This window comes from Bdellovibrionota bacterium, from assembly GCA_040386775.1.
Lineage (GTDB): Bacteria > Bdellovibrionota > Bdellovibrionia > Bdellovibrionales > JAEYZS01 > JAEYZS01.
This window is the reverse complement of record JAZKEU010000010.1, coordinates 1-50596: the sequence shown is the minus strand read 5'-3', so window position 1 is coordinate 50596 and position 50596 is coordinate 1. Positions and strand designations below refer to the sequence as shown.

General features: G+C 38.9%; 50 protein-coding genes. 14 read left to right on the top strand and 36 right to left on the bottom strand.

Annotation, left to right across the window (positions count from 1 at the left end):
- Positions 1–107: 107 nt before the first annotated feature.
- From V4596_05600 to dacB, 8 genes are all read right to left on the bottom strand, one after another.
- Positions 108–1244, bottom strand: coding sequence for a hypothetical protein (locus V4596_05600; protein ID MES2768605.1), 1137 nt, complete (start codon positions 1242–1244; stop codon positions 108–110).
- On the bottom strand, positions 1241–1714 hold the full coding sequence (locus tag V4596_05595; GenBank protein MES2768604.1) for a hypothetical protein: 474 nt from the start codon (positions 1712–1714) through the stop codon (positions 1241–1243). Before V4596_05595 ends, V4596_05600 begins: the two co-directional genes overlap by 4 nt.
- A gap of 49 nt (positions 1715–1763) precedes the next feature.
- A complete protein-coding gene (locus tag V4596_05590) occupies positions 1764–2045 on the bottom strand; it encodes a hypothetical protein (GenBank protein MES2768603.1) in 282 nt (93 codons plus the stop codon).
- Between the two features lie 7 nt (positions 2046–2052).
- On the bottom strand, positions 2053–5859 hold the full coding sequence (locus tag V4596_05585; protein MES2768602.1) for a tetratricopeptide repeat protein: 3807 nt from the start codon (positions 5857–5859) through the stop codon (positions 2053–2055).
- A 33-nt stretch (positions 5860–5892) separates the two neighbouring features.
- Positions 5893–7236, bottom strand: coding sequence for a hypothetical protein (locus tag V4596_05580; protein ID MES2768601.1), 1344 nt, complete (start codon positions 7234–7236; stop codon positions 5893–5895).
- A 27-nt stretch (positions 7237–7263) separates the two neighbouring features.
- The gene (locus V4596_05575; protein ID MES2768600.1) at positions 7264–7860 is read right to left on the bottom strand and encodes a hypothetical protein; all 597 of its coding nucleotides are present in this window, start codon (positions 7858–7860) and stop codon (positions 7264–7266) included.
- Positions 7861–7934: 74 nt separating this feature from the next.
- Positions 7935–9449 (bottom strand): transglycosylase SLT domain-containing protein, encoded by a 1515-nt coding sequence (locus V4596_05570; protein ID MES2768599.1) that lies wholly within the window; start codon positions 9447–9449, stop codon positions 7935–7937.
- A gap of 1 nt (position 9450) precedes the next feature.
- Positions 9451–10890, bottom strand: a complete 1440-nt coding sequence (gene dacB, locus V4596_05565) for a D-alanyl-D-alanine carboxypeptidase/D-alanyl-D-alanine-endopeptidase (GenBank protein ID MES2768598.1) — start codon at positions 10888–10890, stop codon at positions 9451–9453.
- Between the two features lie 35 nt (positions 10891–10925).
- Between dacB and V4596_05560 the strand changes: the two genes are divergently transcribed.
- Positions 10926–12482 (top strand): ABC transporter substrate-binding protein, encoded by a 1557-nt coding sequence (locus V4596_05560; protein ID MES2768597.1) that lies wholly within the window; start codon positions 10926–10928, stop codon positions 12480–12482.
- Entirely contained in the window at positions 12479–13387 is a 909-nt protein-coding gene (locus tag V4596_05555) for a signal peptidase II (GenBank protein MES2768596.1), read from the top strand. The genes V4596_05560 and V4596_05555 overlap by 4 nt, the downstream gene beginning before the upstream one ends.
- 18 nt (positions 13388–13405) lie before the next feature.
- Here the strand turns inward: V4596_05555 and V4596_05550 are convergent, their stop codons facing one another.
- The 5 genes from V4596_05550 to motA form a co-directional block, all read right to left on the bottom strand.
- Positions 13406–14230 carry a 3'-5' exonuclease gene (locus V4596_05550; protein MES2768595.1) on the bottom strand — a complete coding sequence of 275 codons (825 nt, stop codon included), beginning with the start codon at positions 14228–14230 and terminating at the stop codon, positions 13406–13408.
- 1 nt (position 14231) lies between these two features.
- Positions 14232–14864 (bottom strand): S26 family signal peptidase, encoded by a 633-nt coding sequence (locus V4596_05545; protein MES2768594.1) that lies wholly within the window; start codon positions 14862–14864, stop codon positions 14232–14234.
- Positions 14865–14994: 130 nt separating this feature from the next.
- Positions 14995–15540: a hypothetical protein gene (locus V4596_05540; protein ID MES2768593.1), complete on the bottom strand. Its 546-nt coding sequence runs from the start codon at positions 15538–15540 to the stop codon at positions 14995–14997.
- Positions 15541–15697: 157 nt separating this feature from the next.
- Positions 15698–16582, bottom strand: coding sequence for a flagellar motor protein MotB (locus V4596_05535; protein MES2768592.1), 885 nt, complete (start codon positions 16580–16582; stop codon positions 15698–15700).
- A 6-nt stretch (positions 16583–16588) separates the two neighbouring features.
- Entirely contained in the window at positions 16589–17449 is an 861-nt protein-coding gene (gene motA / locus V4596_05530; protein MES2768591.1) for a flagellar motor stator protein MotA, read from the bottom strand.
- Between the two features lie 179 nt (positions 17450–17628).
- Between motA and V4596_05525 the strand changes: the two genes are divergently transcribed.
- A complete protein-coding gene (locus tag V4596_05525) occupies positions 17629–19221 on the top strand; it encodes a cytochrome c biogenesis protein CcdA (protein ID MES2768590.1) in 1593 nt (530 codons plus the stop codon).
- Between the two features lie 24 nt (positions 19222–19245).
- Here the strand turns inward: V4596_05525 and V4596_05520 are convergent, their stop codons facing one another.
- The 7 genes from V4596_05520 to V4596_05490 form a co-directional block, all read right to left on the bottom strand.
- A complete protein-coding gene (locus V4596_05520) occupies positions 19246–21450 on the bottom strand; it encodes a hypothetical protein (GenBank protein ID MES2768589.1) in 2205 nt (734 codons plus the stop codon).
- Positions 21450–21956 (bottom strand): hypothetical protein, encoded by a 507-nt coding sequence (locus V4596_05515; GenBank protein MES2768588.1) that lies wholly within the window; start codon positions 21954–21956, stop codon positions 21450–21452. The genes V4596_05520 and V4596_05515 overlap by 1 nt, the downstream gene beginning before the upstream one ends.
- Before the next feature lie 261 nt (positions 21957–22217).
- A complete protein-coding gene (locus V4596_05510; GenBank protein ID MES2768587.1) occupies positions 22218–22430 on the bottom strand; it encodes a hypothetical protein in 213 nt (70 codons plus the stop codon).
- 361 nt (positions 22431–22791) lie between these two features.
- A complete protein-coding gene (locus V4596_05505) occupies positions 22792–23748 on the bottom strand; it encodes a hypothetical protein (GenBank protein ID MES2768586.1) in 957 nt (318 codons plus the stop codon).
- A gap of 5 nt (positions 23749–23753) precedes the next feature.
- Complete coding sequence (locus V4596_05500) at positions 23754–24389, bottom strand: hypothetical protein (GenBank protein ID MES2768585.1); 636 nt, start codon at positions 24387–24389, stop codon at positions 23754–23756.
- Positions 24390–24403: 14 nt separating this feature from the next.
- Positions 24404–25210 carry a TIGR02147 family protein gene (locus V4596_05495; protein MES2768584.1) on the bottom strand — a complete coding sequence of 269 codons (807 nt, stop codon included), beginning with the start codon at positions 25208–25210 and terminating at the stop codon, positions 24404–24406.
- A 123-nt stretch (positions 25211–25333) separates the two neighbouring features.
- Positions 25334–25798, bottom strand: a complete 465-nt coding sequence (locus tag V4596_05490; GenBank protein ID MES2768583.1) for a hypothetical protein — start codon at positions 25796–25798, stop codon at positions 25334–25336.
- Positions 25799–25897: 99 nt separating this feature from the next.
- Here V4596_05490 and V4596_05485 point away from each other — a divergent pair, with 99 nt between their 5' ends.
- Entirely contained in the window at positions 25898–26935 is a 1038-nt protein-coding gene (locus V4596_05485) for a hypothetical protein (protein MES2768582.1), read from the top strand.
- Positions 26857–27648 carry a pseudouridine synthase gene (locus tag V4596_05480; protein ID MES2768581.1) on the top strand — a complete coding sequence of 264 codons (792 nt, stop codon included), beginning with the start codon at positions 26857–26859 and terminating at the stop codon, positions 27646–27648. The genes V4596_05485 and V4596_05480 overlap by 79 nt, the downstream gene beginning before the upstream one ends.
- 2 nt (positions 27649–27650) lie before the next feature.
- Here the strand turns inward: V4596_05480 and V4596_05475 are convergent, their stop codons facing one another.
- Positions 27651–28421, bottom strand: coding sequence for a hypothetical protein (locus V4596_05475; protein ID MES2768580.1), 771 nt, complete (start codon positions 28419–28421; stop codon positions 27651–27653).
- A gap of 84 nt (positions 28422–28505) precedes the next feature.
- Here V4596_05475 and V4596_05470 point away from each other — a divergent pair, with 84 nt between their 5' ends.
- Positions 28506–29120 (top strand): hypothetical protein, encoded by a 615-nt coding sequence (locus tag V4596_05470; protein ID MES2768579.1) that lies wholly within the window; start codon positions 28506–28508, stop codon positions 29118–29120.
- Positions 29121–29139: 19 nt separating this feature from the next.
- On the opposite strand, the gene V4596_05465 is transcribed toward V4596_05470, so the two are convergent.
- On the bottom strand, positions 29140–30009 hold the full coding sequence (locus tag V4596_05465; GenBank protein MES2768578.1) for a lipid kinase: 870 nt from the start codon (positions 30007–30009) through the stop codon (positions 29140–29142).
- 2 nt (positions 30010–30011) lie between these two features.
- On the opposite strand from V4596_05465, the gene V4596_05460 reads away from it, so the two are divergent.
- Positions 30012–30782, top strand: coding sequence for a metallophosphoesterase (locus tag V4596_05460; GenBank protein ID MES2768577.1), 771 nt, complete (start codon positions 30012–30014; stop codon positions 30780–30782).
- Between the two features lie 43 nt (positions 30783–30825).
- On the opposite strand, the gene V4596_05455 is transcribed toward V4596_05460, so the two are convergent.
- The 5 genes from V4596_05455 to V4596_05435 form a co-directional block, all read right to left on the bottom strand.
- Positions 30826–33135, bottom strand: a complete 2310-nt coding sequence (locus V4596_05455) for a hypothetical protein (GenBank protein ID MES2768576.1) — start codon at positions 33133–33135, stop codon at positions 30826–30828.
- A 186-nt stretch (positions 33136–33321) separates the two neighbouring features.
- Positions 33322–34047: a coenzyme F420-0:L-glutamate ligase gene (locus V4596_05450; GenBank protein MES2768575.1), complete on the bottom strand. Its 726-nt coding sequence runs from the start codon at positions 34045–34047 to the stop codon at positions 33322–33324.
- A complete protein-coding gene (gene folP, locus V4596_05445) occupies positions 34044–35318 on the bottom strand; it encodes a dihydropteroate synthase (GenBank protein ID MES2768574.1) in 1275 nt (424 codons plus the stop codon). Before folP ends, V4596_05450 begins: the two co-directional genes overlap by 4 nt.
- Positions 35315–35713 carry a dihydroneopterin aldolase gene (locus V4596_05440; GenBank protein ID MES2768573.1) on the bottom strand — a complete coding sequence of 133 codons (399 nt, stop codon included), beginning with the start codon at positions 35711–35713 and terminating at the stop codon, positions 35315–35317. Before V4596_05440 ends, folP begins: the two co-directional genes overlap by 4 nt.
- Complete coding sequence (locus V4596_05435; GenBank protein ID MES2768572.1) at positions 35697–36362, bottom strand: CADD family putative folate metabolism protein; 666 nt, start codon at positions 36360–36362, stop codon at positions 35697–35699. The genes V4596_05440 and V4596_05435 overlap by 17 nt, the downstream gene beginning before the upstream one ends.
- Positions 36363–36457: 95 nt before the next feature.
- Here V4596_05435 and V4596_05430 point away from each other — a divergent pair, with 95 nt between their 5' ends.
- On the top strand, positions 36458–37366 hold the full coding sequence (locus V4596_05430) for a LysR family transcriptional regulator (protein MES2768571.1): 909 nt from the start codon (positions 36458–36460) through the stop codon (positions 37364–37366).
- Between the two features lie 9 nt (positions 37367–37375).
- Here V4596_05430 and V4596_05425 read toward each other — a convergent pair whose 3' ends face one another.
- Positions 37376–37567 carry a hypothetical protein gene (locus tag V4596_05425; protein ID MES2768570.1) on the bottom strand — a complete coding sequence of 64 codons (192 nt, stop codon included), beginning with the start codon at positions 37565–37567 and terminating at the stop codon, positions 37376–37378.
- 264 nt (positions 37568–37831) lie between these two features.
- Here V4596_05425 and V4596_05420 point away from each other — a divergent pair, with 264 nt between their 5' ends.
- Positions 37832–38434, top strand: coding sequence for a hypothetical protein (locus V4596_05420; protein ID MES2768569.1), 603 nt, complete (start codon positions 37832–37834; stop codon positions 38432–38434).
- Between the two features lie 14 nt (positions 38435–38448).
- On the opposite strand, the gene smpB is transcribed toward V4596_05420, so the two are convergent.
- Genes smpB through V4596_05390 form a run of 6 tightly spaced genes read right to left on the bottom strand, consistent with a single transcriptional unit; the run spans position 38449 to position 42401 of the window.
- Positions 38449–38922 carry an SsrA-binding protein SmpB gene (gene smpB, locus V4596_05415; GenBank protein ID MES2768568.1) on the bottom strand — a complete coding sequence of 158 codons (474 nt, stop codon included), beginning with the start codon at positions 38920–38922 and terminating at the stop codon, positions 38449–38451.
- Between the two features lie 12 nt (positions 38923–38934).
- Positions 38935–39777, bottom strand: coding sequence for a 16S rRNA (adenine(1518)-N(6)/adenine(1519)-N(6))-dimethyltransferase RsmA (gene rsmA / locus V4596_05410; GenBank protein MES2768567.1), 843 nt, complete (start codon positions 39775–39777; stop codon positions 38935–38937).
- Between the two features lie 4 nt (positions 39778–39781).
- On the bottom strand, positions 39782–40825 hold the full coding sequence (gene tsaD / locus V4596_05405; GenBank protein MES2768566.1) for a tRNA (adenosine(37)-N6)-threonylcarbamoyltransferase complex transferase subunit TsaD: 1044 nt from the start codon (positions 40823–40825) through the stop codon (positions 39782–39784).
- A 39-nt stretch (positions 40826–40864) separates the two neighbouring features.
- Positions 40865–41548, bottom strand: a complete 684-nt coding sequence (locus V4596_05400; GenBank protein MES2768565.1) for a tetratricopeptide repeat protein — start codon at positions 41546–41548, stop codon at positions 40865–40867.
- Positions 41545–41856 carry a DUF4398 domain-containing protein gene (locus V4596_05395; protein MES2768564.1) on the bottom strand — a complete coding sequence of 104 codons (312 nt, stop codon included), beginning with the start codon at positions 41854–41856 and terminating at the stop codon, positions 41545–41547. The genes V4596_05400 and V4596_05395 overlap by 4 nt, the downstream gene beginning before the upstream one ends.
- A 14-nt stretch (positions 41857–41870) precedes the next feature.
- Complete coding sequence (locus V4596_05390) at positions 41871–42401, bottom strand: OmpA family protein (GenBank protein MES2768563.1); 531 nt, start codon at positions 42399–42401, stop codon at positions 41871–41873.
- Positions 42402–42463: 62 nt separating this feature from the next.
- Here V4596_05390 and V4596_05385 point away from each other — a divergent pair, with 62 nt between their 5' ends.
- Complete coding sequence (locus V4596_05385) at positions 42464–45355, top strand: LpqB family beta-propeller domain-containing protein (GenBank protein ID MES2768562.1); 2892 nt, start codon at positions 42464–42466, stop codon at positions 45353–45355.
- A 106-nt stretch (positions 45356–45461) separates the two neighbouring features.
- On the top strand, positions 45462–45950 hold the full coding sequence (locus tag V4596_05380) for a hypothetical protein (GenBank protein MES2768561.1): 489 nt from the start codon (positions 45462–45464) through the stop codon (positions 45948–45950).
- 72 nt (positions 45951–46022) lie between these two features.
- Here the strand turns inward: V4596_05380 and V4596_05375 are convergent, their stop codons facing one another.
- Together V4596_05375 and V4596_05370 are read right to left on the bottom strand one after the other, a co-directional pair.
- Positions 46023–46436 carry a hypothetical protein gene (locus V4596_05375; protein MES2768560.1) on the bottom strand — a complete coding sequence of 138 codons (414 nt, stop codon included), beginning with the start codon at positions 46434–46436 and terminating at the stop codon, positions 46023–46025.
- Positions 46437–46577: 141 nt separating this feature from the next.
- A complete protein-coding gene (locus V4596_05370; GenBank protein ID MES2768559.1) occupies positions 46578–47411 on the bottom strand; it encodes a hypothetical protein in 834 nt (277 codons plus the stop codon).
- 117 nt (positions 47412–47528) lie between these two features.
- Between V4596_05370 and V4596_05365 the strand changes: the two genes are divergently transcribed.
- The 3 genes from V4596_05365 to V4596_05355 all read left to right on the top strand — a co-directional run.
- Positions 47529–48248, top strand: a complete 720-nt coding sequence (locus V4596_05365) for a hypothetical protein (protein ID MES2768558.1) — start codon at positions 47529–47531, stop codon at positions 48246–48248.
- Positions 48249–48254: 6 nt separating this feature from the next.
- On the top strand, positions 48255–49061 hold the full coding sequence (gene pssA / locus V4596_05360; GenBank protein ID MES2768557.1) for a CDP-diacylglycerol--serine O-phosphatidyltransferase: 807 nt from the start codon (positions 48255–48257) through the stop codon (positions 49059–49061).
- Positions 49062–49117: 56 nt separating this feature from the next.
- A partial coding sequence (locus V4596_05355) for a CFI-box-CTERM domain-containing protein (protein MES2768556.1) occupies positions 49118–50596 on the top strand: 1479 nt, incomplete at its 3' end.

The following is a 50596-nucleotide window of genomic DNA, read 5'->3' as shown; positions in this document are numbered from 1 at the left end:
CCCATGGACCTAAAAACGATAGCATGATTGAAATAATATGATAGTTTTTTATACACAATTTCTGCCATGCATTGTTTAAACGGGGTTCTAGATCATAGGCACAGAATTTAGAAAAGATATTTTCCGTAGAAGCCTGCGCGGATATTTTGATAACTGGAGGATGGATCTATGGGTGTAGTGTCTGGATCCACGGCATCTGAGGAAAGAACATCTAGCATGACAGATGCTTCTAATTTTAATTTTTCACTGTAGGAATATTCTAAGCGAGAATCTGCAACAAATCTTTGATCGTCTCTGCGCTGAGGTTTTGAAAAAGTACGGTAAACATATTCTACTTTTGAAACCCAAAGGATTTGGTCACCAATAAATCTTCCGTATCCTACGTAAACTTTTTGGTTGAGTTGGAAATTTGTAAAGTAAGAATCTTCCGCCGTGTTCTCTAAACCCAATAACAAGAAATCTTTCGGAGATAATTCTTCTTCAAGTTCCAGGATGTAAACTGGGTCTTGGTAATTCCCTTTTGCTTTATATTGAATGAGTGAATAACCAAAATAAGATCTAATTTTGAAATATCTAGTGAGACGCCCTTCGAGACCAAATCCCGGCTCAATTCTTTGATTATCATACTTTACTCTAAAATCTGGCGCTGTGAGCCCGTCAGGATATTGCCTTGTACCACCGCTCACTCCGAAATAAACAAAGGTCTCCGGTAAAAAATATTTTTTATAATACAACTTTGCAGTGATGGCCTGGTTGTTGAGGTGATCGTACTCTGCTTGACTTAAACTTTCTTGCTCGTACTGAGTTTCAAAAATATATTGTCTTCTGGAGTCTTTGGCAAAAATCATACCGAGGTTTGCCCCGATGAATTGGCGCTCCAATCGATCTTGCGTTTTATCTAATGCTGGTTCACTGATTAATTTTACTTTGGGAGTAACATAAACCTGAAAAGCATTACCAACTTTTAGATTGTTTTTTAGATTCAGATCATAAGTAAAATTATCTTGATTGGTGTTAGATAGATATTTTGTATAAGAAACTGTAGAGTCGGTACTAATGCTGTATTGACCACCGGAACTATAGGCAAGGTGAGGTTCCATTAAAAACCCAATGTCATCTTTTTTCTTGTCACTGGCGTAATAAGTATTCGTCTCATAGAAAGATCCAAACTTAACATCAGCATTAAAATTTTTCCCAAAAGCAGCTGTTGAGAATAAAAATAATGCTACAGTTACACACCTCATCTGTAGTTCACCGAATTTTCTCTAAAGGGTAGTTGAATATTGGTTTCTCTAATTTTTCTGGAAAGGGTTCTCGCATTCTTTTCAAAATCTGTAAAAGCAATGATATCTTTTGGTGCTGCACCCTTGCGGACCAAGCACTCGTTCAATTTTTCGTGGTAAGCCCTGATACCAGAATGATATTTTCTAATGTTCACGAAAATCCGTGCAAGATCCTTATCTTTGCCGTAATTTTCCTTAGGCGTAACTTCGTCACAAGTTTGTTGATAAATATTATGCGTTCCAACCAATTGACTTAAAAATTCGCCGTAACAATTCTTGATGTCTTCACTCATTGACTCTCTATTGGTCTGATAAAAATTTTGAATTTCTCTCAATTTCCCATCATCAAGAACTGCGATATGGCCGCATTCTTTTTTAAATTGATCTATAACTGAGTTGATAATTATTTTTTCGTTTGCAGAAAAGCGCATGCTTTGCGCGAAAACAACTGACGAAAAAAACATAACAAAAAGAAATGCCCTAGCGCGTATTGCCCCAGTCGTCTTTCTGTCCGTCCAAAATTTGAAGTCTATACTTGTTGAATATCTTTTCATCTGTTAGCAACTTTGATTGTTTTTCACTAGGATATAATACAGGCTCACCTACGTCATTATCGATTTTAGCTTTTTTAATTAAAAACAATGATTTGGGAGTTTTTGAAAGAACTGGAAGTCCTGGCTGTTGTTCCGCAGGGGCAACTTGAGCAATGACGGTTAAAGAAACCACTGAAATCATAACAAAGCTGAATACTGCGCGTCTCATATTTCCCCTATTTCTTTTCCGTAGCCACTTCACGACTAGAAATCATTCTTTCAATCTCTTTAAAGTTAGGAACCACCTGATTTTTCTGCGCTAGAATACTCATTTTCTCTAATGAAAGTTCAATTTTTCCACGTGATAACTGATAAAGTGATTGCAACCATTGTGTATAAAGATTCTTACTGTCATCATCGACTTTAAATGCGTTTGAGTTTGTATAAACGAGCTCTAAAGTCTTAACTGCATTGAACCAAGTCTTATAGTTCTTAACTGCTTGATAAGATTTATCGAGTGATGCTGAATCTTTATCTTTTAAAGATGCAAACGCCAATGCAAAACTCTCAGCTAGACTTTGATCTCGTCCATACTCTACATTTGCTGTCGAAGTTGTCGAGTATGTCACTGCACTCAACTGATAAACTAAGGGCAGTAGCGCTCTACTGTCTGTGTTTTCATAACCATTCAACACGATTGTGCGAGCAAGTTCTGCATAACCTTGATCATAATAAACTTGTGATAGCACATAATACGGATACGGAGATTCTGGATGTTGTCGCAGCACGCTCAATAACGTATCAATCGCATTCTTATTGTCTTTATTTGTCCAAACCTGAAGAGCTTTTGCCGACATCACCATTGGATCGTCTGATATTTGGAAATCTTTCTTTTCAGGAATACGATCTGCCATTCCTAAATAGTAAGCAAAAATTTGACTTCGCTCACTTCCCGCCGATTCCTTAATGTACTGGCTCAACCAATTTTGAAGTTCTTCATCATCATTCATTCTAAGAGACGCAACGATGAGATTTTCATAAACCTCACTGGATTTTTCTAGTTTTTGAATTTGCTTTAGGCCATTCAAGCATTCCGAATATTGTCTTGATTCACAAGACACTCTTACATCTTTCCATAATCCTGATTTATCGGAAAAAGCTTGAAAATCAAACAACTCACCAAGGCCCACTTTCCAATTGATCATATATGATAATGAAAGAGGAAGCTTTCCGCTATAATTAATAATGGATTGAGATAGTTTTTGAGTTTCTTCACTCAATGGATAAATTTTAGCAATTTGCCAACCTTTGTGAATCAACTGCTCAAACTGCGCTCTGAATGTATTTTTTAAATCACTCTTTGTTAAAATTTCATTCAATGCCAGCGTTGTTACTGAATCAATTTTATTAGAATAAATTGAATTCAAACGAGTAACGATGTCCTCCAATGTTACATCTGCCTGGCCTACAATTGTTTTTAATTTTGCATATTCACAGAAACTTTTATTTAAAGTTCCAAAGGCAGATTTGGCTTTAGATTGAAGTGCCTTCTCAATACTTGTACAGGTTTTATCTAGACCTAAATAATCATAACGATCATGCTGACCTTGTAGAGCAAAGTACTGCATACGGTAACTGTCGTATTTTGGTTTACCTTTTGTTGCGTTGATTGCCTTATATAATTCGTCGTACTTCTTAGTTTCCAGCAGGGCCTTGATATATTCATAGTATGTGTAGGGAGTCAGAGTCTCCGGATTAACTTTTCTTATCATTTCAACAGATTTTTCTTCCGAGCCCATCTGAGATCTCAACGAGAGGACATTCAGAATTGCCTCTTCAAACCATGGATGCTTTTTGTTTGCTAGTGCAAAAACTTCTAATTCTTTTACAGATTCTTCAATTCTACCGGTCTTATAAAAAATCGCTGTCTTTAAGAATTGAGCCTCAGCTTTGTATTTTGTATTCTCTAACGATGAGCAGAGCCCTTCTGCTCTACTGAATTGACCAATTTGAATATAGAACCCTGCAATCTTAAGCTGCAAAAAATCATTCATCGGGCTTCTTGGATTTTGAATGATGACTTTTTCTAATTCTTGAGCTGCCTCTAAATATTTATTTTCAAGTTCAAAGTTATAAGCAGCTTCTAATTTGTCTCTATATTTTTGTCTGAAGTTTTCTTTATCCAGAGATTCAATATCACCACCAAAGAAAGTAGAATCATAGAGCTCTTGTATTGAAACTAGTGATGACCAATCATTTTTTATATTAAATATTTCCATTAAAAAACGGTACGCTCTGACGGTTATGGCGGCAGAGTGTTCGGTGTCGGAAATGATCATATTCAAATACTGAGTTGAAATATCAAAATCACCATGTTCTGCGTACATTTCTGCAAGTTTATATGTAATTTTATTTTTTCTAGAGCTATTTTTAATTTTAGAAATATAGAAAATTGCGGCTTGCGAAAATACTTTTTCTGAAGAATCAAGCACTGTTTTTTGTAGGCTTTGCGGAGCCGCATTCCTTGCATCAAAATTTAAATCATAGCCGACTTTTTTTACTTCGGACCAAATTAAGCTGTATGCTGCTTCTTCTCTCAGGGTTGGCGATATCGATTCATTTACAATTTCAAAATAATAGCTAGAAGCTTGAGCATAATTTCCAAGGAAATACTCTAGATCAGCCAACTCAAGTTTTGCATAATCTTTGTAAGAGGACCAAGAATACTTTGTGATAAAATTAAAGTACCGATTCTTAGCTATCTGTAGCTGCCCCATATCATTCTTAGAGTAACCTTTTTCTGCATAATATTCGGCGCTCTTTATCAGATTGAATTCTAATAAATCTTGAGTCTGAAAAACTATATTTTTGTATTCTTCATTTGCATTCCACCATTTTTGATCTTGAGTTAAAACTTGAACAAATTGGCTTCTATACATATTGGCTTTTTCAGAGTCTTGCGCATTATCAAAACTTTCAATCAATTCCGTGTACATCAACGGGAGCTGTCTAGATTTTGGAAATTTTTGTGTCGCCGATGCAAATACAATTCTCATTGATTTTTCATCGAGGCGCTTTTTATAAAGAAGGCCCAGTCTGTAATAAACTTCTGGCTGGTATTCAGTTGAAATTTTTAATTGATTATCATTACTTAATAATGTTGCAAGATAATCAAAGCTTTCATCTAAGATCGCTTGATCTTCAGGAGACTTATTTTTTATTTTCTCTATGTCAGAAATTAGCTTTTGAAAGACCAATGCAGATTCATTGATTTTCTTTTGTGAAAAATAAATAGCACCCAACTTGTACATTGCTTTTGTATAGAACGACCCATGAATTTTGGAAAGTTTAAGGTGCATTTGCTCGGCTTTGGCGTATTTTCCTTCATCGTAGAATATCTCGCCAAGTCTCCAAGTTACCTCGTCTGCAAATTCAGATGCAGGGTACTTTTTCAGCAAGTCTTCATAGTGAACGATAGATTCAGATGATTTTCCCATCTCTTCCGATGCAAATCCTAATAGGTAATAGGCTTTGTCCCCAATTGGAGAATTTGGAAATTTTGTTGTGAAGAGCTTTGAGAACAAAATGGCTTTCTTGTAATTAGGAATCGGTATTATTCCTGATCCGCTTTGATTTTTTTTCATTTGTTGACTGAATTCCAAATTGGCTTTCTCAAAGTATAACTGAGATAAACGAATCAACAAAACATCATCCAATGAATCGACACTATTTTCTTTGAGGAATTTATTGAATTCTTCGATTAGATTTGAGTTGCTCAAGAGAAGGTTTTGCTCAGTAGTATCTAATTTTTCATTAAAAATCTCAGCTAGCCGCTTCTTTCTCCAATTTCTAATCTGCTCTGAGGCATCTCTTTGAGTTGCAACGTAATCTTGCGAGGCTTTTAAATAATCTCTATAAGAGTCATAGATAATTTCTTCGTTTGTTGGACCTGTAGATGGCTTATTCTCAGCAAAAGAAATTCCCGAAGCCAATAGGCTTGCCGCGATGATTATTAAATTTCTTTTAGCACTCAATTTCTTCATTTACTGCTTTCTGCCTTACTATTTCCCGCTTTACTATTTTCCTAGATAATCCTCAACCATCGTGACTTCTCGCTTATAAGAATCTAGTACTTCCGCAAGAGTTCTCTTACCTTCTGTCCTTGCTGCCCAAAAGTTTTCCACTTGGCCCATATTTGCTTTGAATTCTATTGAGTCTATATTTCTTCTCGACTGCTGAAGCGACTGCTCCATTGCTCTGTATACAACTTGCGCTTGAAGCTTTTGCGTTACTTTTAATTTTTTTAAATAATCAACAAGCTCCGCACTTTTTAAACGTTGAACCGTATTGATCTCTGAGTTAATAGCCACAAGGTATCGTACATCTGCGTCCAAATTTTTTGAATCTTCAACAGACGACCACGTACTCATAAAGTTTCTAAATTTGCCAATGAAGTCATATTCTTTATTTAGCAACTGAGAATATGTTTTCAATTGAGCCAGCTTGACCAATGTGTCTCTAGGAACAGCTAGGCCCTTAGAAGAATTTTTAGAAATATTATCTTTTTTGAATCTTTGAATTTCTATTTTTAATCCAGCGAATAGATCCCTTGATCGATCACGGTTTTCTGAAATCAACTCAATGTAAGCCTGAAGATATTTTGCTCTAAAATAAACATCTGCCCCAAAAATTTGGTTTTTAACATCTTGTCCTGTAAAGTATGAGACTAATATTTTTAAAATATCTCTAGAAGAAGTTAAATTTCTCGCCTTGAAATGTGCCCAAGCTTGCTCTTCAAGAGTTGTTAGATAGAAATCACTATTGACTGAAAGAGTTTGAAATTTATTAACTGCTTCGGCATAGCGCCCTTCGGCCAATAAACATCTCGCATGGATCACCTGAATCAAGTCTCTAAAGTGTAGAGATGTATTTTCAGAGACTTTTGATTGCGCAACGGTCATATCCTCAAGACAGTTTTGGGTTTTATTGATTTTTAAATAGAGCGATGCTTTTAGAAAGTAATATTCCAAACGCTGATAGCTCTTTGGGATGTTCTCTATGAAATCCAATGCCTCCATATATTTTTCTGCATGAACAAGAGCTTTTGCACAATAAAATTGCGTTTCAACTTTGAATTTCCCAGACCGTACTTCATTTTTGCAATACGCCAAGAACTGTTTAAACGGCAAAGTAATATGTTTTGTGACCACAATATTTTCAATGTCTTTTGGATCTAATGCTTGAGGAGTTTTTTCATAAGCCAATACATAGAAACGATGTGCATTGAAAAGATCTCCCCTCATGAAAGAGGATTGAGCTTCAGTTACAATTTCAGAGGCTTTGATATCTTTAGCCGCCCAAATACTTTGAGCACTGAAAGTAAATTCTAAAAATATCAAAACCGAAACGAGAGAGCGCATTCAACCTCCTGTCGAAATGCTCAAGCACTAATTCTGAGAAACCTTTAATTGTGGACGGTCTTTGAAATCTGCAAAGACTCCGCCACTTTCAAAGGCATTAACTACAATCTGATTCGCTTTTTTAACATCAATTGCCATTTTTTCTTCTCTAGTAATTCTATAATCTTTTACGTATGAAAATACCCCGGAGTCATTGCCGCGGTAAATAACTTGAACCTCAAAGTTATATGGTCCAGGAACCACTTTAGTTTCAAATTGCTTAGAGGGATTATTTTTTTCTACACTCGCTGTCGCTCTGTCTTCTGCTACATATTGATAAATGATTTCGCCATTCAATTTGTATGTAACGGAATCCACGAGGTATCTTTTTCCGAGTTCGTTTTTAAAAGCAATAATGAGTGATTTTCTAGAGCCATCAAGTCCTTCTTTTTTTAGAAGATCTTTTAGAACAAGAACTTGCATTTTTTCACTCATCACTTCTGTTTTCATGGCATCGACCTGCGAGCTGATCGCAGAAAGATTGCTGTTTTTTTTGGTAGTATTTTGCACTTTCACTGGCAAGCTTTCTTGTGCGTGCAATGAAAAAGAAAACACGAAAATCGTGGTAAATATTAGAATCTTCATATTATTATTAAACTCTATTTCCCGATAAATAGAAATAGAGTGAAAATTACTCTAGACAAAGATACATAGAGAAATCATTGAGGAATTTCAATCGTCTGACCTGGTCTTAAGGCGCTCGGATTGATATCTTGGTTCGCCTGAATGATCTTATCCACGCTGATCTGGAATTGCTTGGATATATCATAAAGAGTATCCCCTTTTGCAACCTTATAACTGACCATTGATCCAGAACCTACAGGCTCTTTTTCGACAACACTGCGTGGCGAAGGCCTTGCTAAATATTCTGCAAAAGCTTTCTCTTGTTCAATTGGTACACGGACTTTTGTCCCTGCCGGGATCTTTACGATGTTTCTTGTGATCGTTTGAGAAAAATGAGGATTGAGATTTATAATGTCCTCATCTTTGTTATTGTGAAATCCTTTTAGTTCTTTAAATAAAATAGGTCTTTGAATTTTTACTTCAAAATACGGAACTTCATCGGCCCACTTCAAAGTTGTTCCAAAATATTTTTCTGCGTTTTTTTCTACTTCTAAAGCTGCCAAATAACTTGTGTAAAAGCTCTCCGAAGCAAAACCAAATCTGGAAGTAGGATTTGTACCATAAATTGCAGCAAGATCTTTTGTTCCTGCTTTTTCAGCAATTCTTTTCATGCCTGCCGCACCGTAATTATAGGCCGTTACTGCAAGTGGCCAGCTTTCAAGAACGTTGTAATTTTGTCTTAAAAGTTTGGCAGCAGCATGGGCGGCAATGATGGGGTCATTCCTTTCATCTATCGTCGCATTCACTTTCATGTAGAGTTTTCCTGTGCTTCTCATAAATTGCCAAACACCGCTTGCGCCAACTTTTGATTTTGCCTTGATATTGAATGAACTTTCTACGAAGGGGAGTCTCGTGAGCTCTTTCGGCATATTGTATTCTGCAAAAATCTTTTCCATTTCTTTGAGATATCTTCCTGAATAGTAAATACCTTGAATGAAACGATCCTTTTGGCCCAATTGGAATCTTAAACGTCCTTTTTGAGATGCATTTAAGAATTTATCTTTTTCATTCACATTTTCAAACATTTTCCAGTAACGAAGCTCTTCTCCTGCAAGTCCAGCAGAGTCCTTCAATTCGTGAAGCTTCAGTAGAATTTCTTTAATGTGTTTTTTTCTTTCGTCTAAATATTTTTTCTCGGCCTTGAATCTTTGATTTGAAGACAAGGATTTATCATTATCGAGGTGAGCAAAATCAATAGGCTCATAAACTACATGAGTAAATCGACTATCATGCATAATACCTTGTGATGTTGTATATTTTGTATAGATATCAATCCAAAAATTAACTCTTTCCTTCAAAGCTTCTGGAATTGCGAATGTCGTCGCGTCGTAACCTGGAATATTGGATTGATTTGCGTAATTCGGGGCAATCCATTTTTTGTTTTTATCGGCAGGTAGTACGTCTTCCTTCGTTTGCCCTTCCACCTTGTCTTGAACTTCTTCCGTGTGAACTTCCAACTGCTTAATCTCTTCTTCTGAGAGGTTATTCACGGTAGCGCACGCAACGGGGACCAATCCAATAAGAAGTGAAATAAAAAATATTTTTTTCATATTACAATCCTGTTATATTCACGGCGATCTTATCAAAAAGGTCGCGGGCTTGTACTTCTTTACCGTTTCCATTATACACAAAAACAAATGTAAATACTTCCCCTTTTGAATTAGCTGCATATCCGGCTAGGCCAGTCACTCCCGACAAAAGTCCTGTCTTCGCTCTGACCAATTTTGGTTCTTTCAATGATCCCATACGTTTCGACAATGTACCTTCACTCTGTGGAGCAGCCATACTGCTTAAGAAATAAGAAGAAATAGAAAAATCTTTATGTGCTTTAAACATTAATGTCCCTAAATCTTCTGGTGTAATTTTATTTTTATTAGAGAATCCCGAAGGGCTAAAAAAATCATATCTAGATTTTTTTAGATCGTAATTTGTTTCTAGAACTTCTTTGATAAGCTCAACGCCTTTTTCAATGCTACCTTGCTTACCTTTGCTAGCTGCAATATTTTTTGTGAGCATTTCTGCCAAAAAATTGTTTGAAAATTTCATCATGCCATCAATTACTTCAAAGAATGTCCAGCCCTTAGCTTCAGCTAGCAGAGTCGAACTTCCGGGAGTTTTTTGCGAACTGATTTTCGAATCTTCTACTGTAATTCCTCTTTGCTTTAAAAATTGGAGCAAGTTTTTACCAACCCATAAATCAGGGTGCGTGACGCTCGCAAACTTAACGGCTTCGTTTTGATTGATTCCCATGGAACCTGAAACAATAATTTTTTCACCATCTTTGCCTTCTTGCTTGTCCACAATAATAGCCGCAGGTTTACTCCCGGAAACTGTCGTCGTCTTATTCACAAGAGTGAAATATTCATTTTCAGGGTCGATAATTACCTTGAGAGGTTGTCCTACTTTTTCGCTAGACCTCACATAAACATTCACCGTATTCCAGTTGAACGAAAGACCTGAAACCGGAGAATCATAAGCGCGATCGACTCTTAAGCTTTGACGACTTCCATCAAAAAATTTATCATCAAAGACAGTGCTATCCACGTAGATTGGCCCTTTGATTTTTGTGATTCGACTGCGAGTCAGATTATTTACAAGCACCCACATCTGTTCAGAAATAAAACTTGGGTCACCATAGCCTTTTATGTACAGTGCGCCATCTAAAACTCCGTCTTTTACCGACGCAGTAGTTCTTAACTCCGTGATATTTCTTTGCTCAGGTGAGAAGGTCTTAAGAGCTGCGATTGCGGTGAGGATCTTAGAGAGGGACGCAGGGATAAATTTCTGTTGGGACTGATTTTCATATACGATGGCACCTTCCTTCATGACCACAATCCCTAGATCTTGCATGGATATTCCACCTGATCTGACAATCTTTTCTAGAGCTGCTTTCTCTAGCTGCATCTTCTCTGCACTTGGAAGAGAACTCTGTGCTAAGGTCATTAATGGTAAACTGATTAAAAAAATCGTAACAACTATCAAGTGTTTCATTTGAATTATCCTTCCGATGTCGCTAAAATCATTTCATGAGACAGACTTACATTCAAGACAGAAAAACTTCCAGTAAATTTTCAGATAAAATTTTAACTTTGATATTTATATCATCACTTCTTGTGTCATTTGGGTGTACACAAAAAAATCACGACCCGAAAGAGAGCGTAACGCTCGCATTCACCGCACAACCAAAAAGTATTGATCCCAGAATCACAACAGATGCAACAGGACAAAGGTTAAATAGCTTAATTTTTAGCTCCTTCGTCAGAACCGATTCCGTTATAGATATCAAAGGCGAGGCCGCCCACAAGTGGGATTACAAAAATAAAACCTACACTTTCTATCTGCACAAAGGACTAACCTTCTCCAATGGAGATCCTGTAACGAAAGAAGATATTTTATATACATTTACAGAATATCTAAAGCCATCAAATCCATTTAAAAGTTCTTTTGATCTGATCGACACCGTAGATGCCAACTTTGATGGTGAAAATCCAATAGTAAAAGTGAAGCTCAAAAAATTCTCTGCGGTATTTTTAACGGATCTTTCCCTGATGAAGATTCTCCCTAAGAAATTGATCGAGCAGTATGGCGATACTTTTGGAGATCACCTTGTTGGCAGCGGAGCTTATAAAATCGCATCTAGAAATTTAAGTGAAATCATTCTCGAAGCTCGCGAAAATCCCATGTACAAACCAAAAGTAAAATATTTGGTTTTTAAAGTGATTCAAGATGACAGTACAAGATTTTTAAACGCCTACAAGGGATCCCTCGACATTATTCAATTTGGCTTACCTCTCACAAAAATTGCTTATGTAGAAAAGCAAAACAAATACAATGTTTTCAAGTATCCTGGCTCTTCGATGAACTACATGCTACTCAACCTCAAAGATAAAGATTTTCAAAATAAAGAATTTAGATGGGCACTTTCAAAAGCTCTCAACAGAGATGAAATCATCAAGTACAAACTTGAAGGCTACGGAGAGAGCGCAACTTCACTCCTTCCAAGCAATAATCCTTACCATAATCACGATCTAAAAAAAATAGAATACGATCCAGAGGCGGCAAAAGCCGGAATTCAAAAAATGAATCTCAAAAATAAAGAATTCATTTTGAAAACCTCAAACAATCCCGAAGTTGTAGAGTACGCCCGCGTGATTGCCGCTCAATTGACCAGAGCTGGACTCAACGTAAAAATTCAGAGCTACGAATGGGGAACTTTTTATGGTGACGTAAAATCAGGCAACTTCCAGATGGCCATAATGAGATGGGTGGGATTGACCGACCCAGACATCTATCGACAGGCATTTCATTCGCGTGAGTTTCCTCCTGGCAGGAATCGTGGCTTTTATTCTAATCCCTCACTGGATCCAGCACTCGATGAAGGTATAGTGATCGAAGACGTGAAAAAGAGAATAGCTCACTACAACATGATACAAAAAATTATTTTTGATGAACAAATTATCATTCCTCTTTGGTATAATACTTTGGTGGACATAGTTCACAAACGCATCACAGGATATGTACCTCCCGTGAGTGGAGATTTAAGCCCCGTCTACAATATTGAAATAAAGGAATCACAACAATGAAAATGAAGCAGCGACATTGGTTACTCTATGTTTGGATTCCGCTCTTTTTGACTTGGGGTCTTGATCGCATTACAAAACTTATTGCCATCGAACATGTTAGTAACCTTAAATTCTATGGATTTCTTGGTTTTGTAAAACATCATAACTACGGCGCGATGCTGGGATTGTTCTCGGATCTTCCTGCGGTCTTGAGAGTGGTTTCACTTTCTACGGGTGGAGCTTTTTTAATTTTTATCTTCTTTCTAATTCAATATCTTTTACCTACAAAATTATTTGTTTTAAGAACGGGTCTCTCCATTCTACTGGGTGGCATTCTTGGAAACGTAGCGGACAGAATTGCATGGAGCTATATCGTAGACTTTATAGTTCTCGGAACATACAATCGCACGACTCCAGCCTTTAACGTAGCCGATATGGTTCAGTGGGTCGGCTATGCCATGATCGTTTATTCTCTAATTAAAGATGGCAAAAAACTGTGGCCAGAAAATGATGCGAGAAAAATGTTTCTCGTTAATCCTCAGTTTCAAATTAAATACTCAATTAAATTGATGTTGCTGGGACTTGCATTTGCAGTGATTGCAGCAGTCTACTCCTACACTTATATGAAAGTTACGATCATTGATTTGATTGGCCACCAAGTGCATATCGAAGATAAATTCTTGATTCCATTCCTACTGACCTTCGGCATTGTCAGCGCGGCTTTTATTATCTTCTTATTCTTTGTAGGATTAGTCCTCTCGCACAGAGCTGCGGGTCCTCTCTATGCCTTCGAAAAATTCCTAGAAGATCTCTCCCATGGAAAGGTCCGCCCTCTAAAACTAAGAACGGGAGACGAATTCCAACACCTAGAAGAACTAGCAGATAAACTAGGAACCAAACTAACCACCTTCCTAAATAAAAAATAAAAGGTACCGGATTCTCTTTTAAATTAGTTCTGATTCTAGGAGTTTTGAGAGGTAGAATCTTTTTATTTTTGGGTCTGTTTCTGTATGAGCGAAAATAAAATCTCCATCTGGGGAGCGTACTACTGCATGTACTTTTACTTTTTCATCTCTTCTAATTAGACCAGCTTTATAAATAATTCTCACTCGCTGATCTTTCTGAACAGCATCTATTAGATTTTTAAAAGTTGGATTTTTTTTGAGCTCACTCATATAAAAATTCTGCCAAGTGAGTATTCTGCCTTGAATATCATAAAGATCTTTTAAGGTTTTATCCCATCCTACTTTTTCAAAAATTTTTAGCGCCACATTCAAACACTGTACTGTGTCCTCATAGGCTCTATGGGCTTGGTTTTTGGGAATATTTAAAAATTCTATAAGAGTTTGTAACTTATGATTTGTAGACTCTGGAAAAACCCTTCTTGCTAAAAGTGATGTACATAGAGCTGGGGTCGAAGGAGCCACAAAAGCTTTTTTCTCAAATTCTATAGATAAAAATCCCATATCGAATGGGCTGTGATGGGCCACAACAGCACATCCATGAATGAAATTATAAAACTCTTGAATCTTATCTTCTATACGAGGACTGCTCTCCACCATTTCGTTAGTGATACCGTGAATACCAATAATAAAATCAGACATCTTCTTAGTGGGCTTTATGAGGGTTTTAAACTCATCAATAATTTTTCCGTCTTTCCATTTGATTGCAGCGATCTCACAGATTTCAGAATCCAAGGGATATCCTCCCGAAGTCTCCAAATCAAATGCTACTAAGGTTAAATCTTTGATCTTTGTTGTAGGATGCATCTCACTTCTTTTCTGTTGGTTTAGTTAAAACTCTTCCAACCATTCTTTCTGAGGTTACAGGTCCGAATCTTGTTGAATCGAAACCCCCTGCAGGGCTTTCTCCGAATACAAAATATACGCCTTGCTTGATTCCATCTTTAAAATTGCTTTCGTAAAGCTTGATCATACGAGATTTTCTTTCTGTGAAAGAGTAAATTTCACCTTTAGAATTTTCCATCTCGTTTCCATTTACAATAACACTGAACTTCTTATCTTTGGCTTGCACACTGTATTTATCACCTGGAAGTAATTTTATGTATTTGAAAAGAGGCTCTTGCCTGCCAGGAGATTTAATCATCACGATGTCGTCACGAGTACCTTTGTTGCATGCATAATAATTCATTTCAACTTCAACTTCAGTTCCGCCTTCAAAGATATCCGAACCCGCTACAGGAACCTTTACTGTCTCTTTGTCTGTTTTGCAATTCACACCTTCTTTTAGCGTGCCGTCATCATTCCAAGACTGGGTTTCAATTTTAATTTTTTTGCTTTGAGAATAAATCAAGCCACCAATAATGAGTACAATTCCCAGTCCAACCACCACTATGGGAATAATGTTTGCTTTGATTTTATCTTTGAAATTATTAAATTCCATGATGCCTTATCCTTGTTTGCCTTGAATCGAATCAAATTCTTTCTCAAACAAAGATCTCATATAATTATGGATGTGAATAGATCTATTCACACAAAAGTCTAGCCTAAATTTATAAGGTTCATTCTAGATCTTAAAATGTATCGTCGTACAATATACCCTGTAGCCCTGCTCTAAGCGTGGCACTAGCACCTGTAATAATAATCGAGTCGTTGCGATTGAATACAATTCCAGCACTTGCATGCACTGTAATTCCACTTGACCCTTCAAATGCACCGCCAGAAGTGACTGCGAATCCAGGCAATGATTCTAATGGAGTTGAAAAATCCACATCTCTTATTGCTGCGTACAAACTGATCTTACCATCTGCCATTTTCGCTTTTACTTTAAATGGAATAATTCTCGCAGTTGCTGGATTAGGGACAGGGTATTCCACACGGAGAACCCCGTTATTGCATTCTCCAATGGGAACTCCAGAGCCTGCAACATAAGCTCCTGGATCTGACATCGATGATGGAACAACATCGTAACTAGAGGATCCCGCGTTGATCTTCAATGTACTCGTATAGCGAGGACAAACTCCATGCAAAATAATTTTTGCATTCGCTCCACTACGCTCGATTTCATGACTTGTTATTTCTACGCTTTCAATCACATCTTCATTTTCCACTTTGGCCATACAACTAATCAGAGACAAAGCCAAAGAAATTTGAACTGAAAATTGTAACAGAGATACACATAGAATACGGAATGTTTTCATACTGTTAGTTATCGGTATTTTTGATAAACATCTAAATGCATGTCTCACTTTAGGACAAATCCTGATGCAAACACCATTACTTCTTCCTATTTTCTTTTTTAGATTTAGTAGCGCGCTTTACAAATGTGTCGTAAGGATTAGATCCTTCAACTTTGCTATCAAAAACATCTTCTAATTTGCGAGGCTTTCTGCCGTCTGGTAAAAATTCTTTTTGCTTGATTTCAAAAGTGATCATTCCACTGCGTGTCCCAGTTTGAGACGCTGTATTTTTACTTGCTTTACTTGTTCCAATAACATCGTTTGATTCGTGTTCAAATCCTGACTTCACTTTATTTTGAATTAAATCCAATCTGCTTTTTGCTACCCATTCCGCATCTTGATCTGAAATGGCGCTGTCTGTATAAAAGAAATTCGATCGAATATCTACTACTGAGTATTCTAGGCCTTGAGTTACAGCTTCGATTTTTTTCATTGTATTTATAAACTGCGCCGAAGGCTTGTTGCTGCCCCTTTCAAATAAATATCTATCAGGAATTTCGAATGTCACCGAATCAGATTCAATATTCACGTTTGAAGCCATCTCGCCCAGTTCTTGAGCGATCTGTTGCATAACGATTTTCTTTGAACCCATAGACATTAAATTAGGAGTGAAATCCGCTGGCTGCATAAACTCTTGCGCTGTCTTCAATGGTTGATTGACTAAATCCAAGAATAATTTTTCTAGTGTTAACTCCGCTCCGTAGCTCGTGAACTGATGTTCAATCATACTAGGACCAGTGAAATAAGAAGCGACTTGTTTTTTCGTTTCTTCAGATTGGTTTAAGAGCCACATCACCAGGAAGAAACACATCATGGCAGTCATGAAATCGGCGAAGGCCACCTTCCACGCACCACCATGGTGACCGTGTCCTGCCTCGGTAATCTTTTTTATGACTATGACTTTCTTTTCTTCTTTTGCCATTTGTTCCTACGCTGCTTTTTTCATATCACGAGTAGATGAATCCATTTCTTCAAATGATGGTCTATCATTTGGATAAATAGAACGTCTTGCGTACTCTACGCAAACTAACGGTGGCGCACCTTTTTGAAGAGCAACCATCGCAGCTTTAATTACTTTTAAATATCTACCTTCAGCATCAATGTTCTTTGCCATTTTAGAAGCGAGTGGCGCAAACATACAATAAGCTGCCATAACCCCTAAGAACGTACCAACGAGGGCAGCGGCAACCGAGGCACCGATCGCTTCAGTACCTTCTGTTAATTTACCCATCGTCAAGATAACCCCTTGTACCGCGGCCACGATCCCGAGACCCGGCATCGCATCGGCTACGGATCCCATGATCCCTTGAGCTTGATGTTCTTCTTCGTGAATAACTTTAATATCTTGATCTAACAAATCATCAACGTCGTATTGTGAAAGATCCGCAGAGAGTGTGATCTTCATAGTGTCGCAAAGGAAATCTACGGCGTGGTGATTCTTTAAGAAAGTTGGGTATGCTTTAAAAATTTCTGAATTCATTGGATCTTCAATATGTTTTTCAACTGCTTGAGGTCCGTCTTTTCTGAAGACTTGGAACAGTCGATACATCATTTGTAAAAGATCGAGGTAATCTGATTTCTTCAATCCGCCAGCAATCAAAGCTTTGATTGTCATTCCGACCATCATTTTGATTGAAGATATTGGAGAAGAAATAATTATGGCACCAATCGCACCCCCGAAAATAACCATGAACTCGGTCGGTTGCCACATAACACGCATCTGTCCACCGTGGAGAACATATCCCCCGAAGACCATCGCAAAAACGACTATAAATCCAACTATACCCATAAGATCACCTCAAGCATTTTTTCGGCTTAAGCCTTCCAATAGATTAAGTAAATCTTGATCCCCAATGTCAGTCTTGACCAAGGTCTTTGATATTTTCCTAAACTCTACCCACTCACCTAGACTTAGGTTATAAAAGACACTCGAGTGTCGGCAGCTTAAAACCGATAGGAATCATAGATATGAAGATGAAATTATTGTTGTCCATTTTAATAGCATTGAGTCCTAATGCTTTTGCCATTAACGCTCTTAAAGACCCATTAAGTGTTGAGGTTGCATCGATCGGATCTACTTCTAAAAGTGATATAGTAATTTCTCCTGGAAAAATTACTCCTGTGAAATTCGATATGTCTTTGCCTACAGGATATCATGCTTATTTTGATTCTTTTAAATTCGAAATTCTAGAACCTCAAAAAGGTCTTGAAGTTCAAAACTTTGAAATCAAACCTCTTATTAAGTTTTATGATAAATTTTCGAAAAAGAATAAAAAAGGCATTAAAGAAAAATCGGAACTCATTCTAAATTTGCGCGCCGAAATGTCCCCACTCAAAGACATTCAAATCCAAATGACTTATCAAGCTTGCTCCGAGGATTTTTGTTTATTACCCACCAAAAAAATATTGAACGTGGCGGTAATCGATAATCCTTCCAAGAGTACGAGCCTGGCAGACTCACTCTCAGATATTTCCGTGGAAGATCTTATCAATCAAGGATCGATTCTTACATTCTTATTTATATTTTTTGCAGGAATTTTAACTAGTTTTACTCCCTGTATATTTCCAATGATTCCTATCACCCTTTCAATTTTGGGATCGCAGACCATTGGTAAGTCTCGTTGGAAAGGCTTTATGATTAGCCTTGTGTATGTTCACGGAATAGCAACGACTTATTCTCTACTTGGAGTTGCCGCTGCAAAAACAGGAACTCTTTTTGGTTCTTACCTAAGCAACCCTCTCGTTGTTTCAATCATTGCGCTTTTATTTTTTGCCATGGCACTGAGCATGTTTGGCCTCTATGAAATTCAAGTGCCCGTATTCATTAGATCAAAACTTGGAAATAAAAAAATATCTCAAGGATATGTGGGCGCATACGTTACAGGTTTGATCGCTGGTATCGTAGCTAGTCCTTGCGTAGGACCTGTGCTCGTGGCGCTTCTTACGTACGTAGCTCAGAGTCAAAAAGCAGTTCTAGGATTCTTTCTCCTCTTCACTTATGCTATGGGATTGGGGTTGATCTTTATTTTGATGGGAACTTTTTCTCAGCTTATAAGTAAACTTCCTAAATCTGGCCCATGGATGCTGAGAGTAAAAAAAGTATTCGGCGTAGTTCTAATCATAATGGGTTTTTATTATCTTTCACCGGTATTAAAAAAATATTTTACACCTCCTGAATCCACACAAATCACAACTCCATCCACAGGGTGGGCTGCCTTCTCAGAAAAAGCCATTGAGGGAGCTAGAAATAAGCAAGTAGTGGTTATTGATTTTTACGCGGATTGGTGTGCAGCCTGCCACGAACTTGATAAGTTCACATTTGGAAATTTAGAGGTAAAAAGAGAACTGGCCGGAGCAGTATTACTCAAAGTGGACGCCACCCAAGAGAACGCCCACGTCTCTCCAATCTTAGAAAAATACGGAGTGGTAGGATTGCCGACAATTATATTCATCGAAAAAGATGGAACTGTTCGAAAAGATTTAACCCTAACCGGATTCGAATCCCCAATAGATTTCATCAAGCGACTCAACAAAATGAACTCTCTAAAAGGTACCCCCTAGTTTTCCGTACTGTCAGTGCGTCAATTACTTTGCACCTTCTGCTTTATCTGTTGGCGAGTTGCCCCGATTGGATTTGAGGCCATAGAGATATGACTTTCGGTAGAAATCGTAGACTGCGCATGCTCTCTCCGGATAACTTTTTCTTGAAAGATCATTGTAGTTCATAGAGATTTTTGATTCGTCATAAATACTTTTATAAACTTGTCCGTCACAATATTGCTTAACATCCAATTTTCCCATCTTCGGAGATTCAGGCACCGCAAGAGTTTGCATGCATAGTAGTGCCAAAGACTCCTTGGCATCGGGATCATCTTTGGCTTGGCGACTTAATTTTTCCATGCGATTTTTTAAACTGTCGCTAAAGATAGATGAAAGAGCGGATAAATTTGTGCGGGTTAATTCTTTCGCGGATCGAGATTGAGTTTTCGCAGCTTCAAGACCGATGTAGTATTTTATCAACTCTCCCAGACTGTCATTTGAAGAGAGTTGCATGAGTGCGGCCAAATTCTCATCAATTTGACCTTGGCTAATTTTTTGATCGATATCTTGATTTATAATTTCACTCAATGATTTTGGAATTGCAAATGTATCTCCCAGTGGGATTAACTCTTTTGAAAGATCTGCAACTTTCTTGGAAGGATCTGTATTTCCCTCTTCAGTTCTATCTATGATCTTAAGTGCATTGACAATTTGGCCCCTTGTTTTTTCTATCAGTTCACGCTGATTTTTTCTTTGGGCAATGCTATTGCTATCACCAAGTAAGTTTTCTAAGTAAGCCAATGAGGAATTTAAAAACTCTCTTGCAGATCTACGATTCTGAGTTCGTGCATCTACCTTAGATATAACAAGATTAGGATTGCTCTCACTCACCTGAGAGAGTTGAATATTGATACTTTGAGTTGCTTCAGCAACAAGGCCATCGACGAGAGGACCAACTTCAGTATTGATATCAGGGATGATTGGATACTGTGTTGTGACATAGGTTTTGCAAGGAATCAATCCGTTGTCTTTTCTGACTCGATCTACACCTTTTGAATAAAGATATATAAAAGGTCCGCAACCAGGATCAGAGGCAAAAGCATTTCCAAAAGGTCCGCCTGAGGACAGCCCGCAATTACCAAAAGTATCACAAACCTGAAACTTCGTCGCAATATCATTGAGGGCTTTTTTGGTCGCTTCAATTTTATTACTGCTTTGGGCAACAGTGTTCTTAGCGGTATTCAATATACCTTCGATATCAATTCCTGCAGAACGCAAATCATTCTGCAAGGCAAAAGCCTTCTTCTTGTCATCCGCTCGACCGATGGTTCCTGCTGGCGCTCCCGAATCCACCTGAGTGATCCAATCCATATAAGATTGGACATCTTGGCCAATAATTCCAATACCATCCAACCAGCTGGGTTTTGATTTCACATCTTTGTTTTTAGATTTATTAAAATTAATAATTGTTTCCACATCGCGAGCTTGGCAATAGGTATACGACAATCCTTCTAATGAGCAACCCACAGCTTCGCCAAGGCGATTGTTGGTTACGTCCTTGATCTTGTTTCCAATCTTGTGTTGCCTTACAAATGAAACGTAGTTATCTACCATACTTCCCGTGGCAAGCATCAAAGATCCGACATAACCAGAAGCCATCGTTGAACCCAAACCCAAAATTTGCGCTCCAATTTGTGCCGCAATATTTGGATTCTTGGTCAAGCATTCATCGCTTTGTTTAAGGCGTGCAAAGAGTGTATTGGAATATTTTTGAAAATTATCAATTGTCTCTAATCTTCTTCTTGTCTGCTCTTGGTTAGATAATTTTTGCGACTTTGCAATATTCACCTTCGCTAGAACCAATTCCGCTTTTAGAGCACCAATATAGTCCATATCTGGAGTGGCAGAACTCATCTCTGCTTGAATTGCCAATTCTAAATCATTTGCCTGTATGGACATATACTCTAGATCATCTTCAGAGTTACGGTCTCTAAGTAATCTAGGAACGTTCAAGTTTTGAATATCATTTAATGCGCCAGTAATGCCCTTGCAAGAAGCATCATCACGAATACTCTCGGCTATGTACTTAAGACCTGCGCCATCGTTAAAGGCCGAATCATTGACAGAGCCTTTGCCCTTGCATCTACTACCAAAAGCAAAAAATAAATCATTTGTTGGATCATAGGAACGAGCGTAAAGATTTGAACTCGAGAATATAAGTGATGTCAGAAGTAACAATTTGATTCTCATCACTTTGTTCCTCCTGCGGGCAACCTAGAGTCTGCTTGAATTTTTATGGAGCTTAAAATCTTTCTAGAATCTTCTGTAGATTTATTTGAGGAAACTCTCAGTAAAACCAAATCATTTTTTGCGTTCCAATAAATGGATTCTGAAATGTATTTTCCATTTTGATTTACATCTCTTGAGCATTGATACATACGATTAGAAAATTTTGTACAACCTTGATTTTTTTCATCTTTATCAAAGGAGCGCGTTTGCTTTCTGCTCTTGTCCCAATATCTTTCCACACTGTATTTATTGGCAAGCGTGAGAGGTTTATTGTGAACAACCAATAATTGATTTTTACTACTTAAGCCCAGAACATTATCTGCTTTAAATAATTTGGAATTCAAAGAAGGCATTTCCAATGGAGCCGTAGACTGAAAAGATAAATCCATAGAAAAAGTTTTAGAAACTTTTATATCTACTGAATTTTTAGCCATAGCTAAAGAGTTGCTTAAAAAAAGGCACATCATTAATACGGAGTACAATTTTGTCACAGTTTATTTCTCAATTTTTAAGTTGCTATTAAGAATATGTTAGCTTTTGTACTTAAAATTGTTCAGTCCAGATCTGTGGTATTATTGTACCTATACGAGCCGGAAGTCTTGGTTTTTGTGAAAGTCGATCGTAAACCAGCATTACAAACTTACGCCAGATTATATTTTTAATAAAAATCCACCTGACTTATTAGACAGGTGAATTTCGCAAAAAAACTCTTAAATTATTCTAAAATACTATTGCATTGCTGGATCGCGTGGAAATGCTGGTCCAAATCTTTCAAACCCACAACCCGTGTGCACCCATGCACCATTTATCCAAGTGTAGATGTTGTAATAACAACCTTGTGACGTACATCCTGTTGTTACAGTTGTAGTTTGTGCATTTGCATCCGTAGCCATCCCCATTCCGATCAATAACGCAGCAATAGCGATAAATGATTTTAACATATAGTTACTCCTCTTTTAATAATACCCATTTTGGGTATTGGTTAGTGGAGGTCTTATACCTCTTTTGATGCTAATTTTGTCAACAGCGATAGTTAGAAATACTTAACAATTCTTTTTTTGATTGAAATTTGAATTTGAATTTTAAAATTAGAAAAATTTATTTTAGAAAAATGCAAAAGTAGGATTTCTTTTGATTATCAATACTTTGAAGCAAATCACCCAAAACCTATATTATTTAAATAGGCCAAATTATTGAGTAATTGCGCTTGTAAGATGTACCCTGGTGCCTTAAATCCAAAGTGAATTTTTTATTACTATTTTTATTTTTTGAGATTTCACACTTTCCATTTTCCAGGAATATTTAGAGTTTTCCAAAAGCTTTTTTTATTAAGGAAGTCTTGTCTGAGTTTTGCAATTCTTTTATTTTTAGATCGTATGCTGTCAGCCAGATGTCGGAAGCATAAACACCCTCCGCGATGGGCTTTGTGAAACGTGGATAAAGATAATTATAAATATAATCTGCCAGAGGTTGATTTTCTTTTTTATTGAGTAAAATTTCTTCAACCCACGGAATGGCTATAATTTCTTTTTGCTCAAGCCATTCTTGATAGACTTGCAATGTTAATGTCCATGCTCTGAACTCGGCCAAAAATCCACGATTTAACGCACGCTCAATCTGATCGAGCATGAGCTGTTGTTCATTTGGCATTAGGGCTTCCCACTTTCTATTACTTTTTAATAGGGCCATCATTTGAGTGATATTTTCAGAATTATTGTAGGTAACGATGGAGCTCTGCAGGGTTTCATCTCTTCGATGTAGAATTTCATGTACAAATATTAGCGGCCATTCGTTGGGTGGAATTTTTGAAGGGCTAGCGGAGATAACTCCCGTAGACCGATCCACCTCTGCAATTCTCTGCGTACCTGGAAGCTCTTTACTAAAAATTTGGAACATCAAAACTTCACTGTTGTTAGTGATCGTCGCAATTTTTTGGGCCAGTAAACTTTTGGACTGCGAAAGCTTCGTTAATGTTTTTTGCATCAGCGAACGTGCAAACAGAGCCTTTAGATCCATCACCGGTGAAAGCTCTTGTTCTAAGCACGCACCTACATTTTGCACTTGGGGATAGTCGTTCAGATAATAATCTGTGAGATGGTCAATATAACTATAAGTGCTCTCGGTAATGAATTTTGATCTCGACAGCTGGACCGAAAGCGTAACTGCGCTCGACGCTCTCAAGGCTCCTAGTAATTCACTAGGAGCCTTGAGAGGACAGGCCAAAGCCGGGGATGAAAAAAGCAATAGAAAGTTAATCAAAAATATCATGGATACTCATTTAAATTTTGAATCAAACAAGCCTCAACGGATTTTAAATCTACGGGAACTTTAGTTATCATTTCGCGTTCGCAATTCCAGTAGTATGCCGTGTAATTCTCGGGAAGAACTCGAACCAAACGAATGCCCTTAGCAATCACGCCTGATTTTGTCTGTATCCCGAGCTCATTGTAATCGTTAACTTTTTCCGTAGCCTCTCCTTCCAAATAAGGAAGCAGACCCGGTTTTTTAGCTGAATAATTTGTCTGAGGTATGTTATTTTGATCATAGTAAGCATGAGAAAATCTGCTGATTGTTTGAACTTCAGATATCACCTGGATACGGCATTGTTTATTGTACCGATCTACACTAGCCATCCAAATTTTTGAAGAATTGGGTTTAAGAAGGCAATTCGCATCTTTACAAACTTGTCCCGTAGTCTTATAAACAAAGTCTTCTACTAGTTGATCTTCACATTTTTTATTGATTTGCTTTAATACTCCAATAGGCACTTCTTTATCGGTATTCAGTGGAGCTGCGCTACCTTTTAGATCAGGACCATTCCCTACTTCGCCGGCCCAGACATAATGGCTCTCGATTGTTGCTAAAAAAGCAATCGTCATAATTAATAATTTATTTTTCATTCTTTCTCTCCTTGTTATTGGTTATTCGTTAAATTAAAAAACTGAATGCTAATGCAATAAACATCTTTCTTATTTTTACTATTTTCTTGAGCCCATTTATCAAATTCTCTTCTAAAATTTTTTATTTTAATCTGAGCTTCTTCCATAATATCTTTAGAGATTGGCATCGTTATCGCCGAAAAATCTCTTTCTTCCACACTTTGCATATCGATAGCGGTAATTGCTTTCTCCAAAATTTGACGATGAAAGAGTTTGATTGCCGCCGAAGGAATATTACTCGGAGTTGATGGTTCACGAACCAAAACTGAAAGTTTATTTTTTTCTTCTTTAATAAAGTTAAGAGACTTTAATCTGCTCAACGCAACTTCCACTTCTACTTTAGAAATTCCTAATCTTTTAGCCATCCATTGGGTGTCATTTTTAAAATCTTTAGTATCCATCAGATCTATCAAAGCAAAATGATACCATTCTGAAATTAGAGCAAATTGATCCAAGTTGAGCTGCTGGTAATCCTTGTAAGTTTTTTTTAAGGCGTTAATGCGTCTTTGTGCTTCAGACCTTTTGGTTTTACTTCGCGCATCTTGGGATTGAACCGAAGTGATAAACCATTCTGCCTCTGCTTCACTCAAATCGAGTTTTTGCGCAATGGTTGAAGCCTTATCTAAAGACAAGCCTGATTTGCCATTTAGGACGTTACTCAAACGCCCTGGGGACATATTGATGTCTTTGGCAAATGCTCGTAAGGAATATCTGGAATTCCTTTTGATTCTGTCTGCCAGCCGCTCTTTAAGAATGTTTATGTAATTGGATCTGTTTAACATGGGAGCAATATAAATCGATTTTTAAAATAAGCAAGAGCTTGAGGAACAATGTGTTCCTCGAATTAAATAACGGGAACATATTTCACGATTTATCAGCAGTACATGATTTCTTTTATTAAAGATTTAGAGTCTTTTAAGCTTCGCGATTTCACGTCTCGCGTCCTCGAGTGCACTTTGCGTTCTCAATAGCTGAAGATTTGAATCTTCGATAACTTTAGACATTTGAGCCATCTTTTTTTCGAAGGAATTGATCACGGAATTTTGTCTTTCAATTAGCGCTTCGATCTTATGTTCAGCAAGTCCTCTCTCTGTAAAGCGGCTAGAAAGTTTTGCATGAGTGGCTCTCATCTCTTGAGTCACACCCGCAAGTCGATCTTCAAAGTTTGCCATTTTCTGCGCGATACGATTCATTTTTAATTTTGATTCATTTAAAAATTCCATCATATTGGAATTGGCAGAACCAGGATTATTCTGCGAAAATGCCGCCGGTGTTGGATCAAATTTTTCTTGAATCTGAACTTTTTGATTGATGGTTTTTTGGTTATTTTGCAACGACTCTTGAAATAACGGGTGTAATCTTCTTTCCATAAAACTTGTCTCCTTCCAATATATTAACTTGAGGGCCAGTAAAGGGCTAGACCTTCAAAAAAGACTAGACTTAGACCTTTGTCTCTTTATCATTGAAGTATGAGAACTAATGGCGAATTTGGAAAATTCTTATACGAGCAAAAGCCCCAAACGAACCAAGCTCTTTTGGCGCTCTACAATTACATCCGTGTTTTCACCGATCTCGAAGCTCCATTTTTACCAGAAACTATTTTTAGCTTTTACATTAAAGCGCTCACTTTTGAACATTGGCAGCAAAACGCTTTAGAGCTATCACAGTTCGCCTCGAATGCTTTGTTCAAATTCCTGGGACCCGACATGAATGCCAAAGCTTGGGCCAATTTAAAAAGACCTGAGCAAATTCAAATAGTAAAAATCAAATCTCACCGCGATCAGCTCGAAATCATCAAACAATATTTGCACCGAGAAAAACCAAATATCCCAACACAAATTTTTGCAGACAAAAACAATATCGCCCACGCCATTTTAGCGATGCCTCAAGGTCGAATCCAAGTTCGCAGCTTCGATGACGCCGCCTACATCCACAACGGACAGGTCATTCCTCTCATTCAAGACAGAAAACTCGATTACGATAAAAATTTAGAATTAATTCCAAGTATCAAGCAGCAGCTGCAAATCTCTAACTTCATCACTGCTCATTTTACCGTCCGTGATGATATGATTGTTGGCGATTACATTCGTGGATATACCTTCCAAAGTTTCCAGCGAATTGAGCTTCATGGCTTTCACCAAGATTCGAACATCCTCTATGCCTTGAAGAAAATTGAGAGGTTCTTTATCGATCGTTCTACGGAGCCTCTCTATGTGGAATTGGTGCAAGTTCTTGAGCAAACTATCGATTTCTTGAAGAGAGATCTTAACGGAAGCTTAGAACTAGGTAAAAAAGCCTATATTCGCGGTCAAAACGCCCTCGAAAATATCTTTGTCGATGACAAAATGCTCGAAATTCTGTTAAACGATATTCACAGCTTTATTCAACCACCAAATATCTCTCAAGGTATCTCCAAAGGACTAAAAACGTGGACAAGGGAACAATCAGACTCAACAAATATATCGCGCAATCTGGAGCGAGCTCACGACGTGGAGCCGATCAGCTAATTACAGATGGCCACGTGCAAATCAATGGTAGAGTAGTAAAGGATCTCGGCACCCAAGTCGATCCAAAAATCGACACTGTTAAAGTTCAAGGTAAAATCATCAAACCAGCTAATCAGTTGATCTACTTGATGTTCCATAAACCAAAATCAACTTTGACGACAATGGAAGATCCATTAGAGAGAAAGACCGTTGCCGATTATTTATCACAATTTCCCGTAAGACTTTATCCGGTAGGACGTCTCGATTGGAACACCGAAGGACTTCTTCTCTTCACCAACGATGGCGATTTTGCCAACAAGATCACCCATCCCCAAACTGAAATCCCAAAAACTTATATCGTCAAAGTAGAAGGCGAACCAAAACCTGAAAAGATCGAAAAGCTCAAAAAAGGAGTAACGATCATTGGTGGTAAAGTTCGCTTTAGATCTATCGAAAAAATGAAAAAAGCTGACACCAAGCACTCTTGGTATAAAGTGGTTCTAACCCAAGGGTTAAACAGACAGATCAGAAATATGTTCGAAAAGATCGGACATGATGTATTGAAACTTCAAAGGATTTCTATTGGATCATTGGAACTTGGAAACCTCCAAAGAGGAGACTTCCAACTTTTAACAGAAACTCAATACAAAAAAATCTTTGTAGACCCAGATCGCAAACCAAAGAAAAAACGCATGAAGAGCACAAAACGCGATCTCCCAGACGACGACTCTTAGTTTTAAAAAGATTCTCTTTTAGAATCCTTTAGCTTATCAAATTCTTCTAGATCCTTGTCTTGACCAAGATATCCACCTGTAGCTGGAGCTATTGCAGTAGTTGGATTGACCGCAGGAGTTCCTAAAGTAGTTGCCGGTGATGCTGGCGCAACAGATGGAGCTGCCTTCATCTCTTCTTTCTTTTGCTTTTCTTTTTCTTGGAAGTTCTTCATGTATTCGCGGTAGGAATCATCGAATTGTTTTTGCTTTAAGTTCATATCGTCATTGAAATCACGTCTTGATTGATCCATCTGCGACTCAAATTCTTTTCTTGCGTCCGATTGATCTTGGAAAAATACATTTCGCTTTGTGTTTTGTTCCGAGAAAAATGCAGAAGACTCCGAGGAAGCATGCTTTTTTGAAGCAAAGCTTGTTCTTTCTTTTTTTGCCTCAGCTAAAAACTCATCTCTTTTCTTTTTTTCTTCACGATTGAATTTTTCTCTGATCTGTCTGTGTTGCTTATTGAAGGCATCTCTCTTTCTACGAACTTCTTTATAGTAACGGTCTCGAACATCTTGAGGCTTTGATTTGACCTCACTCATGTCTTTTAAAACCAGCGCCATGTAATCGTTTTCGGCCTTTATATCTTCTGGCATTTCTGTGCGATATTTATCTAAAAGTTTGCGGTCAGCTTTTAAGCTGATTTCCTCTGTGTTTTTAGAAGATGTGCTAGAACAAGACGTGAGTCCTGTCATCAATACGGTAAGAACAAAAATAGCAGCTAGTTTGATCATTTTTTCCTCAGACTTAAGAATGTTAATCTCCTAATTATTCTAGAAAAACTCTTTTTAGAATACAACCCTCTATAATTAGAACATATGGCAAACAAGACATTTAGGCCGCCTCAGAGGTTCCATTACCTCATTAATAAGGATTTTCAGCTCAAGTACACAAGCTATCTTGTGACTTCAGCACTCCTTAGCGCACTCATCGTGGGCGGACCCACTTATTATTTCTTGAATCAAAACTATGATATTTTTTTGAATCTTGCCTATTCACTGAGTCCTGACATTGTTCACCATCTGGATCAGGAGAAAACTTGGATTACGGGATTTTTTATTTTCTCTCTAATGACTCTTGTGGTGTTCCACGTTTATTTCGGAGTTCGTTTAACATTTAGAATGGTAGGTCCGATCATCGCCCTAAGAAAACATATGGATATGGTGACAAGAGGACATATGTATCAACGAACGCTGCACGTAAGACAAGATGATGAATTCCATGATTTGATTCAGAACTACAATTATTTATATAAAACCTTAAGAGCTCAGAATTCTTTTGATATAAAAAAGCTAGAAAGCCTTAAGTATTTCCTTAAGGAACCTCAATCTTTAAAAATTTTAAATGAAATTATCGAAGAAAAAGAGTCTCAGATCAACGATCCTTCTATGGAATTCTCAAAATCAAGAAGCAACCCACACGTTGCTTCTTGATGAACTATAAAGCTTCTCATCAGGGCGTCAATACGGACAAAACTCCTCTTTCAACATGAAATTGAGCTGGCGTTTCTGTTTTTATATCCCCGTCTAAATCGATCTTCATTGGACGCTTGGTTTCGATGATGATTTGATCTCCTGAAAGCAACGTCGCATCTTGATTGGGACCATACTGTCCACGTATCACCGCAGGAATAAGAAAGAATCCATGCCACCACTTTTTTATTTCTGTAGATAGGCAGTGAAGTTTTCCGTCCTCTAGTGTAGCCTCTTTTGAAATGATTAAACCTGATCCATAATGTTTTCCATTGCAGACACTCACCTGCCAAGATCTAGCCTTATGAGTTTTACCATCAAGCTTAATTTTAACCGTAAAAGGCTTCATACTTTTGGCTTTAGTGAAAGCCGTAAAGATAAAGGCGAATACTCCAAGTTTCTTTTTTAAATTTGACTGCGCTGCTTGATTCACGCGTGCGCTCAAACCCATCCCGGCAACGTTCACAAAATATTTTCCATTCACTACGCCTAAATCTAATTTTTGAATATTATTTTTGGTAATGAGATTTAGGTTGTCATCGAGATTAGATGGGATCTTTAAAGTCCTGGCTAAGTTATTCGCAGTCCCCAAGGGAATCACAAGAAGTGGTTTTTTTACTTTAACCAACTCTTCCAAAACGCTATTCACGGAGCCATCGCCACCACCAACCACAATAAAGTCGATTTGGTCTTTGTATTTAATTATTAAATCAGAAAAGGATGAGTTTTTTAATTCATCTTCCGTATCAACGATCCGATACCCTTTGGTGACCAGGGATTTGTGTATTTTTTCATAATAATCTGCTCCGCTCCGTGACGAAGGATTGATTAGCAGTAATAATCGACTCATAGATGAACTCCAAACTTATACTCCACATTTCAGACCTTCACTTCGGAAAAATCAATTCAAATGTATTGAATTCGTTACTTACTTTGATAAATACACAAAAAGTGAACTGCGTGGTTGTGACTGGCGATCTCACTCAGAGGGCCAGGTCCCATCAATTTTTAGCGGCCCTAGACTTTTTAAAAAAAGTCGAGGCTCCAGTGCTATCCGTCCCTGGAAATCATGACGTTCCTCTTTACAATATCCTTCAAAGATTCTTCTCACCTTTCAAAAAATACAATAAATATATTAAACCTTTTTCTCCCTCGATCTACAAGGACGATGACATGATCATCGCCGGCATAACCACCAACAATATCTACAGCATCAAAGAAGGGAAAATTTCTAAAAAGGAAATCCTGGTACTGGAAGAGATCTTCACCAAAGATGCTCCTCAATCTATCAGAATCATTGCTTGCCATCATCCTGTTTTTAAAAAGACCAACAACCTTAATATTAAAAAACTTCAAGACCGTGCGTTGACCTTAAATCCGCACATGATCTTGAGCGGACACGATCATCAAAGCTCCGTCGAATTTATTGATCTCGAAAACAAAAAATTTCCTCTGCTCGTGAATGCCGGCACTGCCACCTCCAACCGCACACGCAAAGAAGCCAACAGCGTAAACTTGATTGAAATCAATTTTCCGGAATTTATAATTAAAAACTACATTTTTGAAGAATCTAAATTCGAATTGAAAAACACTGAAAAATTTGAAATGAAAAATTCGAAATGAAAATTAAGGAGCCAAAGGCATCAGCCCCTCAATCACTTTTAGATTATAATAGTGGCTTCACACGCATATAAAAACGCTTCTTCGCGGAAGGCTTCGTCTCACCTGCGTTTGTTACCAAAATGTACAAGAAGTCTGAACAACTTCCATCATCACGATTAACAAAATCACATGCGCCAGTGGCTCCCACTTTTAAGCTCACCTTTTCAGCTTCGCTATTGAGCGTGAAAGTCTTTACACCCGCCGCTTCATCCAACCATCTTACTGCACCTTGCAAAGGTCCATTGTTGAAGCTCACTTCCACTTTCAATGGATACTTGAATTTGTAGTTGGCGGTACTGTGTAAACTCATATCCAATTGATGCTCAGAAGTTTGATCTGCTTTCAATTCGACAAAGTAAGGCTTTGGACGAGAACCAAAACTTTCACCTGTCAGCACATCTTTTCCATCCACTACGATTTTGAAATCTGCCGTAGGAGAATTATCCAAGTTGAAATTACGGAGAGCAATTGAGCTCAAGATCAGCTCTCTCATCTCCCCCGGAGCACGAATGCCTGGAGAGCCAAGACTGTCTGCAAACACCATATGCTCAAACCAATCGTTCGCAGTTAAACCTGGATGATTGCGCGTGAGTCTCATCGCATCCAACGTAAGGTCCGTCATTTTCTTTAAACCATTTTGCGCATCCTTAGCGACCGCTGCTTCCATGATGTCTCTCATCGATCCACCGTAGGCTTCACCATCATCATGAACTTCATTTGTTAAGCTAAAACCAATTTGGTTGATGATTCTGAATTTATCTTCACCTTCGAAGGGTTGATTGTCCGTAACGTCTTCCACTACAAGTTTTGCCACGAAATCGGCCATACCTTCGCTCAAGCCACCGGTGTCTGCCAAGGTGATCATTTCACCCATGAGACGATCCATGACTCCATGACCAAGTTCATGCCAGATCGTAGAGTTATCACGCGCGTAGTTTTGTGCGTCCGGAGAGTAAGTCGTAAAGTTGATAGTGTCGTTCCAGTAGTACGCATTGTCCTTCATACTGATGTCTGTGTCGTACAGCATGGCATGGAACGGACGAGTTGAAAGCTCCGGATCCGTGAATCCCATACTGTGAAGTGATTCCATCAAACGGTCTACTGCATAGTAAACTTGAATCTCATCAAATCCTTCATTGATGTATTGAACAAAGTTATGATCTTTCAAACGAGTCGCCGGACGGAGAAGGGCGCTTGAAGAATCCGACAACAACTGTCCACGATATGCAGATCCTGGCGTCACTCCCCAGACAGATTTTCCATTCACCATGGTTTCTGATTCCATAAAATTCATGTGACCAGAATAAGCTAGAGGAAATTTTAAACCCTGAACTTTTGCAATACTAGGATGCAAGCTGATCGTAGCATAACGACCTTCAAGATAAATTCCTTTATTGGCATAAGAGTTTTCTTCCCACGGAAGAGCTTCGAATAATGCTTTTCCCGCTCTTACTAGCCATGCAAATGACCAATAACCTTGCGCTTGACCCTCACTCGTTTCCGCCAAATTGGTATCGTGCAAATCGTAGAGATAACTACGATTGCGAAGAGCTGCATAGGGATCACTGCTCACTTGTTTTCTGACATTTAAAATATTTTTTAGTGTAACTGGAACTCTTTCTTGAGGCTTTAGATCACCCTCTGATTCTTCGTATATAGGATAAACCAACGCCGCGATATCTGCATTGGGGAAAGGTTTGTAAGAGTTCGATACGATTTTTTTAGAGAAGTGCGAAACAATGATCGTATGCACGCCACGTTTGCCCGTAACTTGGATCACGGCCTGAAGATCGTTTCCATCCCATTGATCGCGTGTATCGATTTTTCCGATTGTCTTGTCGTCGATATTTTTCAACACCACTTCACGCACGTACTTCATGGTATCTAGGTTTTTAGTTAGCGTTTTAAAGTTCATTCCTAAAATAACTGTTCCGCCAACTTTTTTTGTTTTTAAAGTTAGAGTTCTAAGCTCTCTATCCGCAGGAGCCTCAAGATGAGCTTCCATTTGTATTAGCGAACCGGTTTTGTTGTCCACCCATGTACGGATCATGGCACCTTTAACGGGAATGCCTTCATACATTTGCAAGAACGTTGTGAAACGATACTTTGCTAGATCACGGTGTTCAGCATTTTTGAAATCAGCGTAAACTAGATTCAAATTCGATGTCTGGTTCAACTGAGTCAAAATCGGCTGCAAGCTGTCACTTAAACCATATTGATTTGTCCATCTATAATATTTTGTGGCGGCGTCTGCTTGAGTACCGATAACGGCCATCACGAATAGAATTGCAAAAATAAATGCGCTTTTAAACATAAAAAATCCCCCTCTTATGGCAAAGATGAAAATCCATATCTGGCCCGAATTCAATTCTAAAATTAAACGCACCAGGATTCGACCGACCTTACGCATTAGTACTGACGGAGACCCAATACATTGGATTTAATTACTCTTTGAAACCGTTTGGAGCAAGGTCATGACTTTTGTAATTTTTGAGTTTCCTTAGATTTTTGAAATATATGGACTCAAGATAGGTCCATACAAATCTTCTGCTAAAGGTATTGAGAGCTCATCAAGGCTCGATACCTCGCAGAACTCCAGATCGAGACCTTCGACAATTGCTAGTGGTGTAGACTCGGAGCCTTCTCCCATCATCAGGACGGTGGAGGCGGCGATTCCATCGGCGAGGTTCATGTTTGTCATTTGTAGCTCGCGTCCGAAAAGATCTTTTGTGCCGATGAGCTTTCGTAGTGGTTGGAATCCCCAATACGATAAAGCAATTCCGGTTACGCCTCGTCGTAGTGGAGTTGTGTGGGAATCGGTCAACACAATTCCAAGCTTTGAGATCTGCCAACGCTCGCGCAGTTTGAGCCAAAGTTTTTCGGCACTTTGAAAAGGATTTTCTGGATATAAAATATAATCTCCCTGCTCTGAGTTGGATTCATCTATCCCCGCAGAAGGAATCAGGAGGCCATCTTTTATTGTCAAAAAACAACCGTAACCAATTTCTCCGAGGAACACATCGGCTTCTTGTTTGACTAAATCCTCTTTGCTTATTTTATCTCGAGAAATAAAACGATTCTCAGCAACACTGACGATTTTTGAAGTGATCGCCAACACCATTTCTTCTTGTACTAGGGATTTGGGAATAGATTGAATTATAAATTCTGCAAGATCACCCTCTCTAAAAATAGAAGTTTGGATTGGCTGTACACTTAGCTTTTTCATTTCATACTCTCCAGGTAAGCAGCGTGCGCGCGGATATGGTGATGGGCATCGTGCACTCTCAAAATATCCACTCCCCGCGCGGCCATCTGAAGTGAGATTCCCACGCTCTCCCAATCGCGGTCTATGACAGGCTGATCACTCCATTTTTGAATAAATGATTTTCGCGAGTGACCCACTAAAATACGCACCGGTAAATCGAAAAATTCGTCGATCCTTCTGACTATGGTTTGCGATTGTTCCGCGGTTTTTCCGAATCCCAAGCCTGGATCAAAAATTACTCGATCTAGAGCAATTCTTTTTTGAGAGAGCTCATTTAATTTTTCATAGGCCCAGTTCTTAATTTCAGAGATCACATCGGCTTCTGGCGGCAAAGTGTGCTTGGGGTCGGCGGGAACGGACAAACTGTGCATCAGAACATATTCGCACGTACTGCTCTGTAGTAACTCATACATTTTGGGATCAGCTGCACCGCTGACATCATTGATGCAATCTGCACCCAGTTCTAGCGCCGCCTCGGCGGTCTCCGCGTTTCTTGTATCCATGCTGATTCTAGGGTGCAAGATTCGTGTTCGATAGCGATCTTTTAAAAATTCGAGTGTTGGCTTTAATCTTTCCCACTCTGCTTTGGCAGATATAGCGCTGGCTCCTGGACGAGTGGATTCAGCTCCGATATCTATCATGCCCACTAAGGACTTTTCGAACAGTTTGATTTTTTCAATCCATTCTGAAGGATTCAAATATTCTCCGCCATCCGAAAAGGAATCGGGAGTGAGATTTAAAATTCCCATCCACAATGGCGAACTCTGCGGAAGCTTTCTTGATCTCGTTAAAATAGATTCTGTACCACCAGGAAGTTTTAAGGATGGCGCTAAATGCTTTAATGGATCCAGCACAAAGGATCGATGGCAAATTCCAGGATGAGGAATGGTCAGCTTATCTTCCTGAATTTTATTTTCGCCAAAAAATAAAATATCCAAATCAATGATTCTGGGAGCCCATTGCGGAGCAGGCTCACGACCCAAATCTTTTTCGATGGTCTTCAATAGCGCAAGCAAAGACATCGGCGAGTCAGTCCATTCCATTTCAAAGACCGCATTTAAAAACGAACTCCGCCAAGCCTCCGGCGCTCCTTCCGGAACAAGCGCTGGCGAAGAATAAACTGGCGATGCTTTAAAAAACCCAGGTGATTTCATTTTCAGAAACTGCGCCGCTCTTTCGAGGTGATGCTGGCGGTCTCCTAAATTTGAACCCACACCGATGAAACATCTCATAAAATAAAATCTCCACAAGTAAAATGGGCACCTTTAATTAAATTAGGAATCGGAGGTTGAACTTTGTGGACTCGCACCCCAATTTGCACCTGGTGATTTTTTGTAAGCTCGCGCAAAAGACCAAAGCTCTCTAGACCAATGCGTTCGATCAAGTTGAACTCTCTGGTTTCGATATATTCCTTCAGCACTTCATTGACCTTGGCAAAGCAAATCGTATCTTCGATGGAATCGGAAAACGCTCCAAGAGGAATAGCCTCACACCTCAATTCAATCGAAACCCTCACCTCTTGAGGGGTCGCTCTTTCATCTGCTGTGCAACCAAGCTTCACCGCAAACTTCAATTCCTCAATTATTAAGGCGCAAACTCTAGGTTTGGAATCATTGTAAAGAGACATGTGCTGGTCTTTCATGAATTTCAGTCAAGAAATTCCAAAGCGATTTCGCCGCCAGTTCTGCTGCCACCAAGGCCTCTTTCTTTTCTTTTTCCGGTAATCGATCCAATATTCCTTCAATTGTTTGACGATGGTAAACATCGGCGGATTTATGAACTTCAAAAAACTCTAGCGTTCGCGCATCAGTGATTTGGTAGTGCGCTTTCAATCCTTGAATCTTAGATTCCGCAATTTCCGGAACTTGCGATTCATACGCGTAAAGCGTACCCAGTCCTTCGTGGAAAGACGATCTCGCCAGATTGAAAAATGTAGCAACGACATTTTCAATGCCGGCTCTAGAATTGGCCGTTTTCATCGCTTCACGATTTGCTCCTAATCCTTCCCCAAATCTTAACCAGAGTTCGGGATGAGATGTTCCGTAATTGATTCCTTCTTCGTCATTTAAATTTTCGAGTAAAATTTTTCTATCTTCTTCATTTTCACATTGGGAATGGATGGCGCTGATGTAGCGGGGAAATGCACTGACGTGAGAGTAGTATTGGCTCGCGTAATCCTGAAGAGTTTCGTTCGTCAGCTTGCCCGACATCCAATCCTGATAGAAAGGGTGATTGAGAAGATGAAGCGGTTTAAGTGCTAGAGCGAAAGTATGCATAATGGCCTCCTGTTTAGAGATTTAAGAAAGATTTAAAGCCATTTGATTAGAATTATATTGATTAGAAAATCTAAATTACCTAAACATAACGTTTAGTGAAACTTAATAATGTAGATATCAACAAAATTGCCGTATTTTGCCAGATTATAGATTCTGGTAACTATCGTTTAGCGAGCGAAGTGCTGAACGTGACTCCTTCGGCCCTCAGTCAAACGATCGCCGTGCTTGAACATTCTCTAGGCTTTCCACTTTTTCATCGCATCGGTAAAAAATTAGTCCCTACAGAAACTGGGTTAAGTCTTCATCGCGAATTTCAAACTTATCACAAAGGTTTCACGCAAGCTGTGCAGAACCTACAAAATGAAAAAGATCGAGTCCAAGGTGTTTTAAAGATTGGCTCCTATCTTGAATTTGCCAAGTCCCAACTGGCCCCGATATTGAGTGCTTTTCTAAAAAAGCATCCTTATGCTCAAGTCAAAATGACCTTCGAAACTCCCAGCGAACTCCAACGTCTTTTAGAAAAAGGCAGTATTGATTTATGTTTTTCAATTTTTCCCTCGGTACAGACAAGAGTTATTGAGTCTCGACCAGTATACAAAGAAGAACTCGTTCTAATTTCTTCTAAGGGCCGCCTTCCAGAAAAACCGACATTCGATGAAATTATAAAAGCTCCCATGATAGAATATTATTTAAATCACCAACCCATTCGCAACTGGCTAGCTTTACATTTTAAAAAGCGTCCACACAACCTTCCGATTCGCGCATATGCTTCAACTGCGGAAATGGTTTTAGCACTGGTAAGAGAAGGCGTAGGCATTGGAATTGTTCCTAAATTTGTTTTAGATAGCTCTAATTTTTCTTCATCGGTAAAAATCATCAGACCCACCGAACGTAAATTTTCCGATCACATTTGGATGCTTGAAAGAAAAATGTCCGGCCGCAGAACGATTCACTCCGCCTTCACCGAACATTTAATAAAAAACAATTATTTTAATTTTAAATAAAGATCTTTTTCAAAAACTAAAAAGTTCCGCATCTTCAGATTTAGCGATTTTTTTATTATCGCTCTTTCTATTCCGCTCGCTAATTTCTGTAACGATATCGAAAATCTCTTTTGAGATTGGTTTACGGCGAATTTCAGTAAGTTTTTTAGCGATTTCTTTTGCGCCGCCTTTTTTGCCAATTCTAGGTTTTTGTTCTGACATAATACAACTCCTTTTTAAATAATATAGCATGGGGTTTTATTTTTACAACATACTGAAATCACTGTGATATTTTTAATATCACGCATTCGACTTTAGAACATGCCACTGTGTCGCTGATGTCTTTTTATTTTCATCTCTTAAGCGTATGATATTTAATCAGTTAATGAAAATATTTCTCTGATAACTAGCTAACAATGCATATAAGTCGAATAGCATGGCATGAATCTTTCATTGATCTACTTATCTTTTACAGTGAGGGCATTAATGAAATTGCTAATATTTTTTACGCTACTTATTTCAGTGAATTTAAAAGCCAATGAATGCTCTTCTCTGTTTTTTGAAAATAGCAGAGTCTCTAAAGAGGACATTGTACACAATCTAAAAATTGCAGAAAAAGACTTTGATAAGGCCGCAGAAATGTTAAAACTAGGCGGAGTTGATTGGGCTCCGCTATCCGCTGAGTTAGTTAATAAAGTTGAAAGCTTAATTAACGAGTATCATCAGAAAACTAAGGTTAGTCCGAAATTACCTATTTCTGAGATTGCGTCTTCTATCAAAAGAGCTTTCAAAATTTCAGAAGAAATAGAGCAGATTCTAATACGAGAAGGAATATTGTCGCCGAGCTCAAGAAACAATAGCAATAACGTGCAAAACTTACTGACTACAAAACAGCAGCATGAACAGCGAGAAAAGGATTTTCCGAGTACCTACGACTTTACTCAATTTACTATAGAGCAAAAGCTAAATATATTAAGAATGTATAATTCAGAATCTAGGAGCCTTGAGCAAATCGTAAAAAATCTTGCAGAAGCCAATCGACAAATAAAATTTTTGAAGCTTATTCTAAAAGAAAATTTTCCTGAATAGATTTTGTAATCGGATTAACGATTCTTCCGCTTCGTCTGCGAAAGCTCTCGGTCGACGTCTTTCTTCTTAATGGCTTGGCGTTTGTCGTGGGCTTTTTTGCCTTTGACGAAGGCGATTTCAATTTTTACGAAACCTTTTTTTAAATATACTTTCAATGGGATAATGCCTAGGCCTTTTTCTTTTACTTTCGCGTGGAGGCGTTCGATCTCGGATTTTTTCATCAGGAGTTTACGTTTTCTTTCAGGCGCGTGATTGTTGTAGCTGGAAGCATTGTAGGTGCTGATGTGCGCGTGAAGTAAAAACATTTCCCCGTTTAGAAATTCCACGTAAGAATCCTTCAACTGAATCTGACCCGCCTTCACCGGCTTGATCTCGGTCCCAAGCAAAACCATCCCCGCCTCGAATTTTTCGAGGATCGTATAGTCGTGCCACGCCTTACGATTTTCCGAAATGATTTTAATGCCAGTTTTTTCTTCTTCTTTTGCCATATTCCTTAAAGCCTAAGGGTTCGATTCATTGTTATTCAACATTCTGTAAAGATCAATAAACTGCTGCACAGTCAAATCCTCTGCTCTTACCGTCTCTTTTATGCCCAATTTTACAAGAGATTCAATCACAGTGGCCTTCAAATATATCTGGCCAAGGTTTGAAACCATAAATTTACGTCTTTGAGCGAACGCTTTTTTAACCATCGTTAAATATTTTTTAGGATCCTTAATATTCGCTTCGATGCGATCAAAAGTTAGTACCCGACTAGCGATTTGTGGAGGAGGATAAAAATCTTTAGGCCCAACGTCCATCAATCCCGTGATATTCCAGAAAGTTTGCGCCACTACCGAAAGCAAACTGTAATCTTCTGTTTTATTTCTTGCCGTCATTCTTTGTCCCACTTCTTTTTGGAACATCAACACCATGCGGTTCACGTTGTAAGGCTCAACACATCTATCAATCACGATACTAGAAGAAATTTGATAAGGAAGGTTACTCACTAAACAAGTCCCAGGAGGATTTTCCAAAGATCCCCAATCAATCTGCAAAGCATCCTTATGAATCACGTTCACTTGTCTTTCTTGCCAGTATTCGGCAAAAGTTTTATCAAGTTCAATTAAGGTTAATGGCGCAGGATTATCCAATAGAAATTCTGTCAATGCGCCCAATCCCGGCCCAACTTCGATGAGTTTTGAAGGATTGTCTTTGACCGCAGCATCCACAATTTTTTTACATACATCCACATTCACTAAAAAATTCTGTCCCAATTTTTTATTCGGACGAATTCCCAGATCCCTTAATCTTTGTAGAACCGTGGACATTGAAAATGTTTGTAACGCTGATTTATCTTCCATACCTTTACTCCGCGGCTATGCTGGCGCGTGCAAACACGCCGGTGTTGAGGTCAGAAGTATAACCTTTTTCTAAATATTTTAATCCCGTAAGACCAATCATCGCTGCATTGTCCGTGCAGAACTTCAACGGTGGAATTGCAACGATAATCTTTGATCCCACAATTTTTTCTTGGGACTGAAATTTTTCTCTCAGTCTTGAATTTGCAGAAACTCCACCCGTGACTGTAATATGTTTTATTTTGTGATCCCGAGCAGCCTTCATGGTTTTTTCAAACAGTACATCCACAATGGCTTCTTGATAAGAAGCGCAAAGATTTTCCATGTTTTTCTTAAGATCTTCCGGCTTCATATCAGCCAGCAATCTTTGTGCTGATGCTTTTAAACCCGAAAAACTAAAATCGTAATTGTCTTCTTTGAGTAGCGCTCTTGGAAAAGCATGGAAATTTTTTTCTCCATTCTTTGCCAGATTATCTACCTGCACTCCTCCAGGATAACCCAGACCTGCCATTTTTGCGAACTTATCAAAAGCTTCACCGGCAGCATCATCCGTAGTCGCACCCAGAAGCTCATACTTTCCGAAACTTAAAACTTTAAATAAAGACGTATGTCCGCCACTCACCACCAGAGATAAAAAAGGAAACTCCCAGTTTGTAGGAGCTTTGTAAGTTTCATCATTCAAAAAAGGCGCCATCAAGTGACCTTCAATGTGATGAACGCCAATCCAGGGTTTATCTAAAGCCAGGGATAGAGTTTTGGCTGTCACCATGCCGACCAACAATGATCCCAAAAGGCCTGGACGATTCGTCGCCGCAATTCCATCGATATCATTAATTGCAAGGTTTGCTTTTTTTAGAACCTGATCCACCAGAGGCAAAAGCGTCATAGTGTGATTACGACTTGCGATCTCGGGAACAATTCCACCAAATGGACGGTGCACAGAATCCTGATTTGCCGAAAGCATTGCCTTCACAAAACCATTTTCATCCACTACTGCACAAGATGTATCATCACAGCTGGTTTCAATGCCAAGAACGTATTTGAATCGCACGACGACTGTCCTCAGCACTCTCCAAAGAGAGCGCTATCATTATTTAAGTTGTCCGAGTCTGAATTTTGCTTTTCTTGCTGCGGGAGACTTTGGAAATTTTTGCAACACTTCTTCAAAGAACACTTTAGCTTCGTCTTTCATTTTTAATTCTTGAAAGCTAACACCAATTTTATAAGTTGCATCGGAATAATTTTTACCTTTTGGATTTGCATCTCTGTAGGCCTGGTAACTCAAGATTGCAGACTTCCATTCTTTTTTGCTGAAAAGATCTTCTGCGGAATCATAAGAATCTTTGTCTTTTTCTTTTGATGGAGTTGATTTTTCAACCGCTGCTACAGCTGCCGTTGTTTGTGCTTTCTGTGCATTTGCCAGTTTGCCTTCGAGTTCTTCGATCTTTGTTCTCATTGAAGCATTTTGTTGTTCGAAGATTTTCATTTGTTCAATCACATCAGTATTGGAAGGACCATTTCCAGCAGCACCCTGATCTACAGATTTTCTTTCCAGCATATCAAGACGACCATTCAATTGTCTCAATTCATCTTGAAGTACCATAACTTTGTTATCGGCCTCAGCTTTTTGTTTTTGAAGTTGGCTCACTTGACCTTGAGCTTGCTTAGAAGTTTCCATTTCGTTCACTTCTTCTCTAGTTCTCAAACCCACGCAACCTACTGCTTGTAGAATCAATAAGCCGATCATTAATTTTGTCATGGTTCCTTTTTTCATGGTATGTCCTCACCCAATTTTCTTTTATCGTAACGTGCTTTGTTCTCGGCACGTTCAGAGAAATCTTGCGACTCCGCAAAGTACTGTTTAGCTACTTCAAAATTGCCTTTTTTAAAAGCGTTTTCACCTTGTCTGTAATTTTCTTCTGCTTTGAACCAGAGACCTGGAGCGTATTTGCTAGCTCCAGACGATTGAGCGGCTGTAAGAGCTGTTCGTGCAAGTGTGAATTCTTGAACTGGAGGATTGACCGCACATCCTACCATTAGACTGATCAAGAATACTGACAATGTCCCTTGCACAAACTTCATTGGATTAAATTAGCTTAGTTTGGGAGCGGAACAAAGTTTGCGCGTCTATTTTGACCGTAAGCTTCTTCTGTCTCACCTTGTGCTAAAGGTTTTTCCTCACCATAACTAACAACTCTTAATTTATCGCCACTAACGCCGAGGCTTACCAAGTAAGACTTCACTGCTTTTGCGCGTCTTTCTCCAAGAGCTAAATTGTATTCCACTGAACCTCTAGAATCACAGTGACCTTCGATTTGCACAACAGCAGTATTGCCTTTTGCTTTGATCCACTCTGCATTGGAATTTAATTTTTGTTTGTTTGTCTCATCAAGAATTGCTTGATCGTAAGGAAAGTTGATTGTGAACAATCCAGAAATTGTTCCACTGTCACTACCAACAGGATCAAAATTCATGTTTGAAGAAGAAATGTCTGGAGCTCCAGAGCCATCAGCGCTTGCTTCTCCTTCACTTTTCTTTTTGCTTGAACAAGAAATTACTAAAGCTGCTATTGCTAGTGTGATACCGATTGATTTTATGCCGTACGATTTTTGTTTGTATTGAAACATATGTGTTGCCTCCAGGTTTACATTCTCAATATTCTAGTCAGGTAGGAGCGAATGTCAAACTTATGAAACTTCAAATTTTAAAATTATTTTTATTCTCGAGTGCGTTGCTTATTTGTGTGCAAACTTTAGCACTTGATCCAAGAGTGAAGCTAAACAAAATCTCCTCTGAAAATTTCGACATCATATATGATGCGAAGAGTTACGAGTTAGCTAAAATTTATTTAGAAGAAGCGGAGCGCTCACACCAAATCCTAGTGGATGTGTTTGGCATTTCTCCTAAGAAAACCACGGTGGTGCTCGATGACACCTACGATGTTTCGAATGGATCTGCAATTGGAGTTCCGAGACCCAATGTGAACGTGTACGTAAGTCAGCCCACTCCACTCGCTTCCATTGATCACTACAGTTCTTGGCCAAGAGATGTTTTTTTGCATGAATATGCTCACATCTTAAACATGGAACCCGCAAGAGGCGTTGCCAAACCTCTTCGTTTTATTTTTGGTTCTGTCATTAGGCCTAACATGTTTTTACCAAGATGGTACCTCGAAGGTCTCGCAGTTGAGATGGAAAGTCGATTCAATGAATTCGGAAGACTCAAATCTACCGACTACGATGCCATGATTCGCTCACTCTATTTGGATTCAAAATGGGGCAAAGATAATCTTTCGGCCATCAACGAAGTTTCGACTCCAGATTGGCCGCGAGGACAGCGTCCGTATTTCTATGGCGCGCTTGTATGGCACGAGTTCATTCAATCCAAATCCATTTCGATTGTTCGCACATTCAACGAAAGATACGCGAGACGTTTTCCCTGGGTAATTACGCAACCTATGGTGGATGAATTCGGCAAAACATACCAAGATTTTTTAAAAGATGTTTACAAAAAATATGGTGATCTGGCGCAAAAACAAATTTCAAAAATCCAAGAACAAGAAACTACAAAGGGAAATCTCATTCTCACCAAAGAAGGAGTTTTCAATCATTCTCCCGAAATTTCTCCTGACGGCGAAAAGCTTCTCTTTGTGTCTGACAATAAAGATGGCGACTCTGTACTTTACGTTTTTAAACGCTTAGGCGAACAATGGGTTCCGGCGGAAGCTTTAACTCCTAAGGATACCGACAATCATGTTCCGCTTCCAAACTTAGAAAAAAGCGAAATTCAAAGGGCGACTTGGTTTCCGAGTTCCCAAAAAATAGTTTTTGATTCCGTAGATACTTTTGATCGCACCAATCATTATTATGATCTCTACACTTATGATTTGGTTGAAAAGAAATCCAAAAAGATAACCAAGGGCCTAAGAGCGAGAGAGCCTGCCGTCTCTCCCAATGGGAACTTGATTGCCTTTGTCAAATCAAGCCAAGGAAAAACCGCTCTTTATACCGTCGATGGTGAAGGAAAAAACGAAGCGTTATTGTATTCACCTGAAAGCTATGACCGTGTCTCAAGACCAAGCTTTATCTCTGAAAAAGAATTGGTTTTTGCGCAAAAAAATTCTAAAGGAATTGATCGTTTGCATATTTTAAATATGGAAACAAAACAAATCACACGCATTTTGGATTTTCCGAGCAAATACCCAGTTTCCACTTCGCAGGGAATTGTGTTTTCATCCAACAAAAGTGGCGTAGAAAATTTGTATTCCGTCAACAGTGACCTGACTTCCATCCGCGCCCTGACAAATACTCTTACAAAAACCGTGAACGGAACTATTGATACAAAAGCCAATAAAATCATTTACAGTGAGTTGACCAGTGATGGACCGCAGATCAAAGAAGCGCCGCTTGCGAAACAAGCAATAATTCTTCCTTCTGTAACTCACCCCATTGCCGCTAATTATCCGGAAAAAATAGTCGAAGCACCAAAGTTAAATCCTGAAGCCAAAACTTATCACGCACTTCCATATATGTTTCCGCAATTCTGGATTCCGTGGATCACCGTGGCCGAAGATGGCACGACCACCTCTATTTCACTTCCGGGATCAGATCCTACGGGATTTCACTCTTATCTCTTGGATGGCAGTTACCACTCTAAATCCGAAAAATTCAGCACCTCTTTCCAATATCTTTGGGATAATTCTATCGGAAAAACAATTCTCTTTGCCTATGATGATTACGATTGGCACAACAGCTTACAAGAAACTACGCATGATCAGAAAGTAGGGGTTTCTCATTGGTTTTATATTCCAGGTCTCAGCAATGATTGGAAAGCAAAACTAGGTTATGAATATCTAAAATCAAATCTCTTCTCGTACGTTACGACTCCAGCCAAGAAAGTGGATCACTATTTCGATGGTCCAAGCGCAGGAATTGCCTACGACAATATGGATAAAAAACTTTTAGATATTTCTTCTTCGGGCCAATCCGCAAAAGCGACGTACACAAAATATTTCGAAAATTCCACAAAGACAAATTATGATGAAACATTTGTGAAGCTTCAGCACTTTCACACCAAGTGGTTACCGGAGCGCCACGTACTCGCGCTCTCTGCCCAAACCGTTTACACCGAAGCAAATCGAAGCCTACTTTTGGGAACAACAAGCTCTCAAGCAGAGTACACTCTTGGCCCCGATAACGAAGGCTTTGTCACTCGCGGCTATCCACCAGGACAATTCATGGGATTCACCATGGTTTCAGGAACCGTGGAATATCGCTTCCCGCTTTCACAAAAATGGAAGGGACCCGACAGCCCTGCGCCATATTTCATCAAAAGATTTCATGCGAGCATTTTTGCCGAAACACTTACCCTCAAAGGCATTTACTTTAATGAAGACGATTCTTACTCAAGAGCAGAATTAGGGAAATATTTTACGGCTGCGGGTGCTGAATTTAAAATAGACACCACAATTTTCTACCATGCCCCCATCACCTTTAAAGTTGTGGGAGCCTATGGTTTTGATGAGGACGCTGAAGGCGGTTTTAACATTTACTTCACTATCCAAGCCCCTCAAGTCTTTTAGTCCCGTATATGTCAGGACATTTTAGGTATTGACTATCAAAGTCATAATTGGGCTATACTGAAACTGCCTAAAGTGGCTGACCTGAAGTGTTTTTGAGGGGGAATTTATGGAATGGATTAAAGAATTAGTTGAAGCCGAACAAAAGATGGAAGAGAGCGGGATCATCGATGTTTCGCCAACTTTTGATCAAGACAAAAATCTTGAAGGCGAATCCATCCTGTTTCTCAACAGACTCAAAGACCTTTTTATCGATCACACTGCCGTTTACAACAAAATGAGGGGCGCAACCGTTGGTGGCGTTAAGATTTATGGCATTTCAAAAACAAAAGCAGATTTTATGCTTTTCAGAAATGGCTTTAAATTATTTTTCTCATTAAGACGTCCTGGCGTAATCACTGCAAAAATCCATTATCACGGTGCAGATATGTTAACTTCACAAGTGGAAGCCTTGGACAGCATGGGCCAAGAAGATTCCATCGAAGCAAGACTTGGCGCCTTCAACGAAGTGATCTGGACCTACCAAGAACAACCGGTAAATCTAGAATATCTCGGCAGATACTACTTCTCCCGCTTCGTAAAAGAATCCACGAAGTAAACTCACTTCACTCACCAACCCAGATTCCACAAATAACACAGCTGCGACACACAAAGGTGCGGGGCACTTTTTTTATTTGAGGATGGTGAGATCGACTTTTTTTACTTGTTGATTCTTTGATACATAACTCAGGGTAATTTGATTTTTGCCGTCTTTCAATTGGATGAAATCTGTCATGTACTCGGATTTGCCTTTGTTGAATAACGTGGCTGTTTTTCCAGTGGTTTCATTGCGAATGGAAATTTCTTTTTGATTTGGTAATTTATCGCACAGATAGCCTTCAAGACGCACTTGATGAGCTGGTATCTTTACTTCTTGATTGAAGTTCGCGCAATCGATCTTGAGTACCTCTGTCGACTTCATAGCTACGGATGCTGCTACACTCGCAGGAGCGCGACCCGTGATTTGTGATTCGATCAATTGCATAGGAGTTGTCTCATAAAGACCCATAAACGCTATGAACCCAAAAGCAAAAAACAAAATCATATGAATTTTAAAAAACTTTTTGTGCAATTTCACTAGTGAAGAATTCGGTCAAATTATTGACGCAAAGTAGACCAGTTTTGTTTTTTTAATATTTTAGATATTGTTTTGTATCAGAAGGAGACAAAGAGATTAAAGCCAAGACTAAAAAACATATCCGAGACCGCCAATGATTAAGCGCTCTGAGATTTCAACCCCACGAACACCTTGCGTAACCCACATGTCTCTGTAAGGAGAATACGTCAACGAAACAGAGAGCGCCGGAGTAATAGTTTTTCTACCGATCCAATCCCATCTCGTATTTACAAAATAATAATCTGTTAGAAGTGAATAACCTGCACCTAAATCTCTAGAAACAGAAAGTACGGTTTCCTTTTCTCCGCTCATTTCAAAACGGCCTTCAAGATTCACGTAGGGATTTTTGATGTAAGCGAGAATACTGTTTGAAGCAATTCTATATCTCGCTCGGACTTTAAATTGGCCTACCGACGCACTTGCGTTTTCCACAGTTTGTTTTGCTTCGTAAACTCCACGCAAACTCGGACTGTCTTTGGCTTCTTTTTCAAAATGATATTCGACCACTCTTTTAGCAACATAATTGCCGAATGATTTTTGTTGGGCTTGATATTCTTGCTCATTGAAAGTGATCGAAGCACCTTCGGAAAAATTACTGTTCAAATACGGTGTTCGCGACTGAATGATTTCGGCTTCCGTTCTACCAAATTTTTCTCGGTAGCGCTGAGTAACGTCTTTTTTGAGAGTGGGATCAAAAATCCTATCGTTGTAGTGAACTTCGTTTTTGTAAGGGCTATCCACAGCATAAAGGATCTCGCCCACTTCATCATTTTCAGGTTTTAAATCTTCGGTGTAACCTGGTCTCGAATCCTCTTCTCTCCAAGAATGCGCAACAGCCTGAACTGCCTCTGAAGACAGCAGAACCAAAGCTATAAAAAGATTGAACACCAAATACACTCTCATACTGTTTAAATATGCAAATTTTAGACCTCGCGCCAACGATCTAAGTATTCAATATTACTTAATATTATTATTAATGTAAAAGGACTATCTGAGCAAAATGCCAAAAAATGCCAACGGGTGTCTTTTATTCAAAAAAAGCTGGCGCCTTTTGTATTGATTACGGCATTTTATCAAGGTTATGATTGGCTTTATATGCCTATGAAGACATCTATTGAGGGAGCCACATTGAAGGTACGATCGGATTTGCATCTAGCAAGGCGAATTTATCATATGTTAGGGGCCGGCACTATTGCAGCTCTCTATTACTTTATGCCTCGCAAAGAAATGCTGATTCTATTTGTGGGCTTCACCTTACTCTGTGTATGTGTTGATCTTTTTAGACTTAAATCAAAAAAATTAAACGACAAATTATTAGCAACTTTTGGATCTTTCGTTCGCAAAAGCGAAGTCAATAATCTCACCGGAATGACTTACCTCACGATTGGCGTAACGGCGATCGCCGTGATCTTTCCGAAAGAAATCGTAACCCTATCTCTTTTGATGCTAGCGGTTGGTGATCCTATCTCAAGTATTTTTGGGATTATGTACGGAAAAGATGTTCTGGTAGGCAAGAAAACTCTTCAGGGAACTATTGCAGGCTTTATCGCTTGTGCACTTGTGAGCATTGTTTATTTTTCAGGCACCGGTCTGATGTCCGAGCGATTGATTTTAGCAAGCTTAGTTGCTGGTCTTATTGGCGCAATTTCAGAATTAACGCCGGTTTTTGGACTTGATGATAATTTCACATTCCCAATACTCAGTGCGTGTTTACTTTGGGCACAGTTCTCCATAATGTAGGAGCATATGAGATTTAGAAGAAAAAGATTCCAGCGTCCTCACCTCCCTATTCGCGAAAGATTAGGCTTAACGATTTACGTTCTGCCAAATCTATTAACTGCGACAAACATGTTCTTCGGTTTTTTCTCTGTTATTCATTCTATCAAACAAGAATTCACCATCGCCTCTTATGCTATCGTCGCCGCCGCTGTTTTTGATTTGCTTGACGGTCGGGTAGCAAGAATGACAAGAGCTACTAGTAAGTTTGGAGCAGAGTTTGATTCTCTCTGTGATTTGATCAGTTTCGGAATGGCGCCCGCAATTCTTATGTTCTTATGGGCCCTTCAACCCTTCGGCAGAGTGGGTTGGCTTGCAAGTTTCCTTTTTGTGGCATGCGGGGCTTTAAGACTCGCAAGATTCAATACTCAAATTGGAAGCGTAGAGAGCAAAGACTTTCAAGGTTTACCAATCCCTATGTCTGCCGGTATTGTTGCGAGCTCGGTACTTGCCTTTAATGAATTGGGTCTCGAGGGCTATCGTCATTGGGGACTTCTCACGATCACGTTCCTTCTTTCCTTCGTTATGGTTTCTACTTTTAGATATAGAAGCTTTAAAGATTTGGATTTCAGAGAGAGAATGCCTTTTCATTATTTAGTTTTAGGCGTAATGATTTTAATCATTGTAGCTTGGAAACCAGAAATCATGCTCTTTGTTGTATTCTTAACTTACGCAGCACTAGGTGCTGTCTTTGGCGTTTTCAAATTCGGGAAAGCACAAACAGTAAAGCGCAGACAGATCAACGAATCTCCTCACGATCTCGATTATTACGAATAGAACTTTTTTCCCTAAAAAGCATAGACAATTTCAACTCTCGATGATCTGATTTGAGTATGAAAATACTCTTTATTATTTTTATTGGTTTACTAGTTCATTTATCAGGTTTGAGTCTTCAAGCGGCGGTAACAGTTTCTGCTGTCAACAATGCTTCCAATGAAGTGGATTTAGATCCTGATGAGAATGAAAGTAGTACCAACATTGATATTATGGCCGGGGTTTCGGGTGTTGGTGCTTGCAATAGCGATCTTACAGTAATTAACAGTTGCGAACGCTTAGGAACGCGTGGAGCCTGCAATCTTAGAACTGTTTGCTCAACGACTCGCCTTGAAATTCGAATGAAATCGGATAATACCAATGGAAAAGTTGTCATGGTCGACCCGGACAACCAAGCTGTTTCATTTACTACCATTAGCAATTATGTCGCAGGCCAAGACTATACGGTTTCAATTCCGTGGAGTACTTTTTGTATAAAACTTGTTGGTGATGCCGCTTGTGGATTCAACTTGATCTATCCCAATACAGTAATGGGAACAAATAAAGTTTTTAAACTGGGCGTAGACAGCACTGGTGATGAAGTTCCAGATGATTTTATTAATATCAAAATTGGCATATACGGAATGCCTCAAATTTCTGGGTTATCACTTTCAAATAACGTCACGATTAACACCGGTGTAGCAGAATATTCTCTTTATCCGGGTGATGAAAAAGCTTACCTCTCTGAGCTTTCTACGGTTGCAGATTTCTCAGCTCCAGGAGCTGCTCCTATCGCGGGCTTAAGAGGATTTTTTGCTCCAACAAACTGCGGAATTGTGAGCGGAACACCAGATGTCGTGAATAACGATAGCGACAGCTACATTATCGACTTGGACGACAACAAAGAAGTTGTCGATGGAAGAATTGATCAAGGCCTAACAAACGGAGAGACATACGTTGTTATGTTCGGCTTTCAAGATGAAGCTGGAAACATCGGTGTATTCAAAGATCTCGCTGGTGCTAATTGTGTAGTAGATCAACACTCCGTAGAACCAAGAGAAGTTTACGGACTTCTCGAAGACAACCAAAACTGCTTTATTTCTACGGCAGCCTATGGCTCACCACTCAACGCAAAAGTAAAAACTTTCAAAAAATTCAGAGATGAAGTTTTAAATAAATTCTCACTAGGGCAAAAATTTGTAAAATTCTATTACAAAAACTCTCCTCCAATCGCCGCCGTCATCAAAGAAAGTGAGTTTTTAAAAACTGCAACCAGAACTCTCCTCTGGCCCGTATGGGCCGTTTCAACAGCGGTGCTTTACATGGGATTGATGCCCTTTATGTTTGTGGTCACTATGGTATTGCTCAGTTTTGTTTTCTTAAGAGAAAAGAAAATAAAAAAAAACTCTTCTAAACAAAATCTTTTAATTTTCTTCTTGGTTTTTGCGCGATGTCGGCATGATGGCTGTTGTTGCAGGTTATTTCCAGATGGTGAACGTGTTTCTGGCCAGCATTGTCAGCGGCGCCGTCCTCAACCGTGTGTGGTCGTTTTAGCCTGT

What these genes read in the sequence shown, in the direction of transcription:
- V4596_05600 (MES2768605.1), bottom strand. Translation starts at nt 1,244, where the DNA reads ATGAGGTGTGTAACTGTAGCATTATTTTTATTCTCAACAGCTGCTTTT.
- V4596_05595 (MES2768604.1), bottom strand. Translation starts at nt 1,714, where the DNA reads ATGCGCTTTTCTGCAAACGAAAAAATAATTATCAACTCAGTTATAGAT.
- V4596_05590 (MES2768603.1), bottom strand. Translation starts at nt 2,045, where the DNA reads ATGAGACGCGCAGTATTCAGCTTTGTTATGATTTCAGTGGTTTCTTTA.
- V4596_05585 (MES2768602.1), bottom strand. Translation starts at nt 5,859, where the DNA reads ATGAAGAAATTGAGTGCTAAAAGAAATTTAATAATCATCGCGGCAAGC.
- V4596_05580 (MES2768601.1), bottom strand. Translation starts at nt 7,236, where the DNA reads ATGCGCTCTCTCGTTTCGGTTTTGATATTTTTAGAATTTACTTTCAGT.
- V4596_05575 (MES2768600.1), bottom strand. Translation starts at nt 7,860, where the DNA reads ATGAAGATTCTAATATTTACCACGATTTTCGTGTTTTCTTTTTCATTG.
- V4596_05570 (MES2768599.1), bottom strand. Translation starts at nt 9,449, where the DNA reads ATGAAAAAAATATTTTTTATTTCACTTCTTATTGGATTGGTCCCCGTT.
- dacB (MES2768598.1), bottom strand. Translation starts at nt 10,890, where the DNA reads ATGAAACACTTGATAGTTGTTACGATTTTTTTAATCAGTTTACCATTA.
- V4596_05560 (MES2768597.1), top strand. Translation starts at nt 10,926, where the DNA reads ATGAGACAGACTTACATTCAAGACAGAAAAACTTCCAGTAAATTTTCA.
- V4596_05555 (MES2768596.1), top strand. Translation starts at nt 12,479, where the DNA reads ATGAAAATGAAGCAGCGACATTGGTTACTCTATGTTTGGATTCCGCTC.
- V4596_05550 (MES2768595.1), bottom strand. Translation starts at nt 14,230, where the DNA reads ATGCATCCTACAACAAAGATCAAAGATTTAACCTTAGTAGCATTTGAT.
- V4596_05545 (MES2768594.1), bottom strand. Translation starts at nt 14,864, where the DNA reads ATGGAATTTAATAATTTCAAAGATAAAATCAAAGCAAACATTATTCCC.
- V4596_05540 (MES2768593.1), bottom strand. Translation starts at nt 15,540, where the DNA reads ATGGCCAAAGTGGAAAATGAAGATGTGATTGAAAGCGTAGAAATAACA.
- V4596_05535 (MES2768592.1), bottom strand. Translation starts at nt 16,582, where the DNA reads ATGGCAAAAGAAGAAAAGAAAGTCATAGTCATAAAAAAGATTACCGAG.
- motA (MES2768591.1), bottom strand. Translation starts at nt 17,449, where the DNA reads ATGGGTATAGTTGGATTTATAGTCGTTTTTGCGATGGTCTTCGGGGGA.
- V4596_05525 (MES2768590.1), top strand. Translation starts at nt 17,629, where the DNA reads ATGAAGATGAAATTATTGTTGTCCATTTTAATAGCATTGAGTCCTAAT.
- V4596_05520 (MES2768589.1), bottom strand. Translation starts at nt 21,450, where the DNA reads ATGAGAATCAAATTGTTACTTCTGACATCACTTATATTCTCGAGTTCA.
- V4596_05515 (MES2768588.1), bottom strand. Translation starts at nt 21,956, where the DNA reads ATGATGTGCCTTTTTTTAAGCAACTCTTTAGCTATGGCTAAAAATTCA.
- V4596_05510 (MES2768587.1), bottom strand. Translation starts at nt 22,430, where the DNA reads ATGTTAAAATCATTTATCGCTATTGCTGCGTTATTGATCGGAATGGGG.
- V4596_05500 (MES2768585.1), bottom strand. Translation starts at nt 24,389, where the DNA reads ATGAAAAATAAATTATTAATTATGACGATTGCTTTTTTAGCAACAATC.
- V4596_05495 (MES2768584.1), bottom strand. Translation starts at nt 25,210, where the DNA reads ATGTTAAACAGATCCAATTACATAAACATTCTTAAAGAGCGGCTGGCA.
- V4596_05490 (MES2768583.1), bottom strand. Translation starts at nt 25,798, where the DNA reads ATGGAAAGAAGATTACACCCGTTATTTCAAGAGTCGTTGCAAAATAAC.
- V4596_05485 (MES2768582.1), top strand. Translation starts at nt 25,898, where the DNA reads ATGAGAACTAATGGCGAATTTGGAAAATTCTTATACGAGCAAAAGCCC.
- V4596_05475 (MES2768580.1), bottom strand. Translation starts at nt 28,421, where the DNA reads ATGATCAAACTAGCTGCTATTTTTGTTCTTACCGTATTGATGACAGGA.
- V4596_05470 (MES2768579.1), top strand. Translation starts at nt 28,506, where the DNA reads ATGGCAAACAAGACATTTAGGCCGCCTCAGAGGTTCCATTACCTCATT.
- V4596_05465 (MES2768578.1), bottom strand. Translation starts at nt 30,009, where the DNA reads ATGAGTCGATTATTACTGCTAATCAATCCTTCGTCACGGAGCGGAGCA.
- V4596_05460 (MES2768577.1), top strand. Translation starts at nt 30,012, where the DNA reads ATGAACTCCAAACTTATACTCCACATTTCAGACCTTCACTTCGGAAAA.
- V4596_05455 (MES2768576.1), bottom strand. Translation starts at nt 33,135, where the DNA reads ATGTTTAAAAGCGCATTTATTTTTGCAATTCTATTCGTGATGGCCGTT.
- V4596_05450 (MES2768575.1), bottom strand. Translation starts at nt 34,047, where the DNA reads ATGAAAAAGCTAAGTGTACAGCCAATCCAAACTTCTATTTTTAGAGAG.
- folP (MES2768574.1), bottom strand. Translation starts at nt 35,318, where the DNA reads ATGAGATGTTTCATCGGTGTGGGTTCAAATTTAGGAGACCGCCAGCAT.
- V4596_05440 (MES2768573.1), bottom strand. Translation starts at nt 35,713, where the DNA reads ATGTCTCTTTACAATGATTCCAAACCTAGAGTTTGCGCCTTAATAATT.
- V4596_05435 (MES2768572.1), bottom strand. Translation starts at nt 36,362, where the DNA reads ATGCATACTTTCGCTCTAGCACTTAAACCGCTTCATCTTCTCAATCAC.
- V4596_05425 (MES2768570.1), bottom strand. Translation starts at nt 37,567, where the DNA reads ATGTCAGAACAAAAACCTAGAATTGGCAAAAAAGGCGGCGCAAAAGAA.
- V4596_05420 (MES2768569.1), top strand. Translation starts at nt 37,832, where the DNA reads ATGAAATTGCTAATATTTTTTACGCTACTTATTTCAGTGAATTTAAAA.
- smpB (MES2768568.1), bottom strand. Translation starts at nt 38,922, where the DNA reads ATGGCAAAAGAAGAAGAAAAAACTGGCATTAAAATCATTTCGGAAAAT.
- rsmA (MES2768567.1), bottom strand. Translation starts at nt 39,777, where the DNA reads ATGGAAGATAAATCAGCGTTACAAACATTTTCAATGTCCACGGTTCTA.
- V4596_05400 (MES2768565.1), bottom strand. Translation starts at nt 41,548, where the DNA reads ATGAAAAAAGGAACCATGACAAAATTAATGATCGGCTTATTGATTCTA.
- V4596_05395 (MES2768564.1), bottom strand. Translation starts at nt 41,856, where the DNA reads ATGAAGTTTGTGCAAGGGACATTGTCAGTATTCTTGATCAGTCTAATG.
- V4596_05390 (MES2768563.1), bottom strand. Translation starts at nt 42,401, where the DNA reads ATGTTTCAATACAAACAAAAATCGTACGGCATAAAATCAATCGGTATC.
- V4596_05385 (MES2768562.1), top strand. Translation starts at nt 42,464, where the DNA reads ATGAAACTTCAAATTTTAAAATTATTTTTATTCTCGAGTGCGTTGCTT.
- V4596_05380 (MES2768561.1), top strand. Translation starts at nt 45,462, where the DNA reads ATGGAATGGATTAAAGAATTAGTTGAAGCCGAACAAAAGATGGAAGAG.
- V4596_05375 (MES2768560.1), bottom strand. Translation starts at nt 46,436, where the DNA reads ATGATTTTGTTTTTTGCTTTTGGGTTCATAGCGTTTATGGGTCTTTAT.
- V4596_05370 (MES2768559.1), bottom strand. Translation starts at nt 47,411, where the DNA reads ATGAGAGTGTATTTGGTGTTCAATCTTTTTATAGCTTTGGTTCTGCTG.
- pssA (MES2768557.1), top strand. Translation starts at nt 48,255, where the DNA reads ATGAGATTTAGAAGAAAAAGATTCCAGCGTCCTCACCTCCCTATTCGC.